Source organism: Nocardia rhamnosiphila NBRC 108938 (genome assembly GCF_000720425.1).
Classification (GTDB): domain Bacteria; phylum Actinomycetota; class Actinomycetes; order Mycobacteriales; family Mycobacteriaceae; genus Nocardia; species Nocardia rhamnosiphila.
Genome location: NZ_JOAJ01000004.1, coordinates 337,352 through 380,570, shown reverse-complemented (window position 1 = coordinate 380,570; position 43,219 = coordinate 337,352). Strand labels below are relative to the sequence as shown.

Below are 43,219 nucleotides of genomic sequence, written 5' to 3'. Positions count from 1 at the left end.
GGCGGAGCTCGACGATGTGGTCGGGATGTTCGTCAATACGTTGGTGTTGCGGTCGCAGGTGCGGGGTGGGGCGAGTTTCGCGGAGTTCTTGGCGGCGACTCGGGAGGCGGATCTGCAGGCGTTCGCGCATGCCGATATCCCGTTCGAGCGGCTCGTCGAACTGGTCGGGGCCGAGCGTTCGACCGCTCGGCATCCGTTGTTCCAGGTGGCGTTGTCGTTCGAGAATCTGCCGCCGGCCGATTTCGAACTGCCCGGACTACGGGTCGGCGCTGTCGATTTCGATGTCGACACCGAAAAATTCGACCTGTCGCTCCGGGTCACCGAAACCGAGTCCGGTATGGCGGCGGCCTTCTCCTATGCTCGTGACCTGTTCGACGAGGACACGGTCGGGGTCTTCGCGCGCCGGTTCCTGTATCTGCTCGGGGCCATCGTCCGCAACCCGGAGGCGCCGATCGGCGACCTGCCGATCACCAACGATGCCGAGTACCGGCTACTCACCCATGTCCGCGGTGACGATGTCATGGCGAAGGGGCTGTTGCCGGAGCTCCTCACGGCCGGCGTGCGGGTGAATCCGGATGGTGTGGCGGTGCGTTACCGCGGCCGGTCGGTGACCTACCGGGAGTTGGACGCGCAGTCGTCGCGGTTGGCGCGGGTGCTCATCGAGCGCGGGGTCGGTCCGGAGCGGATCGTGGCGCTGGCGCTGCCGCGGTCCTACGAGGTCGTGCTGGCGTTCTGGGCCGTCGCCAAGGCCGGTGGCGCACATGTTCCGGTGGATCCGAACTATCCGCCGGATCGGGTGCGGCATATGCTCACCGACTCCGGTGCCGTCCTGGGGCTCACCAGCAGTGAGCACGTGGACCGGCTGCCCGGTGATGTGCAGTGGCTGCGACTCGACGACCCGGAGTTCCTGGCGGAGGCCCGCGGTGACCGATGCGGAGCGGATCGCGCCGTTGGCGATGGCCCATCCGGCGTATGTCATCTATACCTCGGGGTCGACAGGTCTGCCCAAGGGCGTGATGGTGACGCACGGGGGTATGGGCGGCCTCGCCGATGTGGCGGCCGATCTGTACGGTCTGGAATCCCGGCATCGGTTCCTGCACATCTGTTCGCCGAGTTTCGATCCTTCGGTGCTGGAATGGGTGTGCACCGCGTTCGTGGGTGCGACGCTCGTCGTGGTTCCCGGGGAGATCATCGGCGGTCCGGAACTGGCCGAACTCCTGCGGACCGAAGCGGTGACCCACACGATCATCACTCCGGCGGTGCTGGGGACCATGGACCCCGCGGGTCTGGACGCGCTCGAGGTGCTCTCGGTCGGTGGCGATGTGACCACCCCGGAGCTACTGGCGAAGTGGGAGCCGGGCCGCAAGTACTTCAACGGCTACGGTCCCACCGAGACGACCATCATCTCCTCCTACGCGCAGTTGTGCACCGGCGGGCATGTGACCATCGGAAAGCCCGTGCACGGTATGGCGGCGCTGGTGCTGGATGCGCGGTTGCGGCCGGTGCCGCCCGGTGTGGCGGGTGAGCTGTATCTGGCCGGTGGCGCGTTGGCTCGCGGTTACCACAACCGGTCGGGTCTGACGGCGGATCGGTTCGTGGCCAACCCCTACAGTTTCGAGGGTTCGCGGATGTATCGCACCGGTGATGTGGTGCGTTGGTACGCGACGCCCGGTACCCGGGCCGGTAACGAGGCGTTGCCGACGGTGAACTGGGAACTGGACTATGTGGGCCGTTCGGACTTCCAGGTCAAGATCCGCGGTCTCCGGGTGGAGCTGGGCGAGATCGATACGGCGCTGGCCGCGCATCCGGACGTCGAGTACGCGGTGACCCTGGGCCGGGATACCGACGCGGGTGCGACGATTCTGGTGTCGTATGTGCTGGCGATGCCGGGGCACAGTGTGGACACCGCCGCGGTGACCGAGTTCGTGTCCGAGCGGTTGCCGGCGCACATGGTGCCGACGGTTGTCATCGTCCTGGACGAGATCCCGCTGACCCCGGTGGGCAAACTGGACCGCAAGGCGCTTCCGGAACCGGTGCTGGAAGCACAGTCGTTCCGCGCTCCGGTAGGAGCGGTCGAGTCGATCATCTGCGAGGTGTTCGCCGACGTCCTCGGCCTCGCGCAGGTCGGTGTGGACGATTCGTTCTTCGCGCTCGGCGGCGACAGCATCCTGTCGATCCAGCTGGTGTCGCGCGCCAAGGCCCGCGGCGTGGTCTTCACGCCCCGGGACGTATTCGAGCGCCGCACCGCGGCCGCACTCGCCGAGGTCGCCGGCCGCGGCGACGCGGACGCACAGCGGCTGGCGGAACTGCCCGGCGGCGGGGTGGGCGAGATGCCGATATCGCCGGTCATGTCGCAGATCCTCGACGGCAACGATGCGTACCAGCGTTTCGCGCAGCCCATGCTGTTGCGGCTGCCGGTCGATATCGACCGCGAAACCCTCGTCGCCACTTTGACCGCGGTATTCGATCACCACGACGCCCTGCGCGCCCGCCTGCGGGACGCGGAGGGGGTGCGGACGTTCGAAGCGCTCGCGCCCGGTGCGGTCGATATCGACGCGCTGGTGGGCCGGGTCGACCTCGACAATGCCATCGGCGAAGACGAACTGGCCCGCCTCGCCTCCGCCGAATTCGATGCCGCACTGGGCCGGTTGGACCCCATCGCCGGGGTGATGGTGCAGTTCGTGTGGTTCTCGTTCGACGGTGACCGGCGCGATGTGCTGCTCTTCGCCGCGCACCACTTCGTGGTCGACGGTGTGTCCTGGCGCATCATCATCCCGGATCTGGCGCTGGCCTGGTCGCAGCTGGCGGCCGGCGCCGCAGTGACGCTCCCGCCGGTCGGGACCTCGCTGCGGCGGTGGGCGCACGGCCTCGCGGAGGCCGCCGTCGAGCCCGGCCGGGTCGCGGAACTGCCGTATTGGCAGAAGATCGCGTCCACTCCGGACCCGCTGCTGGGTACCCGCGCCTTCGACCCGGCCGTCGACACCAACGCGACGGTCGAACGATTCGATGTGTTGCTACCCGCCCATATCACCGAGACGGTGCTGACCACTGTCGGCGCCCGCTACCACGGCGGACCCAATGACGCTCTGCTGGCGGCACTGGCACTGGCCGTGGCCCGCTGGCGCGGCGACGGTCCGAACGCGGCGGTGCTGGTCAAACTGGAGGGTCACGGTCGCGAAGAGTCCGTGGTGCCCGGTGCCGACCTGTCCCGCACCGTCGGCTGGTTCACCGCCGTGCATCCGCTTCGGCTGGACCTGCCCGGGATCGATATCGACGATGCCTTCGCCGGTGGTCCCGACTTCGGCGTACTGGTGAAATCGGTGAAGGAACAGCTGCTCGCGGTGCCGGACAAGGGTCTGGGTTACGGCCTGCTGCGCTATCTGAACTCCGGCACCGGCGATCGGCTGCCGGACCGGGTACCGGGCCAGATCAGCTTCAACTATCTGGGTCGTGTCTCCACCGGGGAGATCTCCCCGGAACTCGTCGAGTTGGGCTGGATACCGACCGCCGAACTGGGCCCGATCGATGTGGACGCGGACCGGGATATGCCGGCCAACGCCGTGCTCGATATCAATGCCATCGTCAACTCCGGTGCCGAGGGTCCGGTGCTGAGCGCGAACTTCGCCTATCCGGCCGGGCTGCTCGCCGAGTCGCAGGTTCGCGAGTTCGCGGACCTGTGGATCGCCGCGCTCACCGCGCTCGCCGAGCATGTCCGGCAGCCGGAAGCGGGCGGGTTCACGCCATCCGATATGTCGCTGGTGCGGGTCTCGCAGGGTGATATCGAACGGTGGGAGCGCACCTATCCGGCGCTGTCGGAGGTCTGGCCGCTGTCGCCGCTGCAGTCGGGTCTGCTGTTCCACGCCCAGTTCATCGCGGACGGTGTGGACGTCTACACCATGCAGTCCTCGGTCGACCTGGCCGGCACCGTGGACCCCGCGCGGCTGCGGGCCGCCGCCGAGGTGATGATCGGCCGGTACCCGAACCTGCGGACCGCGTTCGTCGCCGACAGCGCCGGCCAATGGGTGCAGGTCGTACTCGACAATGTGCCGGTGCCGTGGCGCGATATCGACCTGCGCGATCTGCCCGAGGACGAACGCGCCGGCGAGCTGCGCCGGTTGCTGGCCGCGGATCAGGCCGAGCACTTCGATATGGCGGTGCCGCCGCTGATCCGGTTCAACCTCGTCCGGTTGGCCGAGGACGCGTGGCAACTGGCGATCACCTCGCACCACATCCTGCTCGACGGCTGGTCCATGCCGCTGCTCATGCGGGAACTGCTGGTGCTCTACGCACTGCGCGGCGATACGTCCGCGCTGCCGCGGGTGGCCTCGTACCGGAACTTCCTGTCCTGGCTCGCCGATCGCGACCGGGCCGTCTCCGCGGAGGCCTGGCGGGCGGAGCTGGCCGGCTTCTCCGAACCCTCGCTGCTGGTCCCGCACCCGGCGCCGGCGGAGAACTACGATGTCGGCACCGTTATGGCCGAACTCGACGCGGACCGCACGCGGCAGCTGACGGCGCGGGCCGCCGAACTCGGTATCACGGTGAACACGCTGCTGCAGGCGGCCTGGGGTGTACTGCTCGGCTGGATGACCGGACGCGACGATGTGGTGTTCGGTGCCACGGTCTCCGGCCGGCCCGCGGAACTGCCCGGAATCGAATCCATGGTCGGGCTGTTCATCAACACCCTGCCGGTCCGGGTGCGTCTCGATCACCGGGCCACCACCGGCGAGCTGCTCACCGAGCTGCAGCGCGCGCAGGCGGCCCTGCTGGAACACCACTATCTCGGGCTGAACGATATCCAGCGGGCCGCCGGGACCGCGGCGCAGTTCGACAGCCTGTTCGTGTTCGAGTCCTATCCGACCGATGCCGCCGAGGTCGCCGCGACCGGTGATATCGACGGTATGACGATCGCCGGGGTGGGTTCGCGGGACAACAGCCATTACCCGCTGACCCTGGTGGTGACCGCCGAGAACACGGTCGGAATCGCGCTGAAATATCTGACCAGCGCGTTCGCGGCCGACACCATCGAAACCCTGGCCACGCGGCTGCTGCGGGTGATCGGCCAGCTGGTCGATTCGCCGGAGCTGCCGGTGGGCGAGGTGGAATTCCTGAGTGCGGCCGAGCGGGCGGAGCTGGGCTCGCGGTCCGGTGGTCCGGCGGTGCCGGCCCGGACCCTGCCCGATCTGCTGGCCGCCGCGGTGGCCGAGGACCGGTCGGCGCCGGCGGTGGTGTTCCGTGATCAGCGGCTGTCCTACGGCGAGATGGACGAGCGCTCGAACCGGTTGGCGCGGGTGTTGATCGAGCGCGGACTCGGTGCCGAGGATCTGGTGGCCGTGGCGGTGCCGCGGTCGGCGGATTCGGTGCTGGCCGAGTGGGCTGTCACCAAGTCGGGTGCGGCGTTCGTACCGGTCGATCCGACCTATCCGGCGGACCGGATCGCGCATATGCTCACCGATTCGCGGGCGCGGGTGGGTGTGACGGTGTCGTCGGTGCGGGCCGAGCTGCCGGATTCGGTGGATTGGCTGGTGCTCGACGAACAGGATTCGCGGCGTTACTCCGGTGCCGCGGTCACCGACGCCGACCGGGTCCGTCCGCTGACTCCGGCGAACACCGCCTACGTCATCTACACCTCGGGCTCCACGGGTCTGCCCAAGGGCGTGGTCGTCACGCATGCCGGTCTGGCGAACTTCAGTGCCGAACAGGTCGAAAGGTACGGACTGAACCGGCATTCCCGGGCGCTGGCGTTCGCGTCCCCGAGTTTCGACGCCTCGATCCTGGAACTGCTGCTGGCGGTGGGTTCCGCGGGCGCCCTGGTGGTGGTTCCGCCGGGGACCTACGGCGGCGCCGAGCTCGGCGAGCTGATCGCCCGGGAACGGGTAACGGTCGGATTGATCACGCCGTCGGTGCTGGCCTCGCTGGATCCGGCCGATCTGGCGGGTATGCGGGTCATCATCGCCGGTGGCGAAGCCATTTCGGCGGATCTGGTGGCGAAGTGGTCCACGGTCCGCGACGGTGGGGTCGAGCGCCGGCTGCACAACGCCTACGGTCCGACCGAGGCGACTGTCGCGACGAATATCAGTGGGGCGCTGCTACCGGGCGATCCGGTGACGATCGGCGGCCCGGTGCGGGGTATGCGCGCGCTGGTACTGGACGATCGGTTGAACCCGGTCCCCGAGGGCGTGGCCGGTGAGCTGTATGTCGGTGGTATCCAGCTGGCGCGCGGCTATCACGCGCGCGCGGGTCTGACGGCGCAGCGATTCGTCGCCGACCCGTTCGGTGCGCCGGGGTCGCGGTTGTACCGCACGGGTGACATCGTGCGTTGGCGGCGCGACGGCGCCGGTGATCCGGCGGTGGAGTATGTGGGCCGCAACGACTTCCAGGTCAAGATTCGCGGTTTCCGTATCGAACTCGGCGAGATCGACTCCGCGCTGACCTCGTCCGACGCTGTCGATTTCGCGGTCACGGTCGGGCACCGCAATCCGGCCGGCGTCATGTCGCTGGTGTCGTATGTGGTGGCCGCACCGGGAACTCCGGTCGATACGGCGGGCGTACGCACGCATATCGAGGCGCTACTGCCGGGCCATATGGTGCCGTCGTCGATCATGGTGATCGATGAGATCCCGCTGACCCCCGCCGGGAAGCTGGACCGCAACGCGCTGCCCGAACCGGTTTTCGCGGCCGACGCCGGCTACCGCGCCCCGCGCACCCCGCTGGAACAGACCGTCGCCGAAGTCTTCGCCGAAGTTCTGGGCGTGGACCGGGTGGGTGTGGACGATTCGTTCTTCGCCCTCGGCGGTAACTCGCTGCTCGCGACCAAGGTGGCGGCCCGGCTGGGTGCGGTCACCGGGGCCGAGATCAGTGTGCAGTGGATGTTCACCGAGGCGACGGTCGCCGGGCTCGCCGGGCGGATCGTCGAGCCGGGTGCCGCGGCGGAACTGTCCGAGGCGGCATTGCGGGTGGTGCTGCCCATCCGGGAGACCGGTACGGCGACCCCGATTTTCGCTGTCCACGCCCGGGACGGGCTGGCGTGGAGTTTCGCCGCGCTGACCGGACTGCTGCCGGACGATCAGCCGATCTACGGTCTCCAGTCGCCCGCCTACACCGAACCCGACTACGCGCCGGATTCGCTGGCGGAGATCGCGGCCCGGTATCTGTCGGAGATCCGGCGGATCCAGCCCGACGGTCCGTATCGCCTGCTCGGCTGGTCCTTGGGCGGTGTGCTGGCGCACGCCATCGCCACCGAATTGCAGGCGGCGGGGGAGCAGGTCGAGATGCTGGCCCTGCTCGACAGCCATCCCGCCGTCGATCCGGGAATCTTCGAAACCCTGCTCCGTGCGGCGCTGGTGGAACAGGGCATCGTGACCGAGGAAGCGGGGGCCGACCGGGGCGTCGGCGAACTCGACGACGCCGAACTGGAACGGCTGCACGAGCTGATCCCGCCGGAGTTGCTGACCCTGCCGGTGGAACGGTTGCGCGGGGTGTACCGGACCGCCGCGCGATCCGCGGAACTGATCTCCGAACACCGGCCCCGGACCTACAGCGGTGTCATCGATTTCTTCCGCGCCGAGGTACCCACACCGGGTGCGCGGCAGGCCGGCCCGCGGGCGGAGGACTGGTTGCCGTATGTAGCCGGGGAAATCGTCGAATACGCGGTACCGGCGACACACGACGATATGACGACGGTGGAATCGTTCTCGGTGATCGCGCCGCGGTTGCTGGCCCGGCTCGCGGGCACGGCCGGCGAAGAGGGCTGAACCGGTACGCCGCGTCGGGGTCGGCGGCCCTCTACAGGGGCGCCGACCGCGTCGCGGTCCGGTGGTGTCTCCGGCCGGTTTCTCTCAACCGAGGACCATCGGCAGTCTTGCGGACAGCTCGCCCAGGGCCGCCTCTTCCTCGGCGGTGGCGGCGCGGCGTCCGGTGCCGATCAACAGGGCGTCCCGGTCGGAGAACGTCGCCGGGAATACGGCTCCGGCGATGCGCTCCAGCAGCTCCCGCGAGCGGGCGAGGCACTCTTCGGGCGGTTGTGCGGCCCGCGGGAGATGGGCGACCAGGTCAAGGTGGTGCAGCGTCCATTCCAGGACGTAGGCGGACAGATAGTCACCGGTGGTGAGGACCTCGTCGCGGGTACTCACCCGCTGGTCCGGGTCGGCGAGTACGGCGGCGCGGCCGGCGGCCGAGCCGACATCGTCGAGGTGGAGTTCGAGCAGGCGCGGCTCGCCGTAGGCGGCGGCCAGCCGGACGGTGAGGGCGTCGAGTGGATCGTCCCCGGTCGGTGGGGTCTCGGCGATATCCCAGTAGGTCACCGCGTCGCGCGTGGGTTCCTTGTCGGTGGGGGTCACCAGGGTGATCAGCACATCCTGGGCATCGATGATCAGGTGGCAGACCAGATCCCGGACGAGCCAGCCGGTACATCCCGACGGTCGCCCGAAATCCGCGTCCGCGAGTCCGGCGACCGCCGCGCGCAACGCTGTCCACGAGCGTGAGAAGTGATCCACCGCCGCAAGCTAGCAGCGCCGACCCACCGCCGCGAGCGGTTTCCCGGCCGGCACGGCTCCGGACGCGGTCCCGGGCGTGTCCGGCCCGGTCGTCCACGGCGCCGAGCGAGCGGAATCGGTGCGCGGCCCGGCGTGCCCGGCCGTCGAGCCGGCCGCGGGGGCAGATCATGACCGCATGGGTACTCGACGTATCGCCGGCCGCGCGCATCTGTGGCGGAACGCGGGCACGGTGCTGTCCGCGCTGCTGTTCTACTATTTCGTGCCGGTCGGACTGGAACTTCCCGGCTTCTGGCCCACGCGAGTGGTCACGCTGGTGGCATTCGTCGCCGGGGTGGCAGGGCTGTGCTGGCTGGCCTATCGCCGGATCGGCCAGTTCCTGGCCGCGAGCGACGATACGGGCCGCCGCGTCGACGGGTTGCTTTTCCTGATCACTCTCGTCGTGGTGTTCTTCGCACTGTTCTACTACGTCCTCGAGCTCCGCCAGCCCGGACAGTTCGCCGAGTTGCGTACCCGCAACGACGCCCTCTATTACACCGTCGCGACGCTGGGCACCGTCGGTTTCGGTGATGTGCACCCGGTCGGTCAGGCCGCCCGGGTAGCGACCACAGTGCAGATGGCCTTCGACCTGGTAGTGATCGGTACGCTGCTGGCCGTGACCACGACCGGAATCACCCGGCGTTTGGACCGCACGGATGTCGGAGGCCCCCGGTAGCCTGAGGCCGTGCCCGAACTACCGGAAGTGGAGGCGCTGGCGCAGTTCCTGCGGGAGCACGCGGTCGGCGCGGTGGTGGGGCGGATCGATATCGCGGCGCTGAGCGCGATCAAAACCTTCGATCCGCCGGTAACGGCGCTGTCGGGCCGGGATGTGACCGGCGCCGGGCGGTGGGGGAAGTTCCTCGGGATGGACTGCGGGGGTCTGTGGCTGATCACCCATCTGTCCCGGGCGGGCTGGCTGCGCTGGACCGACAACCCGAGTGTGAGCCCGCCCAAGCCGGGTCGCGGTCCGCTCGCGTTGCGGGTGCACTTCTTCACACCCGAGGGCGCCACCCCGGCCTTCGACCTCACCGAGGCGGGCACCAAGAAGCGTCTCGCCGTCTATATCGTGAACGACCCGGCGCAGGTTCCGGGGATCGCCCGGCTCGGGCCCGACGCGCTCGCGGTCACCGAGCCGCAGTTCGCCGAGCTGCTGGCCGCCGCGCCGGGGCGGATCAAGAATGTGCTGGTCGATCAGACCGTGCTCGCGGGAATCGGCAACGCCTATTCCGACGAGATCCTGCACACCGCCAAGATCTCGCCGTTCGCCACGGCGAAGACGCTGTCCGCGGCGAAGGTCGCCGACCTGTACGCGGCGATGCGCACGGTGCTGGCGGATGCCGTGGCGCGGTCGGTCGGGCAGGATGCCGCCCGGCTCAAGGGTGAGAAGCGTTCGGGTATGCGGGTGCACGCCCGCACCGGTCTGCCCTGTCCGGTGTGCGGTGACACGGTCCGCGAGGTCGCGTTCACCGACCGGTCGTTCCAGTACTGCCCGACCTGCCAGACCGGGGGCAAGATCCTGGCCGACCGCCGGATGTCACGCCTGCTCAAATAGGACCGGATCAGCATGTCGCCGCGGCACGAGTCGTTTCTTGTCAGTGCGTGGGCGCGACACGGTGGGTCCAGGACACGCCGTAGGGGCGCGGGATGTCGTCACACCGGGAATCGAACACACTTTCGAGTATTCTCGGACGGTGATCGGAATCGGCGACAAGGTGCGCATCGGGGAGTCCGGGGCCTCGACCTTCGTGGTCCGCGATATCGACCACGAAGAGGCTCGCGCGACGATCGAACCCGACGACCCGCAAGCCGCCGGCGGGTACCCGTTCTCGATGCCGCTGGCTGCACTGGTCGCGGTCGAAGCACCCGAATAGCCCCGGCGATCGAACGCGGAGACAACAACCAGCCGTGACAGCGGCGGCAATGCACGACCAGCCTCACCGTGGGCTGCTCACCGTTCTCGGCCATCGTCTTCGCCTCCGGGCCGGGACAGTTACTCCGAGAGGATCGCACGCCGGTCCGACAACACGGCCTATGGCGCGGACGCTCGACCGGCATCGCGATCAACTGCTCATCCGAGACCTCCGCCGCACCAGAGGCGCTGCCCTGCCCGATCACGGTTTTGTCCTCGGCTGCCGCCTCACTCACTCGGCTTCTGTCCCTCGATCATTGAGATCCGCCGCTGATCAGACAATCCCCGATGGGTGCGCACCTACTACGAGGGCATGGAAGGCCGGCTCTCCGCGCTCGGGCCGGTGCTCGACCGTCTCGCGCTGTGGAACACCGTCTACAACGACCGAGCCCTGGAAGAGCTTCGCGCACAAGGCTATCCGGTCCGTAAGGAGGGTGCTGCCCGGTTGTCGGCGTTCATCCGCAGCCACGACGACGAGTGACACCTGACCGGCGTAGACCGGCCGGGGAGTCCGGCCGACTCTCGGTTCCGATGTTTCCCGCATCGGGGACTGGATCGTCGGTGGGCCCTGAGAGGATGCCCCGCGAACGTTGTCGAACATGGGAGAAGTGCGTGGCGGACAAGACTTTACGGGTGATCGGCGAGCTCATGGGTTCGGCGTCGTCGGCGGGTTCATTTGCTGCGCGTCGGACGGGGTCGGCGGAGAACCTGAGGATCGAGGTGGATGGGGTGGGGCCGATCCGGTTGCCAGTGACGCCGGCTCAGGCGCGGGAACTGTGCGGGGTCGGGCGGCCGGCGCGGTATGGTCTGCGCGAGCAGACCCTATTGGACGCGAATGTGCGCGACACATGGGAGGTTCCGCGGGACCGGGTAACGATAGACGAACGGCAGTGGCGCGAGACGTTGCTGCCCATGCTGGACATACTGCAGGCCGAGCTGGGTCTGGCGCCGGATTGCGAGTTGTCGGCGGAGCTGCATTCGATGCTGGTGTATGAGCCGGGACAGTTCTTTCAGCGCCATCAGGATTCGGAGAAGGCCGACGGCATGATCGGCACGTTGGTGGTGACGCTGCCTTCGACGTTCACCGGCGGGGAACTGGTGATCGAGCAGCAGGGGACGGAGGTCACCGACCAGGGTTCACCGGAGGAGCTGTCCTTCGTCGCGTTCTACGGCGACTGCGAGCACGAGGTGCTGCCGGTCACCGACGGTTTCCGGATCACGCTGACCTACAACCTGGTGGCGAAGGGGCGTACCGGCCCGGACGCCGCTGCATTCGCCACGCATCCGTCGGTAGCGTTACTGGCCGAGCAGTTGCGCGCCTATTTCACCACACCGATGGAGCCTTTCCCCGGCCAGCCGGAGAAACGCCCACGTCATCGACTCGTCTACCTGCTGGATCATCAGTATTCCCAGCAGGGATTCGGGTGGAATCAGCTCAAGGGCGGCGATGCTGCCCGTACCGGGATGATGCTCGCCGCGGCCGAACTCGCGGGATGCGACACGTCGCTGGCTCTTGCGGAGGTCGAGGACTCCTACGACGAGGACTACACCTCCTACATGTTGATCTATCGTCAGCGTTGGGAGCGCGTCGAAGACGGGTGGAAATGCGTCGACAGCTCTGAGGTGTACCTCGATGAAGACGGGGAAATGGTGGAGCCCGTGCCCGATGACCTCGACAGATTTCCGGTGCGCTCCAGCCTTCCTTTGGTCCCGGGATCGGAAGATCTCGGCGAGCTGCGCGAGTCGACCATCAGATTGACCTGGCTGATCGACCGATCAGGGACGGCCGGTGAGCCTGCTGAGCCGTATGTCCTGGACGGGGAGTTGTGCTCGGGTGAATCCAAGTCGACGCTGGAGCCGTTCGCGTCGGAAATCAAGGGTTACACGGGCAATGAGGGAAACACCGCCAATTTCTGGTATAGGCGCGCGGCGATCATCATCCGGCCCCGTCAATAGAACTGCCCGGCAAGCAATCCCCGGCTTCAACCGTCGACGCGGGACGACCTGTCGGCCACAGGCCGACGAGTCGGCGGGTTGCCTCTGCCGCTGGTTGATCGGAGCAAGTAAGCGGACAGTCGCGTCAGTCGGTCCGCTTCGGATCGCGTTCCGCACCGTCCGGGGCGGGACCGTCCGCACTGTCGAACATTTCGTCCACCATGTTCACGGTCGCATCGACGGCGGTCGCGGCAACCGGATGTTCGGCGGCGACGGTGTCGAGCAGCGTTCCCTCGCCTTCGAGCTCGGCCTCGGAGCCGGCTCCCGCGTCGTCGGCCGGAAAAGCCGGCCCACCGACCCCGGCCGGGACCAGCTGCGGTGCGCGGACACCCGCCCACAGCTTGCGCCGGGCGCTGTCCGGGTCGTTGTCCACCCGGCCCGGCGCGTCGATGATGAGCGTGCTGCGTTCCTGTTCGGTGTAGCGCGGCCAGGACGGCAGCGGTTCGCCGGTGCGGGCGAAATGCAGCCAGTTGTTCTGGACCTGGCGGGTCACCGCGAGCAGACCGCGACGGCTACCACCGGCGGTGAGGGCTCGGCTCCACGGTTCGTAGACCGTGCCGAAGGTCGGCAGCAGATCGGTCGCGTGCGTGGCGCCCAGTTTGTTGAGCTGGAGGAGCCGGGGCGCGAAATCGTAGCGATAGGCGTAGGTGGGGGAGTGACGGCTGTGTCCCTCTGCCACCGCCACCGAGGGCCGCCAGAAGAAGTAGTCGCCGCCCGCGCGGATCGCGGCCTGTTCGGCCGGGAAGCCCGGATAGGTGGAGAACACCCGGGGGTAGAGGTCGGGTCCGGCGACCGAGAGTGCCTTCTTGAGCCGCTCCGGGCGGGTGGGCAGCGTATCGGTGAAGCGGTTGAACAAGGCGCCCTCGTTACGGCAGGTGCCGATGATCAGCGGAACCCGGTGGGTGTGGCCCTCGGTGAAGGCGTCGATCGGAGTACGCGGCAGCAACTCGCCGTCGGCTACCGGCGCGGCCGGGAAGAATCCCGGGAACTCCGCCATCGCCGCATTCGACGCCCGGTTGAACGCGCGGCGGATATCGTGCGGATCGGCGGCGCGCAGCGCGTGGTTCGCGTCCTCGGGGGCGACGCCGAGCCGGTCGAGGATGCGGCGGGCGAACTCCCGCGATTCGGCGACCGTCAACCCCCAGTCCGCGGGTGGGCTCTGCGCGATACCGCGGTGGAACAGGCCTTCCGCCGAGGGCGTCGCCAGCAGGCTCAACACCGCGTGCGCGCCGGCGGACTCGCCGAAGATCGTCACATTGTCCGGGTCACCGCCGAATTCGGCGATATTGGCCCGAACCCAGCGCAGGGCCGCGATCTGATCACGTAGACCGAGATTGGAGTCGTAGGGGCTGTCCGGTGTGGAGAACTCGCTGAAATCGGCGTATCCGAACGCGCCGAGCCGATAGTTGATCGACACCACGAGCACATCCCCGTCGGCCGCCAGCTGGACACCGGAATAGAGGCGCAGCGCCGAAGTGCCGAAGAGGTAGCCGCCACCGTGGATGAACACCATCACCGGACGCGGTCGCACCGAGGCGGTGGCGGGAGCCACGACATTCAGTGTCAGCGAATCCTCGCTCATCTCCTGCAGCTTGCGCGGGCCCAGCCGCACCCCGAAGGTCGGTTGGATACCGGCGGCGCGGAAATAGGTCGCGTCGCGTACATCGGTCCACGGCTGCACCGGCCGGGGCGAACGGAACCGCAGGTCACCGACGGGTGGCGCGGCGTACGGCAGCGACCGCCAGTACATCACGCGTCGGCCGCGGCGACCGCGGACCACACCGTCCGCGGTCGTGATCTGTTCGGTTGCGCTCATCTACCCGATGGTAACGACGACCTATCGGTCTCCAACAGTCGTAACCAGAATTCGCTGATCGCGGGAAAAGCGGGCACCGCGTGCCACAGGGCGTCGAGTGGGACGCGCCCGGCGACCGCGATGGTCGCGGCGTGCAACTGTTCGCCGACATCGGGGCCCACGAAGGTGGCACCGAGCACGGTGCCGGTGGTGTTGTCGATCACCAGCGCGGCGCGGCCGGTGTAGTCGTCGCGGGCCAGCGCCGAACCCGCGACCGCGATATCCAATTCCACCGTGCGGATCTCGTGGCCGGCCTTCCGGGCGGCGTCGGCGGTGAGCCCGACGGCGGCGACCTCGGGGTCGGTGAACACCACCTGCGGTACCGCGTGGTGGTCTGCGGCGGCCCGATAACGCGGGCCGGTCAGCGACCGGCCCGCGGCGCGTGCGGCGATGACGTCCCCGCACACCCGGCCCTGATACTTGCCCATATGGGTGAGTGCGGCGCGGTGGTTGATATCGCCGACCGCGTACAGCCAGGCCTCGGGTACACCGGACACCGTCAGCTGATCGTCGACCTCGACGTACCCGCCGGGCAGGCCCACTGTGTCCAGGCCGATCCCGTCGGTGTTGGGCACCCGCCCCGCCGCCACCACGATCTCGTCGGCGACGAGCGTGGTCTCGCCGTCCGGGCCGTGGGCGTGCACCGTGACGGCGCCGCCGTGGATCCGGCCCTCGCCGTGATCGACGGCCGCCGGGCGCGTCACCCGTAGCGGCCGGGTCCCGAACCTGATCTGCACTCCCTGCGCGGTGAGCGCGGAGGCGACGTACTCTCCGGCGAACGGTTCCACACCGGTGAGCAGCCGATCCCCGCGGACCAGGACGGTGACCTCCGCGCCGAGCGCCGAGAGCCAGGTGGTGGCCTCACACGCCACCACGCCGCCGCCGATCACGATCACTCGTTTCGGGATCTCGTGCAGGTTGGTGGCATCGCGGGAGGTCCAGGGCAGGGCCTCGCGCAGGCCGGGGACGTCCGGGACGGCCGCGTGGGTTCCGGTGGCCAGTACCACTGCCGAGCGGGCGCGCAGTACCCGCTCGCCGACCCGTACCCGGCGTTCCCCGTCGAGCCGACCGGCGCCGCGGATCACCTCGATACCTTGCTGGGCCGCCCACTCGACCTGACTCGTATCGTCGTGGTCGCCGTTGTGGGCGTGCACGAATTCGTCGCGCCGGCGCAGCACTTCGGCGGTATCGGGACCTGCTGCCTCGATCCCGGGCAGTCCCAGCGCGGCGCCCAGCACGTGGCCCGGTCGCAGCAATGCCTTACTCGGGATACAGGCCCAGTACGAGCATTCGCCACCGACCTTCTCCGGTTCGACGATCGCCGCGGTGCGGTCGCTGCCCGCGATGGCATAGGCGGCGGCGTTCTCACCGGCCGGACCACCGCCGAGGACGATGACATCGTATTCGGCGACCCCACCGTCCGCGGTGGCGTCGCTGTCGCTGCCGGGCATTACTGTAGGTAGCCCTCGACCTGTCCCGCCGAGCGCGGCTGCGCCTCGTCCGGTGGTTCGTCGCGATCGATCCGGGCCCGCCGCTGCCGCAGCAGATCCCAGCATTGATCGAGCATGACCTCCAGTTCGGCCAGTCGCCGTCGCTCCACGTCGGGATCGAGTTCCCCGCGCGAGGCCCGGGACCGCAGGTCGTGCTCGTGGTCGACGAGATCCTTGATCCGCCCGAGTATGTCCTGTTCGGTCATGCCGACCATGCTACGACCCCGGTGTCCATCACCTGGTCATTCGGCGGGGCGCAGCAGATAGATGTCCATGATCCAGCCCTTGCGTTCGCGCAACTGCGTCCGCTGCCGCACGATTTCGCCGGCGACCGCGCCGACCCGGCCGGCGATCAGGGCTTCGTCGGACATCCCCAGATAGGCACCCCACCAGATGAACGTGTCGTCGGGGACGGTGGTGAACGCGCAGTCGGCATCGAGCATGACCACTGTCGATCCGGTACCCAGCCCTTCCTCACGCAGGCGGCGCCCGGTGGTGATGTGTACCGGTTCGCCGATCCGGTGCAGCACGGTCCGGTGCCGGGCCGCGAGGGCGTGCACACTGGTGACTCCCGGTATCACGGTGTAGTCGAAGTCCAGCGCGCCCCGGGCCAGCACCCGCTCCACCATGCGCAGGGTGGAGTCGTAGAGCGCGGGATCACCCCAGACCAGGATCGCGCCGACTCCCTCCTGCGCCGCGAACGCCTCCTCCAGCAGCAGCGAACGCCGTTCGTGCCAGTCCAGCACCGTGTCGCGGTAGTCCGCGGGATCCCGGTCGCGGGGCGGATCGGGGATCTCCACGATCCGGTAGGGGCGGTCGGCGTATTCGGTGAGGATCGCGGTGCGCACCGCCACCAGTTCCTGTTTCTCGACGCCCTTGCCGATCACGAAGTAGACGTCGATCTCCCGGAGGGCCTTGACGGCCTGCATCGTCACCTGGTCGGGGTCGCCGGCACCGATACCGATCACATACAGCGTGCGCATGGGGTCAGCTTGGCAGGTCGGGGACCGGGCGGACCGCCGGGTGGCCAGAGGAGGCGTATCGCCGGGAAGCTTCGCCGCTCGCCCGCGACGCCGGGCGTACCCCGGGGCGGCGGCACGGCCTACCGGCCGCGAAGTAAGCTCGGCCCGTGGTCAGCGCAGCGAACAGTCAGGTCCCGGACCCGCGACACGCTCCGGACACCCAGTACGAAGATCTGCTCCGGCTCGTCCTGGAGACGGGGACCGCGAAGGCGGATCGCACCGGCACCGGCACCCGCAGTGTGTTCGGACACCAGCTGCGGTACGACCTGTCCGCCGGGTTCCCCTTGATCACCACCAAGAAGGTGCATCTCAAATCGATCGTGTACGAACTGTTGTGGTTCCTGCGCGGCGACTCCAATGTGCGATGGCTACAGGAGCACGGGGTCGGTATCTGGGACGAATGGGCCGATGCCGAGGGCGAGCTCGGCCCGGTATACGGGGTGCAGTGGCGTTCCTGGCCGGCTCCCGACGGCCGCCACATCGACCAGATCGCCCAGGTGTTGCACACGCTGCGTACCGACCCCGATTCCCGGCGGATGCTCGTCTCGGCCTGGAATGTGGCCGAGCTGGACCGGATGGCGCTGGCACCGTGCCATGCGCTGTTCCAGTTCTATGTCGCCGACGGCCGGTTGTCCTGCCAGCTGTACCAGCGCAGCGCCGACCTCTTCCTCGGCGTGCCGTTCAATATCGCGAGCTACGCGCTGCTCACCGTGATGGTCGCCCAGCAGACCGGGCTCGTGCCCGGTGATTTCATCTGGACCGGCGGTGACTGCCATATCTACGACAACCACCACGAACAGGTGACCGAGCAGCTGACCCGTGCGCCGTACCCGTTCCCGGTGCTCGAACTCGAACCCGCTGCCTCGCTGTTCGACTACCGGTACGAGGACGTGCGGGTACACGACTACCGGCACCACCCGGGGATCAAAGCGCCGGTGGCGGTGTGACCGTGACCGGATCCACCCGCGTGATCGGCCTGATCTGGGCGCAGACCCCCGCCGGGGTGATCGGGGTGGACAACACCATTCCGTGGCGGGTGCCCGAGGATATGGCTCGGTTCAAGGAGACGACCGCCGGTCATCCGGTGATCATGGGCCGCCGCACCTGGGATTCGCTGCCCGCCCGGTTCCGGCCGTTGCCGGGCCGGCGCAATATCGTCGTGACACGGCAGCCCGGGTGGTCCGCGGACGGAGCGGAAGCGGCCGCGTCGGTCGAGGCCGCGCTGGCACTCGCGGCGCCCGCGGCGACATGGGTGATCGGCGGCGGCGAGATCTACCGGCTGGCGCTACCGTATGCCGGCGAACTGCTGATCACCGAGGTCGACACCGAGGTGGACGGTGACGCGCACGCCCCGGCCCTGGGGCCGGAGTGGTCGTCGGCCGATCCGGCGACCTGGCTCGAATCCTCGAGTGGGCTGCGCTACCGGATCAGGCGTTTCACCCGCGACTGAACGCCCTCGCCCGCTCCGCGGGGGCGATACCGGCCCGAGCCTCGGAAAACGCCGGAACGGTGGAGCCGGGTCGGGCATACTCGGCTGTACGTCCCGCGATCACAGCCCGGTCGCGGGTATGCGGAGGCGAAAGGCTGTCCATGGACAAGAAATCGCTGACAGCGGTGGCCCGGCAGCAACTCAAGCTGGCCGCGACCGTGACCAGTGGCCGCAGCTCGCAGACAATCTACGGCGGTCACGCGAATTCGCTACGCCAGACCGTGGTGGGGTTGTGCGCCGGCCAGGGCCTGGCCGAACACGACAACAACGGTGAGGCCACCCTGCTCGTCCTCTCCGGCACGCTCACGCTGCACAGTGGGGACAACGAATGGAAGGGTTCGGCCGGGGACCTGCTGGTGGTGCCGAAGGCCCGGCACAGTGTGCAGGCCATCGATGATGTGGCCTTTCTGCTGACAGTGGCCAAGTAGGCGGCCCGGGTCGCGCGTTTGCCGGTCCCGCGCCGGTAATGTGATCGGCTATGGGGCAGCCGCAGCCGATTCTCGAACCACTCACCCCGGCCGCGTATTTCCTGGTCGCCACCATCGACCCCGGTGGTGAGGCGGCGGCCCGGGATCTGCTCGCCGAGCTGCCCGGTCTGCGCCGGGCCATCGGATTCCGGTTGCCCGGCGCCGGGCTGGGTTGTATCACCGGGATCGGCTCCACCGCCTGGGATCGCTTGTTCGGCGGATCCCGCCCGGCCGAACTGCACGAGTTCCCCGGGTACGAGGGGCCGCTGCACCGGGCTCCCGCCACGCCGGGCGATCTGCTCTTCCACATCCGCGGCCAGGTGCACGATGCCTGCTTCGAACTGGCCATGGCGATCGGCGACCGGCTGGCCGATATCGGCACGATCGTCGACGAAACGGTCGGTTTCCGCTATTTCGAACAACGTGACCTGCTCGGTTTCGTCGACGGCACCGAGAACCCGGAGGGCGGCCTGCCGGATACGCCCGCCGGCCGGGCCGCGCTGATCGGCGCCGGCGATCCGGACTTCACCGGCGGCAGCTATGTGATCGTGCAGAAGTACCTGCACGATCTGACCGCCTGGCGGGCGCTGCCGGTGCAGGAGCAGGAACGGGTGATCGGCCGCACCAAACTCGAGGATTTCGAACTCGACGACGAGGTGAAACCCCCGGATTCGCATATCGCGGTGAACCAGGTGATCGAGCCGGACGGCACCGAACGGGAGATCCTGCGCGCGAATATGCCGTTCGGCAGTGTCCGAGACGGCGAGTTCGGCACCTATTTCGTCGGCTATTCGGCGACCCCCCGGACCACCGAGATCATGCTGGAGCGGATGTTCCTCGGGACCGACGAGGCCACCCACGATCGGATCCTGGATTTCTCCACCGCGGTCACCGGCACCCTCTTCTTCGTTCCGCCCCAAGATTTCTTCGAGGATCTGCCCGACCCGCCGGAGGAAGCCGCCGCGGCAGATCCGGGCCCGCCGCCGGTCGCCGACGGTTCTCTCGGTATCGGCACGTTGAAAAGGAGCAGCACTGTATGAACAACCTGCATCGCGAACTCGCGCCGATCACCGACGCGGCCTGGGCCGTCATCGAAGAGGAGGCCACCCGGACCTTCAAACGGCACAATGCCGGCCGCCGCGTGGTCGACCTGTCCGGTCCGCACGGCACGGACTATTCGGCGCGCGGGCTCGGCCATACGACACCTGTCGCCGCCCCGCACGACGGTGTCCAGGCGCGCCAGCGGGTGGTGGCGCCGCTGGTCGAGCTGCGGGTGCCGTTCACACTGTCGCGCGAGGAACTCGACAATGTCGAGCGCGGTGCCCAGGACACCGACCTGGATCCGGTGAAGGACGCCGCCCGCAATATCGCCTTCGCCGAGGACCGGGCCGTCTTCGAGGGTTACGCGGCGGCCGGTATCACCGGTATCCGCGCCGCCTCGTCGAACCGCTCGATCGCGCTGCCCGAGGATGTGTTCGGGGTGCCCGAGGTGATCGCTCTGGCGGTGAGCCAGTTGCGGCTGGCCGGTGTCGACGGACCGTATTCGGTGCTGCTGAGCGCCGACCTGTACACGAAGGTCAGCGAGACCTCCAACCACGGTCATCCGCTGCGCACCCATCTGGAACGCCTGGTCCCCGACGGGGAGATCATCTGGGCGCCGGCCATCGACGGGGCTTTTGTGCTCACCACCCGCGGCGGCGACTTCGATCTCACCGTGGGCCAGGATCTGTCCATCGGCTATCTGGCCCACGACGCCGAAACGGTCCAGCTCTATTTCCAGCAGAGCATGACCTTCCATGTGTACTCGGCCGAGGCCGCCGTCGCGCTGTTCTGAGCGGGTGACCAGCGTCGCCGGAGCCACCGGCGATCGTCCGGTACGGTGTGGCCAGCGCCAGTTCGCGGGGTGAACGGAGTCGGTATGCAGAGGGTGCACGCTGGTGTCGTGCCCACCGGTCGGGTGCTGGGTTACAGCCTTGCCGGAGTTGCGGTGGTCGTGGCGGTGACCGTTCCCACGGTGCTGCTGTTCGGGCCCGCCCGGGTGTTCACCGGGATCGTCCTCGGCGCGATACTCGCCGTCGCCGCGCTGTTCGCGCTGTTCACCCGGGATACGGTGATCCTCACCGAGCAGGCGATCCATCGGCGGACACCGTGGTCGGCGACCAGTATCGATTGGGAGCGCGTGGTGGCCGGGCGTTTCGGCCTCGACGAAGACGCGCGCTGGTCGCTCGCGCTGGACCTGACCGGAGGTGAGGAATTGCACAGCGAACTCGTGCTGCTGTCCATTCCGCCGGTCCGCGGGCCGGTCTCGGGGGCCTACGATCTGCGTAAGCGCGAACAGGTCAACGAGATACGCAATATGTTGCGCCACAAGAAAGTTCCGATCACCGTGTTGCCCGATATCGCGGGCGCCCTGGAGCGGCACTGGCAGATAGCCCCACCGACTCGCTGAGTGCCGCCGGTGCTCGACGCACGCCGTACCGACGGGCGCAGCTCCCGGACCGCTGCCACCATGGACGATGATCCGCCGCACGACAGAGGAGCACAGAGCAATGGTCCGCTATGCCCGAGCTTTCGCGGCAGTCCTGACACTGGTGGCGGCGCTGGGTGCCGGACTGCCGGGAGTCGCGCGGGCCGAGGCGGCCTGGTACCCGGGTCGGTTGCTCGCGGCCGAACCGCTCGCCCGGCCGTGGGCCGGGCTCGCCGGTGTGCAGCGGATCGAATACGTCACCACCGGCCCCGGCGGTGAACTGGTCCCCGCGGCCGCGGTGGTGCGCATCCCCGAGGGGCCGGCCCCGGACGGGGGCCGGCGGGTGGTCGCCTGGGACCACGGCACCGCCGGGCTCGCGCAGAATTGCGGTCTCACGGGTTACGACAAGCTCGAGAAGGAAACCGGGCCGTCCGTGGCGCGTCTCAATGACGCCGGATATGCCGTCGTCGCCCCCGACTACATCGGCCTGAGTCCCAATTCGCCGGGCCCGCATCCGTATCTGCACACCACGAGCGAGGCCACCGCCACCATCGACGCGGTGCGCGCCGCCCGCTCCGCATACCCCGGACTGGCTCCGAGCTGGGCGGTGGCCGGGTGGTCGCAGGGCGGGCATGCCGCGCTCGGCACCGGCCGGCTCGCCCCCGAGTATGCCCCGGAGCTCGACTTCCGCGGTACCGCCGCCCTGGCCCCGGTCAGCAATCTGGAGAGCATCTTCCTTCGTTCGCGCCCGGACCAGCCCGAGATGCCCGGGTACGTGGGCCGGTACGCGCCCATGGTGCTCGCCGGGATGGTCGGTGCCCGGCTGGGCCCGGAGGTCGGCGATTTCCTGACTCTGCAGGGCCGACGGTTCATCGCCGGGCTCAGCACCAACTGCAATGCCCAGGCCTCGGCAATGCTGGACACCACGGAGATCGGGTCCCTGGTATCGCGACCCCTGAACGATCCGGATTTCGCGCTCGTGGTGCGCGACTATATGAGCGTGCCGGTCAGCGGCTACCGGGATCCGATCCTGCTCGTACAGGGCGTCTACGACACCGTCGTCCCGTTACCGCTCACCCTCGCGCTGGCGGGGCAGTTCGTCGTGAACGGCACGGAGCACGCGGTCCAGTTTCTCCAGGCCGGCCACGAGGATCTGGCGGAGAGAGGCGGCCTCGACCGCGCTCTCACCTTCCTCGACAAGGTGCTGCCGGCCGGCTGACCCGTTCAGACGAACGCCCGCTCGATGATCGCCGTCGTATCCACGCCCGTGGGCAGCGTCCCGAACGCCGCGCCCCAGTCGGCACCCAGCCGGGACGCGCAGAAGGCGTCCGCGACCGCGCGGTGGCCGTGCCGGACCAGCTGGGCGCCCTGCAGGACCAGGGCCATCAGCTCGACGATCCGGCGCGCCCGGTACTCGATATCGCTGCGATCGGCCAGTTCCTTGCCCACCCGGTCGATCGCGTGATCCAGATGCGGATTCTCGCCGCGCGCCCGGGACACCTCGGCGAAGTAGGCCTCCACGGTCTCGGGCTGGGTGCCCATCGCGCGCAGGGCGTCGAGCGCGGCCACATTGCCCGAACCCTCCCAGATCGACATGAGCGGCGCTTCCCGGTACAACCGCGGCATCCCGGATTCCTCGACGTAACCGTTTCCGCCGAAACATTCCAGGGCCTCGGCGGCGTGCGTGGCCGCGCGTTTGCACACCCAGTACTTGGTCACCGCGAGCGCGATCCGGCGCAACGCGGCTTCACCGGGATCCGCCGCGGCGCGATCGGTGGCCCCGGCCAGCCGCAGCATGACCGTGGTGGCGGCCTCGGATTCGAGTACCAGATCGGCCAGCACATTGCGCATCGCGGGCTGGTCGACCAGCGCGGCACCGAACGCCTTGCGATGGCGGGCATGATGCACCGCGCGTACGGCTGCCGTGCGCATCCCGACCGCGGAACCGATCACACAGTCGAGACGGGTCATATTGACCATTTCGATGATGGTCTTCACTCCGGCGCCCTCCGCGCCGACCGGCCAGCCGATCGCGTTCTCGTACTCGATCTCCGAGGACGCGTTCGATTTGTTGCCCAGCTTGTCCTTGAGCCGCTGCAGCCGGATCGGATTGCGCGAACCGTCGGGCAGCACCCGCGGCAGCAGGAAACACGACAGCCCGCCCGGCGCCTGGGCCAGGGTGAGGAACATATCCGACATCGGCGCCGAGGTGAACCATTTGTGGCCGACGAGCCGATATGTGCCGTCGGGTTGCGGGGTCGCGGTGGTGGTGTTGGCCCGGACATCGGACCCGCCCTGCTTCTCCGTCATGGACATACCGGCGATGAGCCCCGCCTTGGTCGACGGTTCGCGTAACCCGAAGTCGTAGGCGCGGGCGGTGAGCAGCGGTTCGTACTGCGCCGCCAACTCCGGATTGTGCCGCAGTGCCGGAATCGCGGCGTAGGTCATCGAGACGGGACACATATGCCCGGCGTCGGCGGCGCCCCAGACGTAGAACTTGGCGGCCCGCGCCACATGGGCGCCGGTCCGGTCGTCGGCCCACGGTGCGGCGTGCAGTCCGTGTTCGACCGCCACCGTCATCAGATCGTGCCAGTGCGGATGGAATTCCACCTCGTCGACGCGGTTGCCGTAGCGGTCGTGGGTGTGCAGGACGGGCGGATACTCGTTGGCGAGCCGGCCCCACTCCTGAACCCGCTCGGTACCGGCGAGCGTGCCGAGTTCGCGCACTTCCGCCTCCGCCCACCCGGCGCCCTCCCGGTGCAGACCGGCCAGCAACGCCGGGTCCCGCGAGACCTCGAACGGTGTGATCGGCGGGACCTGGTTGAGAACCTCGTGCGTGAGCATCCATCGATTATGCGTCCCATGTCACACCGCGGGCTTCCGGGGGATCGGGACCGGTCGGTATCGGTGGGCAGGTGAGCGGCCCCGCCGTGGTCCGCTCGTGTGCGGCCTCGTCCCGGTAGCGCAGGGTCTTTCTCGGGCGACCCGTGGCGCGCCCGTCGTCCGGGCAGCCCGCGGTGGGTCGGCCAGCCGGGCACGGTGCGCCCGGCGATGTTTCGGAAACAGAGGTTAACCTGTGCGAATGCGCCGATTGAGCGTTGTCGACGAAATCTTCCTACGCACCCACCAGGGGCTCGGCACCCCGATCGCGCTCCAGGGCCTGTGGCGCACCGCCGGGGCGGTGGAACCCGAGATACTCGCGCGTTTGCACGGGGCACTGCGCACCGGGCCGCTGGCCCGCCGGGTGGTCCGCCCCCGGGTCCCGGGCGCTCGGGCACGGTGGCAGCGCAATGATCGCGCTCATCCGCTCGACCGGCACCGTGCGACGCTCGCACCCGCCGAGATCCCGGACTGGGCCGACGCGTGTGGTGCCGACCTGGATCCCGAACACGGTCCGGGCTGGCGACTGTCGGTGGCGCCACTCACCGACGGGGGCACGATCGTGGTTCTCACCTGCTCCCACGTTCTCGCCGATGCCCGGGGACTGATTCTCGCCGTGGAACGAGCGCTGGAGGCGATGGACTCGGACCGCGCGGTGGACCTTCTGTGCCCCCGGCCGGTGGCGGCGCCGGGCAACGACACCGGAGGCGCCCCGGATTCGGACTGGTTCGACGCGGCGCGTATCTGGGCGACGGTCGGGCTCGGTGGTGTGCGTGCCGCCGCGACCCGGATACCGCGCGGTGTGCACGGGCCGGGGCACCAGAAGCGGGTTGCCGGACACGACGGGGCGACGGGCGCCGACCGCGCGGCTCGTACCGTGGCTACACCGCGCCGCCCGATCGCACCATCGGATTCTTCCTGGTCGCAGTCACAATCCGCATCCGGCGGCCCCGCGGCCCGAGCCGCCCCGCCCGACCCTGCCGGACTTCTCGTGCCGCCGGCGATCGAGGAACGGATCGACCCATCCGGATCTACCGAGACCTCCGCCTTCACCGCGCTGCCCGAACCGGCGCTCATCCTGCGCTGCCCGGCCGAGGACTGGGAGGCGGTCGCCGCGCGATACGGGGGCACAGCCAACAGTTTGTTCATCTGGTTGGTCGCGAACATCCTGTGGGCCGCGGGCTTTCCCGGGGCCGAGATCGCGGCGAGCCTGCCTGTGGACACCCGGGACGAACCCCGGATCGACAACGATCTGGCGGTGACCGAGATCGCGGTGACCCCGGGGGACGGACCGGCCGATATCCGCGCGAAGAGCCGGTCGGCCTACGAGCGGCGGATGACCAGCCCCGGCGGACTACCGGAAGAGTTTCTCTACCTGGTGCCCGACAAGGTGGCCCATCTGCTGTCCCGGGGAGCGGGGGAACGCGACATCCTGTGCTCGAATATCGGCGCGATCCCGCCGGCGCTGTCGACCCTCGGGCCACACGAGTGCACCGGTATCGCGACCCGGGCCGTTCATCCCGGCCTCGACTATGCGCGGCGGCCGCGCACCCGGCTGTCCGGCTACCTGTGCCGTTTCCGGGACGACTACATCCTGACCGTCGCGAGTCTCCACCCGGAACGGATAGCCGATGCGGCCGCACTGCACCGGCTGGTCACCGCGACCGCCGCGCGGGTGGACCTGCCGATTCGGCCGTGGTGAAGGTCAGCGGTTGGCGCGGTACCAGCGGATCAGCGCATCGGTGGACGAATCATCCTGTGGTGCGGGTTCTTCCGAGTCCGTGAGCAGGGGCGCCAGCGCCAAGGCCTGCTGCTTGCCCAGTTCCACACCCCACTGGTCGAAGCTGTCGATCCCCCAGATCGCACCCGCCACGAACACCTGGTGTTCATACAGCGCGATCAGCTGGCCCAGCACTGCGGGAGTGAGCCGGGGCGCGAGGATCGTGGTGCTGGGCCGGTTGCCGGGCATCACCTTGTGCGGTACCAGTTCCGGCGGTGTGCCCTCGGCGGCGATCTCCTCGGCGGTCTTCCCGAACGCCAGCACCTTGGTCTGCGCGAACAGATTGCTCATCAGGATGTCGTGCATACTGCCGGTGCCGTCGCGGGTGGGCAGATCGTCGGTGGGCTGGGCGAAACCGATGAAATCGGCGGGGATCAGCCGGGTGCCCTGGTGCAGGAGCTGATAGAAGGCATGCTGACCGTTGGTGCCGGGTTCGCCCCAGAAGATCTCACCGGTGGTGGTGGTGACCGGGGAACCGTCCGCGCGCACCGATTTTCCGTTCGACTCCATCGCGAGCTGCTGGAGATAGGCCGGAAAGCGGGCGAGATCGTTGGAGTACGGCAGCACCGCGCGCGACTGTGCGCCGAAGAAGTTCGCGTACCACACACCGAGCAGCGCCAGCAGGGCCGGCGCGTTCTCCGCCAGCGGCGCGGTGGCGAAATGGCGGTCCATATCGTGCATACCGGCGAGGAATTCGGCGAACCGGGCGGGACCGATCGTCACCATGACCGACAGCCCGATGGCCGAATCCACCGAATACCGGCCGCCGACCCAATCCCAGAAGCCGAACATATTGTCGGTGTCGATACCGAACTCGGCGACCCGCCCGGCGTGGGTGGACACCGCGACGAAATGTCTCGCCACGGCATCCGGGCCGAGGGCGTCGACCAGCCAGCGGCGGGCGGCGGTGGCGTTGGTCAGGGTCTCCAGGGTCGAAAAGGTTTTGGAGGCCACGATGAACAGGGTGGTCGCCGGATCCAGATCCGCGAGTGTGGCCACCAGATCGGCGGGATCCACATTGGAGACGAACCGGGCGCCGATACCGGCGTCCGCGTAGTGGCGCAGCGCCTGATGCACCATCACGGGGCCGAGATCCGAACCGCCGATTCCGATGTTCACCACCGTGCGGATCCGCTCCCCGGTCGCACCGCGCCAGTCGCCCGAACGCACCGAGTCGGCGAAGGCGCCCATCCGGTCGAGTACCTCGTGTACCGCGGCGACCGCGTCCGCGCCGTCGATGGTGAGCGAAGTGCCCTTCGGCAACCGCAACGCGGTATGCCCCACCGCCCGGTCCTCGGACGTGTTGATGTGTTCGCCGCGCAGCATCCGGTCGCGCTGCGTCTCCACACCTGCTTCGCGGGCCAGTTCCACCAGCAACTGGAGGGTCTCCCGGGTGACGCGATGCTTGCTGTAGTCGATCCGCAGCTCACCCGCGGTCAGCGTGAGATCGCGGCCGCGCGGTGGATCTTCGGCGAACAGGTCCCTCAGTTGTAGGGCGGCGATCGCAGTGTGATGATCGCGCAATTTCTGCCATGCCGCCGATGCGGTTATGTCGACGCTCACACTGGCCGAGCGTACAACCCACCGGTCCCGGACGCAGGCGCGGCCGGGACCGCGGCGGGTCCCGGGTCGCCGGACGAAGGAGAACGAAGGCGGTTGCCCACCGGTAACTCCGGCGGACCGGGGGCGGGCCCCGACCCGCCCCGCCGCAGGCGGGGCAATAGAAACTGTCCTCTCGGGCCGACGACTTCTGCCGGTTTCGTGCTTAGGCTGGCCTGTATGGCATCGGAAACCGAAGTACTCGCATCCGTCCCGAAGCAACTGTGGATCGGCGGGCCCGTCGACGCCACCGGCGGGGGCACCTTCGCGGTGCACAACCCGGCGAACGGCGAGGTGCTGGCCGAGGTGGCGGACGGATCCCCGGAGGACGCGGTACGGGCTCTGGACGCCGCGGTCGCGGTTCAGGCGGAGTGGGCCGCTACTCCGGCGCGCGAGCGCGGGGAGATCCTGCGGACGGTTTTCGAGCGCATCACCGCACGCGCCGAGGAATTCGCCCTGCTGATGACCCTGGAAATGGGCAAGGCCCTGCCGGAGAGCCGGAACGAGGTCCGCTACGGCGCCGAGTTCTTCCGCTGGTTCAGCGAGGAGGCCGCACGTATCCACGGCCGCTATCTGCACGCGCCCTCGGGTACCGGCCGCATCCTGGTCCACAAGCAGCCGGTCGGTCCCTGTCTGGCGATCACGCCGTGGAACTTCCCGCTCGCGATGGGCACCCGCAAGATCGGCCCCGCGCTGGCGGCGGGCTGCACCATGATCGTCAAACCCGCTTCGGCGACCCCGCTCACCATGCTGCTGCTGGCGAAGCTGTGCGCCGAGGCCGGCCTGCCCGACGGTGTGCTGTCGGTGATCACCTCCCGCCGGTCCGGTGCGGTCACCCAGCCGCTGCTCGACGATCCCCGGTTGCGCAAGCTCACTTTCACCGGATCCACCGAGGTCGGTCGCACCCTCGTCGAGAAATCGGCCGCCGGCCTGCTGCGTACCTCGATGGAGCTCGGCGGGAACGCACCGTTCGTGGTGTTCGACGACGCCGATATCGACGCGGCCGTCGAGGGGGCCCTGCTGGCCAAGCTGCGCAACGGTGGTGAGGCGTGCACCGCGGCCAACCGCTTCCATGTGCACCGCGCGGTGGTCGAGGAGTTCACCGAGAAGTTCGTGGCGGCGATCAACTCCCAGGTGCGGCTGGGCCCGGGTACCGATCCGGACACCACGCTCGGTCCGCTGGTCAGTGAGGACCAGCTGAACACCGTCGCCGACCTGGTCGACGACGCGGTCGGCGCGGGCGCGTCGGTCCGGGTCGGCGGGAAGGCTCCGGGCGGTCCGGGCTGGTTCTATCCGGCGACCGTGCTCACCGATATCCCCGCGCGGGCGCGCATCCTCCGCGAGGAGGTTTTCGGCCCGGTGGCGCCGATCGTCGCCTTCGATACCGAGGAAGAGGGGCTGGTCGCCGCCAACGACACCGAGTTCGGCCTGGTGAGCTATATCTACACCCGGGACCTCGAGCGGGCGCTGCGGGTGGCCGAGGGCCTGGAGAGCGGCATGGTGGGGGTGAACCGCGGGGTGATCTCGGACCCGGCGGCCCCGTTCGGCGGCGTCAAGGCTTCCGGTTTCGGCCGGGAAGGCGGTACCGAGGGGATCGAGGAATATCTGTCGACCAAGTACATCGCCATGACATGACAGACAGTACGAACCGCCCTGGGGCATGGTCACCCGGGGCGGTTCGTGAGGTTGCGGCGGTCTGCGGGCCGCCGCGTCGGTTCTGTTGGGGCCTAGCGGCCGAGACGTCCGCGCCCGAGACGCAGCAGCAGCATCGCCAGGGTGTGCCCCTCCTGGCCGAGTTCGCTGAAGCGCTCCAGCACTTTCATCTCCCGGCTGTGCACCAGGCGGGTACCCCCGGAAGCCATCCGGGTTCGTCCGATTACCCGCGAGATCTCTGTTCGGCGCTTGATGGCCGTGAGGATCTCCGCATCTAGCCGGTCGATCTCCTTCCGAAGCTTTTCGATCTCGGCTTCGGTCCGAGGGAGCTCCGAGTCCGTGTCGGTAGTAGAACCCGACCCGGTCGCCGTAGCGGGTGTGCTCATTTCTCATCTCCTCGTGTCAGAACCTGGATCGGCGCCGAGGCGCGTCGTGTTACCGATCCAGAGCTCTTCCACCGCGTGAAAAAGACCCGGCGGGTCTGGTAGTGCCGTTCCCCCTTTACCTGCCCCGTTCGGGCCTCAGGTGCCCGGTCTGCGGCCCAGCTGTCCACACAACCGGCGCGGATGTTTCGCTGAAGGGCAAACCATATTGCCAGTTTGCCACGGTAACCGATGTATGCAAAACGCTCACTGGTGGGGATATCGGCCCGCCGAGTGGTCTCGCCGGCGACGAATTCGGCCGAGTGTTCGATCGTGTCGGGTCGCGGCGGTAGCGTGAACAGACGATGGACACCACCGCGGCAGCACTTCGTTCGGATTCGCACAATTCCCGTGCCACCACCTCCGCCGCCGGCTCGCCGGAGCCCGGCGCGGCGCCGGAGGCCGCGACCCTGCCCGGCCTGGAGCTATCCGGTGCCGACCGGCGCGCGGCGGCGCCCGGGGGCCGGGAGCCCGGTGCGCCGAGCGGCCTGGCCGCGCTGCGACAGCGGGTGCAGGCCGAGCAGACACAGCAGCGCACCGATACCGCGCAGCGCCGGGCGCAGGAGGCCGAACAGCTGCTGGAGGGCCTCAACCCACAGCAGCGCGCCGCCGTACTGCACACCGGCCCGCCGCTGCTGATCGTGGCCGGCGCGGGTTCGGGCAAGACCGCCGTGCTGACCCGCCGGATCGCCTACCTGCTGGCCGCGCGCGGGGCCACCCCCGGGCAGATCCTGGCCATCACCTTCACCAACAAGGCCGCCGCCGAGATGCGCGAGCGGGTCATCGACCTGGTGGGTCCGCGCGCCGCGAGTATGTGGGTGTCGACCTTCCACTCGAGTTGTGTGCGGATCCTGCGTACCCAGTCGGCCCTGCTGGCCGGTCTGAACTCGAATTTCTCCATCTACGACGCCGACGATTCCCGGCGGCTGCTCACCATGATCGGCCGGGATCTCGAACTGGACGCCAAGAAGTACACCCCGCGGCTGCTCGCGACGGCCATCTCGAACCTGAAGAACGAACTCGTCGGCCCGGAACAGGCGAGCAGCGACGCGGAATTCGAGGACGCCGAACTGCCGCGCGTGGTCGCCCGTGTGTACACCGAATACCAGCGGCGGTTGCGTACGGCCAACGCGCTGGATTTCGACGACCTCATCGGTGAGACGGTCGCGCTGCTGCAACGGCACCCGGAGGTCGCCGAGTACTACCGCCGCCGCTTCCGGCACGTCCTGGTGGACGAATACCAGGACACCAACCACGCGCAGTACGTGCTGGTGCGGGAACTGGTCGGGCATCACACCGCGGGGTCGGGGACGGCCGGTGAAGCCGCCGATACCGACGCCGGCGCGGCCGCCGCACCGGGCGCCGAGGCCCCTGAACCGGACGCTCATACGGTGCCGCCGAGCGAACTCTGCGTGGTCGGGGACGCCGATCAGTCCATCTACGCCTTCCGCGGCGCCACCATCCGCAATATCGAGGAATTCGAACGCGATTTCCCCGACGCCGAGACCATCCTGCTGGAACAGAACTACCGGTCCACGCAGAACATCCTGTCCGCGGCCAACTCGGTGATCTCGCGCAACAGCAACCGCCGCGACAAGCGGTTGTGGACCGATGCGGGTGAGGGCGAACTCATCACCGGCTACGTCGCCGACAACGAACACGACGAGGCGGCCTTCGTCGCGCGCGAGATCGACCGGCTGGTGGACGAGGGCGAGGCCGCCTACTCCGATATCGCGGTGTTCTACCGCACCAACAACAACTCCCGGGCCTTGGAAGAGATCTTCATCCGGATGGGCCTGCCCTACAAGGTGGTCGGCGGGGTTCGGTTCTACGAGCGCAAAGAGGTCCGCGATATCGTCGCCTACCTGCGTGTTCTGGAGAACCCGGAGGATGCGGTGAGCCTGCGCCGGATCCTCAACACCCCGCGGCGCGGTATCGGTGATCGTGCCGAGGCCTGTGTGGCGGTGCACGCCGAACAGCGCGGTATCGGTTTCGCCGAGGCGCTGCGCGATGCCGCCGCCGGCGAGGTCGCGCTGCTGAACACCCGGGCGCGCAATGCCATCGCCGGATTCGTCGCGCTGCTCGAGCAGATCCGGGCCGCCGGTGAAATGGACGAGGTCGACTTCCCCGATGTGGGCGCGGTGGTCGAGGCGGTACTGGATCGCACCGGCTACCGGGCGGAACTGGAGGCCTCCGATGATCCGCAGGACGGCGCGCGGCTGGACAACCTGAACGAACTCGTCAGCGTCGCCCGGGAGTTCAGTTCCGAGGCGCGGAACGCGCTCGAGGCCGCCCGGGCCGAGGGCCTGGTACCGGAGACGGGTGAGGGCGAACCCGAACCCGGTTCGCTGGCCGCCTTCCTGGAACGGGTATCGCTGGTGGCCGATGCCGACCAGATACCCGAGGAGGGGTCGGGCATGGTCACCATGATGACCCTGCACACCGCCAAGGGCCTGGAGTTCCCGGTGGTTTTCGTGACCGGATGGGAGGACGGCCAGTTCCCGCATCTGCGGGCGCTCGGCGACCCTGCCGAACTGGCCGAGGAACGCCGGCTGGCCTATGTGGGGATCACCCGGGCCCGCCGCCGCCTGTATCTCACCCGCGCGGTGGTCCGCTCGGCGTGGGGGCAGCCGGTGTTCAACCCGGAGTCCCGGTTCCTGCAGGAGGTTCCGGATCATCTGATCGATTGGCAGCGCCTGGAACCCAAACGGTCGTCTGCTCCGGCGCAGTACGGCCGCCGTCGTGGTGCGGAGTCGAGCGACGAGGACTGGACCGGCGGCTGGCCGCAGTCGCGGGAGGCGCGGCCCGGTATCCGGGAGACCCGCCCGGCTCGGCGTGGCGTATCCCGCAACAATGTCGGCCTGGCGCTGGCGGTCGGCGACCGGGTCAGCGACGACAAGTACGGTCTCGGCCGGGTGGTCGCCGCGGACGGGGTCGGAGATATGGCGAGTGTGACGATCGATTTCGGGACCAGCGGCACCATCCGGCTCATCCCGAAGTTCAGTCAAACCCTCACCAAGCTGTAGCGCCCCCGCGGCGTTCGGCCGCGCGGTAGGTTCCGATCATGGAGTCTGTCGCGCAGCATCTGATGTGGTTCGTGCCGATGCTCTGGCTCGGCATGGTGCTGGCCATCTCGTTCTTGGAGGCGCCGCTGAAATTCCGCGCGCCCGGGGTCACCACCGAACTCGGGCTGGGTATCGGGCGGCTGGTGTTCCGGGCGCTGAACACTGTGGAGGCCGTGCTGGCGGCGGTGCTGCTGGTGTCGGCCGTCGTGCTGGCGCCCGCCGGGGCGGTGTGGGTATGGCTCGCGATCGCGGTGGTGGTTCTGGTGGTTCAGCTGGCCGTGGTGCGCCCGCCGCTGTCGCGTCGCTCGGATCGGGTGCTCGCGGGGGAGGAGTTACCACGTTCGACGGCGCACTACTGGTACATCGGGCTGGAGGTCGCCAAGGTGATCGCGCTGATCGGGCTGGCGATCGCCGCCGCACCGTGAGACAACCGCGGCCGGGTGCTCCAAGGATCGTGGCACCCGGCAGGCAGCGGTACGGTCAGTCGCCGTTGCCGGTGAGGCTGATCCCCCGGGTGGCCAGCCACGGCACCGGATCGATCTTGTCGCTGCCGTTCAGCCAGACCTCGAAGTGGCAGTGCGGGCCCGTCGAGAACCCACGATTGCCCATGGTGGCGATCTGGTCTCCTGCGTACACGTATTCGCCCACCGAGACGGTGGTGGTGTCGACATGCCCGTAGACGGTGATGGTGCCATCGGCGTGCAGTAGACGCACCCACATGCCGAAGCCCGAAGCCGGCCCGGCGTCTATGACCTCTCCGTCGGCCACCGCGTGGATGGGGGTGCCGATCGGCCCGGCCACATCGATCCCGAGATGCTGAACGCCCCAGCGGGCGCCGAATCCGGAGGTGTAGGAGCCGCTGGCGAATTGCGCGAACAGCGGGCGGAACTTGGCTTCCTCGGCCTGGGCGAGGTCTTCGGCGAATTGGGCGCCGTTGGCCAGCATTTCACCGAATCGGCTGGTGTCGACGGGGAGGCCGCCGCCCAGCATTTGCGGTGAGGTGGTATCGGAGACAGCCGGATCCTCGGTCGCCATCGACTGGGCGGCGATCTCGTGTACCGATCCGGCGGCCTCGTAATCGGTGGCCTGCGGGACCTGTTTCGTAGCGCCGGGATCCGCGGTGGCACACTGCCCGGCTGCGACCACCGCACCCGCCGCCACCGCGACGACCGCGGCGCGGCCCTTGAGCGCGGCCGGCGGGGCCGCTACACGATGCGCGCCCCGGGAACGGGACTGCCGGGGCTCCTCGGTGTCCTCCGTGGCGACCGGCGCACTCTCCAGCGCCTCGGCGATCGTCGTGGGTCTGTCGTAGCGGGCGGGCTCGTGGTGCTTCGACGCCTCGGGTTCGGCGTCGTGCCAGGACTGCGTGGGAGCCGTGGACCAGGTCTGCGGCGTGGGTTCGGACCAGGACTGCGCTTCCTCGGTCCAGCCCTGCTGGGTGTTCCAGTTCGGATCGCTGTGCCAGGCGGGCTTTTCCTCCTGCTGCCATCCGTTCTGCTGCCACTGATCCTGCTGCCAGGTGCTCTGCGGTTGCCGGTCGGCGCCGGACCAGTTGTCGGCCTGGGAATCGGCCCACCCCTGGTTGGTCGCCCAGAAGTCGTCGGCGGCGGTGCGGTGGGCATCGGCGGCGGCCGAGGCGGCGGCGGTGTTGAGCGGGCGCCTGCGGGCCCGGCTGTCACCGGGCGCGCCGAATGCATTGAACGTCTGGACCGATTCGGTCGGCTGCGCGTTCTCGTGCCGGCGCCGGGCGCGACCGTCGGGGTGGGCGTCGAGGGTGCCGCGGTGGTTCATCGGCCGGTTCGCATCCGACTGGCACCGGACTTCCGGCCGATGGTGACGGGATGCGGTGCCGAAAGGGCTGCTGCCGAACGGCTCTGCGACTGCGGAGCGGGGTGCTGCGTCAAGCTGCCGTCCTCTCTAAACCTGCTCAGGGAGCAACATCACGGAGATCTCTACTCGCGGAACAACCGGGTGCGCAAGCATCCACGCTGTGCAACGTTTGTGATCGGCCTGTGACATCGACCGCTTCGACGGTAACGAAACGATTGCGACGCGGCAAGCGGTAGGACCTTTTCAAACGTTACTGTGACATTGATCACGTTTCTATCGCGGGTGCGGCTCACCGTCGGACACTCTGTCCTGTGATGTCGCGGCCGCGATCGTCCTCGTCGCGCGGGCGGTCGCCGCGCACCGCCTGCGGCTCACCGGAAAGCTACTCGCCGGTAGTCTTGGCCTGCGGCTTTAACGTCCCCGCCGGAAGGCTCGTGACCTGCGCCACTTAGGATGAACGTGCCCGATCGGGCGTGCCTGTGAGTGGTTAGAGTCCGAACGACCCGCTACCGACGTCGGGCCGCCAACAAAGACGTTGTCATAGCAACGCAGACGAGACGGTGAGTACATGGATCTCTTCGAATATCAGGCGAAGGAGCTCTTCGTAAAGCACGGGGTGCCTTCGTCGGAAGGCCGCGTGACCGACACTGCCGAGGACGCGCGCGCGATCGCCGCGGAAATCGGCAAACCGGTGATGATCAAGTCCCAGGTGAAGGTCGGCGGCCGCGGCAAGGCCGGTGGCGTCAAGTACGCGGCCACCCCGGAGGACGCGTTCACCCACGGGCAGAACATCCTCGGCCTGGACATCAAGGGTCACATCACCAAGAAGATCCTGGTCGCCGAGGCGAAGGACATCGCCGAGGAGTACTACATCTCCTTCCTGCTCGACCGCACCAACCGCACCTACCTGGCCATGTGCTCGGTCGAAGGCGGTATGGAGATCGAAGAGGTCGCCGCCACCAAGCCCGACCGGCTGGCCAAGGTTCCGGTCGACGCGGTGAAGGGCGTCGACCTGGCGTTCGCCCGCTCGATCGCCGAGCAGGGCCATCTGCCCGCCGATGTGCTGGACGCCGCCGCGGTCACCATTCAGAAGCTGTGGGAGGTCTTCGTCAACGAAGATGCCACCCTGGTCGAGGTCAACCCTCTGGTGCGCACCCCGGACAACGAGATCCTGGCGCTCGACGGCAAGGTCACCCTGGACGAGAACGCCGAGTTCCGGCACGCCGACCACGCGGAGTTCGCGGACAAGGACGCGACCGATCCGCTGGAGCTCAAGGCCAAGGAGAACGACCTCAACTACGTCAAGCTCGACGGTGAGGTCGGCATCATCGGCAACGGTGCCGGTCTGGTCATGTCCACCCTGGACGTCGTCGCCTACGCGGGCGAGAAGCACAGCGGTGTCAAGCCGGCCAACTTCCTCGATATCGGCGGCGGCGCCTCCGCCGAGGTCATGGCCAACGGTCTCGACGTCATCCTGAACGATGTCCAGGTGAAAAGCGTTTTCGTGAACGTCTTCGGCGGTATCACCGCGTGCGACGCGGTCGCCAACGGCATTGTGAAGGCCCTCGAGATCCTGGGCGCCGAAGCGAACAAGCCGCTGGTGGTCCGCCTGGACGGCAACCGGGTGGAGGAGGGTCGCAAGATCCTCGCCGAGGCCGCGCACCCGCTGGTGACGCTGGCACAGACCATGGACGAAGGCGCCGACAAGGCCGCCGAACTCGCGGCCCGCTGAGTCGACCTACCAGGGCACGCCCAGTAAAGGACACACAGAACTATGTCTATTTTCCTCAACAAGGATTCGAAGGTCATCGTCCAGGGCATCACCGGCGGCGAGGGCACCAAGCACACCGCGCTGATGCTCAAGGCCGGTACCCAGGTCGTCGGCGGTGTGAACGCGCGTAAGGCGGGCACCACCGTCTCGCACACCGACAAGGACGGCAATGCCGTCGAACTGCCCGTGTTCGCCACCGTGGCCGAGGCCATGGAGAAGACCGGCGCGGACGTCTCCATTGCGTTCGTTCCGCCGAAGTTCTCCAAGGACGCCATCATCGAGGCCATCGACGCGGAGATCCCGCTGCTCGTGGTGATCACCGAGGGCATCCCGGTGCAGGACACCGCCTACGCGTGGGCCTACAACGTGGAGAAGGGCGCCAAGACCCGGATCATCGGCCCCAACTGCCCCGGCATCATCACCCCCGGCGAATCGCTGGTCGGTATCACCCCGGCCAACATCACCGGCAAGGGCCCGATCGGCCTGGTGTCCAAGTCCGGCACCCTGACCTACCAGATGATGTACGAGCTGCGTGACTTCGGCTTCTCGACCTCCATCGGTATCGGCGGCGACCCGGTCATCGGCACCACCCACATCGACGCCATCGAGGCGTTCGAGAAGGACCCGGAGACCAAGCTGATCGTCATGATCGGTGAGATCGGTGGCGACGCCGAAGAGCGGGCCGCGGCCTACATCCAGGCCAATGTCACCAAGCCGGTCGTCGGCTACGTGGCCGGCTTCACCGCCCCCGAGGGCAAGACCATGGGCCACGCCGGCGCCATCGTCTCCGGCTCCTCGGGTACCGCGCAGGCCAAGAAGGACGCGCTGGAGGCCGCGGGCGTGAAGGTCGGCAAGACGCCGTCCGAGACCGCCGCGCTGGCGCGCGAGATCCTGGAGAAGGCGGCGGTTTCCGCCTGATCCGGTAGCAGCGCCGAACTCCGGGAGGCCGTCCGCATCGCGCGGGCGGCCTCCGTGGTTTGTCGCGCACCAACCGGGAATACGGTGCGTGGACGGTATCGGTGGCGTAATCGAGCCGTCTACGGCCGAATCCTTCGGTGATGACCTCTGCGCGTGCGTGCAGTAGCGTCAAAGAGAATTCAGCCGTCAAGTACGTATTACTCGACCTAGGAGATGACGACATGTCATACCCGACCGGGGGCTCCGGGTACAACGCACCCGTTCCGCCCTCCGTTCCGCCCAATCCAGGCCAGCAGGCGGCCGGTGGTGGGAGTGCCGCTGGGGCCGGCGGGAAAGGACTGCCGTTCTTCCTCACCATCGGTGTGGCCGCGGTGGGTGTGATCGCCTTCCTGCTCGGCTTCCTGTCCTATGTGGGCGCGGATACCGATATGGATCTGCCGTCCTCGGCCGATACCAGCCTGAATCTGTTCGAGTACCAGGAAGCCACGATCGGCGGACTACTGCTGATCGCCGCGATCCTCGCGGGCCTGTCGCTGCTGCCCAAGCAGGACTGGGTCGGCGCGGCGGCCGCGGTGGCGGCCGGAACCTTCGTCACCATCCTGTTCCAGCTGTTCAGCCTGCCCGAGGGCGCGAAGGCCGAGATCGGGCTCTACCTGATCCTGGTGCTGGCACTGGTGCAGACGGGTCTCGCGGTGGCGGTCGTGCTGTTCGACGCCGGAATCCTCACCCCGCCGGCCGCTCGTCCGGCGGCGCAGACCGGATTCCCCGGCGGTCAGCAGGGTTACGGCCAGCAGCAGTACCAGGGGCAGCAGCAGGGTTACGGCCAGCAGCAGCCGGGTTACGGCCAGCAGTACAGCAGTGGCCAGCAGCCGCAGCCGGGCTACGGCCAGCAGCAGGCGGCCTACGGTCAGCAGCCGGGTTACGCCCAGCAGCAACAGCAGCAGGGTTACGGCCAGCAGCCGCAGCAGTCGCCGTATGCCGGTGGCCAGCAGCCCTCCCCCTACGGTCAGCAGCCGCAGCAGCAGGCCTACGGTCAGCAGCCGCAGCAGCCGGGTCAGCAGGCCCAGCCGTTCGGTGGTGAACAGCCCTCCGATCCGGCCGCCGACGCCACCCGCGCGTTCCGGCAGTCCGACGACCAGAAGTGAGCACCGGCAGCACCCGGCGCGGCGCGCCTGAAGCGCCCGCGCCGGGGCGGCTGCCACTCTGAAATCCATGAGTTCCCCGCGTACCTCGTCGAACCACCCGCTCCGGGGGGCACGCAGGAGTTCGGCGCGTTCCGGCGACGAGCCGGGCTTTCTCTCGCTACCCCCCGATCGCGCGCGGGTGCTTCTCTTCGTGGCCTTCCGGCCCGCCGCTTTCGCCCTGGCGGTCGTCGTGGTCACCATGCTGGTGACCCTTTTCACCGCGGGCAGCGATCTCACCGGTCTCAGCGGCGCGGTGGCCGCGGGATGGCTTGCCGTGCACCAGGTGCCGCTGCTCATCGGCAGTACGACGGTGGGCCTGCTACCGGTGCTGCCGACCGCGCTGCTGCTGTGGGCCGCGGCCCGGGAAGCCGTCGCCGCCACCGATACCGAACCCACCCGGGCCGAACTGGGTTGGTTGTGCGGTGCCGCCGTGGGGGGCCCGCTGCTGATCACCGCCGTATGCCTGGCGGTCACCGAGGACGCGTCGGGATCCATTGCCCTGCAACGTCCCAACCCACTGACCGCCTTCGGCTGGGTGCTGCTCCTGCACCTGACCGCCGTCCTGTGCGGGATCGCGTTCCGTTGCCGGGAACGCCTCTTCGAGGGTCTGCCCTACGACGTGATCGCCGCCGCGTACGTGGCGGGCCGGGCCGTATTGCGCCTGCTGGCGGCCGCGGCGGTGCTGGTGGTGCTGGCCCTGCTGGTGAACTGGTCGCGGGTCGGCGAAACCTACGGGTCCGCGAAGGGAATCGTGGACGTACTCGGGCTCACCCTGCTCTCGCTGCTGTACCTGCCGAACGCGGTGGTCGCCGGGGTCGGGGTGCTGGTGGGGCCGGGGGTCGAGTTCGGTGATGCGTCGGTCGGGGTGTTCACCGTGGTCGGTGGACCGATTCCCGCGGTCCCGGTGCTCGCCGCGGTACCGACGGGTCCGGCCGTGCTCTGGTGGGCCGTGCTGCTGCTCGTCCCGGCGGCCGTGGGCGTGTACGGGGGCGTGGAATCGGCGCGGGTGAGCTACGACCGTCCCGGCGCGCCCTGGGCGCTGCTCGCCGCGGCCGGGCTCGGGAGCGCGGCGCTCACCGCGCTGGCCGCGCTGTCCGGGGGAGAACTGGGGAACTTCGGGCGCCTCGGCCTCGAGCTTCCGGTGTTCGCCCTGGCGGTGTTCGCCTGGCTGGCGATTCCCGGTTACGCCGGTCTGCTCTTCGCACGCACCTTCGTCGTCTCCTTCCCCACCCCGCTGATGCGCCATCCCGACGCGCTCTTCGACCCGGACGATATCGACTACGACGAGGACTGTTACCCCGACGAGCAGGAGAGCGCCCGGGCTCCGGCGGGCCGCGCGCTGCCGGAGCGGCGGCTCCCGGAGCTACCGGGCGATTCCGCCACCGATCCGGCCGACCGTTATGCGGGTCTGCTCGATCGGCCGCGTGCCGAGTCCCCGGGGCCCGAGAAGCCGTTGGACGCCGAGTTGGTCGAGGACCAGCCGCGTAGATCCGCGGCGGGTGCTGTCGCCGCCGCGGAGACGGCACCCGAGATCGTGGACGCGGAAGTGGTCGAACCGGACGCGCTCGACGGGGACGACGGAGACGGTCGCCGGAACTGACCGCGCCCGCTCCGGCTCCGGCTCACCGCCGCCGCAGGCGGGCCCGACCGCGTCTACTAGGCTCTATCCGTGCCGCGGGTTCGTCCCCGCCGGCGGGTGGACCCCGCCCGCCGTTCCTTCGAACTCCAGGAGTAGAGCCCTGACCGCCCCGGAACCCACCGATTCCACCCCGGCCGGCCTGGTCGTACTCGCCTCGGGGACCGGTTCGCTGCTGCGCGCGTTGCTCGATGCCGCCGCCGACCCCGGTTATCCGGCGCGGATCCACGCGGTGGGCGTCGACCGGGAGTGCGCCGCCGTCGAACACGCGGCGGCGGCGGGCGTCCCCACTTTCCGGGTCGCGGTCGGCGATCACGCCGATCGCGGCGCCTGGGATGTGGCGCTCACCGAGGCAGTGGCCGGATACTCGCCCGACCTGGTGGTCTGCGCGGGTTTCATGAAGCTGCTGGGCCCGGTGTTCCTGGATCGTTTCGGCGGCCGGATCATCAACACCCATCCGGCCCTACTGCCCGCTTTCCCCGGTGCGCACGGGGTGCGGGACGCGCTGGCCTACGGGGTCCGGGTCACCGGGACCACCGTGCACCTGGTGGACGCCGGAGTGGACACCGGTCCGATCCTGGCCCAGGAGCCCGTCCGGGTCGATCCGGCCGACGACGAGGCCGAATTGCACGAGCGCATCAAAGTTGTGGAGCGACGGTTGCTGGTGGAGGTTGTGGCCGCCGTCGCGACCCGCGGAATTGTCTCCGATGGACGAAAGGCAGTTATCCCTGATGAGCGAGTTCTCCGGTGAGTGAACGCACGCCGATCCGCCGGGCGCTGGTGAGCGTCTACGACAAGACCGGGCTCGTGGAGCTGGCGACCGCGCTGCACGCGGCCGGGGTGGAACTGGTGTCCACCGGCTCGACAGCGGCGCGGATCGCGGACGCCGGTGTCCCGGTGACCAAGGTCGAGGACCTGACCGGGTTCCCGGAAACCCTGGACGGCCGGGTCAAAACCCTGCATCCGCGGGTGCACGCGGGCATTCTGGCCGATACCCGCAAAGCCGCGCACCTCGACCAGCTCACCGAACTGGGTATCGAGGCCTTCCAACTGGTCGTGGTGAACCTCTACCCGTTCAGCGAGACCGTCGCGAGCGGGGCGAGCCCGGACGACTGCGTCGAACAGATCGATATCGGCGGACCGTCGATGGTGCGCGCCGCGGCCAAGAACCATCCGTCGGTCGCCGTGGTGGTGAACACCGGCGACTACGACGAGGTCCGCAAGGCCGTCGCCGACGGCGGGTTCACGCTGTCGGAGCGTGTCGCGCTGGCCGCCAAGGCTTTTCAGCACACCGCGAGCTACGACGTCGCGGTGGCGAACTGGATGGCGTCGACGCTGGTCGAGAAGACTGCCGAGGAGGCCGAGTTCCCGTCCTGGATCGGCGCGGTGTGGGACCGTTCGGCGGTCCTGCGCTACGGCGAGAACCCGCATCAGCGGGCCGCGCTGTACACCGACGGTGACGGCGGGCTCGGCCTGGCACGGGCGCGGCAGTTGCACGGCAAGGAGATGTCGTACAACAACTACACCGACGCCGACGCCGCTCGCCGGGCTGCCTATGACCACGAGGCACCCGCGGTGGCGATCATCAAACACGCCAACCCCTGCGGTATCGCGACCGGCGCGGATATCGCCGAGGCGCATCGCAAAGCGCACGCCTGCGATCCGGTGAGTGCCTACGGTGGCGTCATCGCCACGAACCGCGAGGTCTCGGTGGCGATGGCCCAGCAGGTGGCCGAGATCTTCACCGAGGTGATCGTGGCGCCTTCCTACGCCGACGGTGCCGTCGAGGTGTTGCAGCGCAAGAAGAACATCCGCATCCTGATCGCCGAAGCGCCGGCCCCCGCGGGTGCCGAACACCGGCCGGTGAGTGGCGGCCTGCTGGTCCAGGAGCGCGATGTGATCGACGCCGACGGCGACGATCCGGCGAACTGGACCCTCGCGGCCGGCGAAGCCGCGGACGCGGCGACACTCGCCGATCTCGAATTCGCCTGGCGCGCCTGCCGGGCCGTGAAATCGAACGCCATCCTGCTGGCCCATGACGGTGCGTCGGTAGGTGTCGGTATGGGTCAGGTCAACCGGGTCGATTCGGTACGGCTCGCCGTCCAGCGGGCCGGTGACCGGGCCGCGGGGTCGGTGGCCGCCTCGGACGCGTTCTTCCCGTTCCCCGACGGGCCGCAACTGTTGCTGGAAGCCGGTATCCGGGCGATCGTCCAGCCGGGCGGCTCGGTGCGCGACCAGGACACCATCGACGCGGCGCGGGCGGCCGGGGTGACCATGTATTTCACCGGGTCCCGGCACTTCGCCCACTGACATCGGCCAGCGCGACAAACACCGTGCGGCCCCTCGATCGCTGGGAAACGAGGGGCCGCACGGGCGCGGGTCGACTGTCCGTCAGTCGGGTGTAGGTGGAACGCCCAGGGGATCGGCTGTGCCGGGCAGCGTGCAGGACAATGTGGTCGGCGTGTCGGTCGATCCAGGATCATTGTGCCCTCGCGCCCTGGTTCGTGCGGTTGAGCAGAGAGGCCTCAGCACAAGAGAGGGGCGCAAGGATTGGGATCACCGAAAATGGCGCCGAGGAGCACGAACAAACCGGCGGCCGCCTCAGCCGAACCGCTGGAGATCGGGCCGCTCAGCGACGAGCCACTGGGTCCGTGACCAACGCCGGACCCAGTGGAGTCACCCTGCACCGTGCGCGGTGCGGCGGGTGTGGCGACTTCGAGCGGTAGTCCGGCCGCGGCCGCGGTGCCGGTACCGGCCACCGAGCCGGCTGCGATCGCCAGCGCGGCGATACCACCGACGAGAGTTTTCTGCATATCCGTGTTCACCCTCTGTGGTTGCGGGCACAACCGGTGGCCGTGCGAGAAGCACGCTATGGCACAGTCCGACTGCAGGTAAGCCGCGAGTTCCTCTGCCCAAGTTTTCGGGGGCACGAAATGCGTTGCGCTGCAAACCGCCTCGGGTCGACGGATACGCGGCCGCGTCAAGCAGCGCTGAGCACTTGCCGGTCGCCCAGCGGTGCGTCCAGCTGGATCTCCAGCGTGCCGAAAACCGCCATCATCACGCACATCTTGTCGACGGCGTCGGCGCGGGTGCCGCTGCGGAGCTCGACGGTGACCGTGCTGTCGTCCTCGGTGGCGGTGGCGTCCACGCCGTAGCATTCGGGCACGCCGGTTTCGAAGTGGATCGCGATCCGATCCTCTGCCACCTTCGTCCACGAGGTGAAGGGCACGGGATGGGCACCGACGATCGACGGATCCGC

The 43,219-nt window shown here is 68.8% G+C and carries 33 protein-coding genes and 1 pseudogene (1 of these 34 only partly in view); 24 read left to right on the top strand and 10 right to left on the bottom strand.

Annotated elements, in window-relative coordinates:
* Positions 1-25 precede the first annotated feature (25 nt).
* Positions 26-802, top strand: a pseudogene (locus tag IG75_RS40610) (condensation domain-containing protein); the annotation flags it as partial.
* Positions 803-923: 121 nt separating this feature from the next.
* On the top strand, positions 924-7,751 hold the full coding sequence (locus IG75_RS36350) for a non-ribosomal peptide synthetase (protein WP_282184886.1): 6,828 nt from the start codon (positions 924-926) through the stop codon (positions 7,749-7,751).
* A gap of 84 nt (positions 7,752-7,835) precedes the next feature.
* On the opposite strand, the gene IG75_RS0117630 is transcribed toward IG75_RS36350, so the two are convergent.
* Positions 7,836-8,492, bottom strand: coding sequence for a maleylpyruvate isomerase N-terminal domain-containing protein (locus tag IG75_RS0117630; RefSeq protein ID WP_030522387.1), 657 nt, complete (start codon positions 8,490-8,492; stop codon positions 7,836-7,838).
* A gap of 175 nt (positions 8,493-8,667) precedes the next feature.
* Here IG75_RS0117630 and IG75_RS0117625 point away from each other — a divergent pair, with 175 nt between their 5' ends.
* The 5 genes from IG75_RS0117625 (at position 8,668) to IG75_RS0117605 (ending at position 12,393) form a co-directional block, all read left to right on the top strand.
* Positions 8,668-9,204 carry a potassium channel family protein gene (locus IG75_RS0117625; RefSeq protein WP_030522386.1) on the top strand — a complete coding sequence of 179 codons (537 nt, stop codon included), beginning with the start codon at positions 8,668-8,670 and terminating at the stop codon, positions 9,202-9,204.
* Between the two features lie 9 nt (positions 9,205-9,213).
* Entirely contained in the window at positions 9,214-10,080 is an 867-nt protein-coding gene (locus tag IG75_RS0117620) for an Fpg/Nei family DNA glycosylase (RefSeq protein ID WP_030522385.1), read from the top strand.
* 139 nt (positions 10,081-10,219) lie between these two features.
* A complete protein-coding gene (locus IG75_RS39145; RefSeq protein WP_030522384.1) occupies positions 10,220-10,399 on the top strand; it encodes a hypothetical protein in 180 nt (59 codons plus the stop codon).
* 330 nt (positions 10,400-10,729) lie between these two features.
* A complete protein-coding gene (locus tag IG75_RS0117610; RefSeq protein WP_030522383.1) occupies positions 10,730-10,918 on the top strand; it encodes a Tn3 family transposase in 189 nt (62 codons plus the stop codon).
* A gap of 131 nt (positions 10,919-11,049) precedes the next feature.
* Complete coding sequence (locus IG75_RS0117605; protein WP_051714684.1) at positions 11,050-12,393, top strand: 2OG-Fe(II) oxygenase; 1,344 nt, start codon at positions 11,050-11,052, stop codon at positions 12,391-12,393.
* Between the two features lie 124 nt (positions 12,394-12,517).
* On the opposite strand, the gene IG75_RS0117600 is transcribed toward IG75_RS0117605, so the two are convergent.
* Genes IG75_RS0117600 through cobF form a run of 4 tightly spaced genes read right to left on the bottom strand, consistent with a single transcriptional unit; the run spans position 12,518 to position 16,760 of the window.
* Complete coding sequence (locus tag IG75_RS0117600; RefSeq protein WP_063834157.1) at positions 12,518-14,248, bottom strand: carboxylesterase/lipase family protein; 1,731 nt, start codon at positions 14,246-14,248, stop codon at positions 12,518-12,520.
* The gene (locus tag IG75_RS0117595; protein WP_051714683.1) at positions 14,245-15,738 is read right to left on the bottom strand and encodes a dihydrolipoyl dehydrogenase family protein; all 1,494 of its coding nucleotides are present in this window, start codon (positions 15,736-15,738) and stop codon (positions 14,245-14,247) included. The genes IG75_RS0117600 and IG75_RS0117595 overlap by 4 nt, the downstream gene beginning before the upstream one ends.
* Positions 15,738-15,983, bottom strand: a complete 246-nt coding sequence (locus IG75_RS0117590; protein WP_030522379.1) for a DUF2630 family protein — start codon at positions 15,981-15,983, stop codon at positions 15,738-15,740. The genes IG75_RS0117595 and IG75_RS0117590 overlap by 1 nt, the downstream gene beginning before the upstream one ends.
* A gap of 36 nt (positions 15,984-16,019) precedes the next feature.
* A complete protein-coding gene (gene cobF, locus IG75_RS0117585) occupies positions 16,020-16,760 on the bottom strand; it encodes a precorrin-6A synthase (deacetylating) (protein WP_030522378.1) in 741 nt (246 codons plus the stop codon).
* 146 nt (positions 16,761-16,906) lie between these two features.
* Here cobF and IG75_RS0117580 point away from each other — a divergent pair, with 146 nt between their 5' ends.
* From IG75_RS0117580 to IG75_RS0117550, 7 genes are all read left to right on the top strand, one after another.
* On the top strand, positions 16,907-17,746 hold the full coding sequence (locus tag IG75_RS0117580; RefSeq protein WP_051714682.1) for a thymidylate synthase: 840 nt from the start codon (positions 16,907-16,909) through the stop codon (positions 17,744-17,746).
* Entirely contained in the window at positions 17,743-18,249 is a 507-nt protein-coding gene (locus IG75_RS0117575) for a dihydrofolate reductase (protein ID WP_373863777.1), read from the top strand. The genes IG75_RS0117580 and IG75_RS0117575 overlap by 4 nt, the downstream gene beginning before the upstream one ends.
* A 140-nt stretch (positions 18,250-18,389) precedes the next feature.
* Entirely contained in the window at positions 18,390-18,716 is a 327-nt protein-coding gene (locus IG75_RS0117570; protein WP_030522375.1) for a cupin domain-containing protein, read from the top strand.
* A 50-nt stretch (positions 18,717-18,766) separates the two neighbouring features.
* Entirely contained in the window at positions 18,767-19,795 is a 1,029-nt protein-coding gene (locus IG75_RS0117565) for a Dyp-type peroxidase (protein WP_030522374.1), read from the top strand.
* The gene (locus IG75_RS0117560) at positions 19,792-20,589 is read left to right on the top strand and encodes a family 1 encapsulin nanocompartment shell protein (RefSeq protein ID WP_030522373.1); all 798 of its coding nucleotides are present in this window, start codon (positions 19,792-19,794) and stop codon (positions 20,587-20,589) included. The genes IG75_RS0117565 and IG75_RS0117560 overlap by 4 nt, the downstream gene beginning before the upstream one ends.
* A gap of 108 nt (positions 20,590-20,697) precedes the next feature.
* Positions 20,698-21,204, top strand: coding sequence for a hypothetical protein (locus IG75_RS0117555; protein WP_245713356.1), 507 nt, complete (start codon positions 20,698-20,700; stop codon positions 21,202-21,204).
* 100 nt (positions 21,205-21,304) lie between these two features.
* Positions 21,305-22,441, top strand: coding sequence for a lipase family protein (locus IG75_RS0117550; protein WP_081876953.1), 1,137 nt, complete (start codon positions 21,305-21,307; stop codon positions 22,439-22,441).
* Between the two features lie 5 nt (positions 22,442-22,446).
* Here IG75_RS0117550 and IG75_RS0117545 read toward each other — a convergent pair whose 3' ends face one another.
* Positions 22,447-24,066, bottom strand: a complete 1,620-nt coding sequence (locus IG75_RS0117545; RefSeq protein WP_030522370.1) for an acyl-CoA dehydrogenase family protein — start codon at positions 24,064-24,066, stop codon at positions 22,447-22,449.
* 238 nt (positions 24,067-24,304) lie between these two features.
* Here IG75_RS0117545 and IG75_RS0117540 point away from each other — a divergent pair, with 238 nt between their 5' ends.
* Complete coding sequence (locus IG75_RS0117540) at positions 24,305-25,804, top strand: hypothetical protein (protein ID WP_030522369.1); 1,500 nt, start codon at positions 24,305-24,307, stop codon at positions 25,802-25,804.
* A gap of 3 nt (positions 25,805-25,807) precedes the next feature.
* Here IG75_RS0117540 and pgi read toward each other — a convergent pair whose 3' ends face one another.
* Positions 25,808-27,445 (bottom strand): glucose-6-phosphate isomerase, encoded by a 1,638-nt coding sequence (gene pgi, locus IG75_RS0117535; protein ID WP_030522368.1) that lies wholly within the window; start codon positions 27,443-27,445, stop codon positions 25,808-25,810.
* 216 nt (positions 27,446-27,661) lie between these two features.
* Here pgi and IG75_RS0117530 point away from each other — a divergent pair, with 216 nt between their 5' ends.
* Entirely contained in the window at positions 27,662-29,116 is a 1,455-nt protein-coding gene (locus IG75_RS0117530; RefSeq protein WP_030522367.1) for an NAD-dependent succinate-semialdehyde dehydrogenase, read from the top strand.
* A 92-nt stretch (positions 29,117-29,208) separates the two neighbouring features.
* Here the strand turns inward: IG75_RS0117530 and IG75_RS0117525 are convergent, their stop codons facing one another.
* Positions 29,209-29,520 carry a chorismate mutase gene (locus tag IG75_RS0117525; protein ID WP_030522366.1) on the bottom strand — a complete coding sequence of 104 codons (312 nt, stop codon included), beginning with the start codon at positions 29,518-29,520 and terminating at the stop codon, positions 29,209-29,211.
* A 341-nt stretch (positions 29,521-29,861) separates the two neighbouring features.
* Here IG75_RS0117525 and pcrA point away from each other — a divergent pair, with 341 nt between their 5' ends.
* Positions 29,862-32,582 carry a DNA helicase PcrA gene (pcrA, locus tag IG75_RS0117520; RefSeq protein WP_245713355.1) on the top strand — a complete coding sequence of 907 codons (2,721 nt, stop codon included), beginning with the start codon at positions 29,862-29,864 and terminating at the stop codon, positions 32,580-32,582.
* Positions 32,583-32,620: 38 nt separating this feature from the next.
* The gene (locus IG75_RS0117515; RefSeq protein WP_030522364.1) at positions 32,621-33,046 is read left to right on the top strand and encodes a hypothetical protein; all 426 of its coding nucleotides are present in this window, start codon (positions 32,621-32,623) and stop codon (positions 33,044-33,046) included.
* 55 nt (positions 33,047-33,101) lie between these two features.
* Here the strand turns inward: IG75_RS0117515 and IG75_RS0117510 are convergent, their stop codons facing one another.
* A complete protein-coding gene (locus IG75_RS0117510) occupies positions 33,102-34,412 on the bottom strand; it encodes a M23 family metallopeptidase (protein ID WP_063834156.1) in 1,311 nt (436 codons plus the stop codon).
* A gap of 607 nt (positions 34,413-35,019) precedes the next feature.
* Here IG75_RS0117510 and sucC point away from each other — a divergent pair.
* The 6 genes from sucC to purH all read left to right on the top strand — a co-directional run bounded on the left by sucC (position 35,020) and on the right by purH (position 42,270).
* Complete coding sequence (sucC, locus tag IG75_RS0117505) at positions 35,020-36,183, top strand: ADP-forming succinate--CoA ligase subunit beta (protein ID WP_030522362.1); 1,164 nt, start codon at positions 35,020-35,022, stop codon at positions 36,181-36,183.
* A gap of 42 nt (positions 36,184-36,225) precedes the next feature.
* The gene (gene sucD / locus IG75_RS0117500) at positions 36,226-37,140 is read left to right on the top strand and encodes a succinate--CoA ligase subunit alpha (protein WP_030522361.1); all 915 of its coding nucleotides are present in this window, start codon (positions 36,226-36,228) and stop codon (positions 37,138-37,140) included.
* A 221-nt stretch (positions 37,141-37,361) separates the two neighbouring features.
* Complete coding sequence (locus tag IG75_RS0117495; protein WP_030522360.1) at positions 37,362-38,285, top strand: DUF5336 domain-containing protein; 924 nt, start codon at positions 37,362-37,364, stop codon at positions 38,283-38,285.
* 67 nt (positions 38,286-38,352) lie between these two features.
* Complete coding sequence (locus tag IG75_RS0117490; protein ID WP_051714681.1) at positions 38,353-39,924, top strand: cell division protein PerM; 1,572 nt, start codon at positions 38,353-38,355, stop codon at positions 39,922-39,924.
* Positions 39,925-40,063: 139 nt separating this feature from the next.
* On the top strand, positions 40,064-40,711 hold the full coding sequence (gene purN, locus IG75_RS0117485) for a phosphoribosylglycinamide formyltransferase (RefSeq protein ID WP_030522358.1): 648 nt from the start codon (positions 40,064-40,066) through the stop codon (positions 40,709-40,711).
* Positions 40,708-42,270 carry a bifunctional phosphoribosylaminoimidazolecarboxamide formyltransferase/IMP cyclohydrolase gene (gene purH / locus IG75_RS0117480; RefSeq protein WP_030522357.1) on the top strand — a complete coding sequence of 521 codons (1,563 nt, stop codon included), beginning with the start codon at positions 40,708-40,710 and terminating at the stop codon, positions 42,268-42,270. The genes purN and purH overlap by 4 nt, the downstream gene beginning before the upstream one ends.
* Before the next feature lie 670 nt (positions 42,271-42,940).
* On the opposite strand, the gene IG75_RS0117470 is transcribed toward purH, so the two are convergent.
* Positions 42,941-43,219 carry the 3' portion of a hypothetical protein gene (locus tag IG75_RS0117470; RefSeq protein WP_030522355.1) on the bottom strand. 186 nt of this gene lie beyond the right edge of the window, so 279 of the gene's 465 nt are visible here — the last part of the coding sequence; the start codon falls outside the window, past its right edge — the gene reads right to left on this strand; the stop codon is at positions 42,941-42,943.

Coding starts and splice junctions, on each gene's coding strand:
- sucC (WP_030522362.1), top strand. CDS start 35,020: ATGGATCTCTTCGAATATCAGGCGAAGGAGCTCTTCGTAAAGCACGGG.
- IG75_RS0117625 (WP_030522386.1), top strand. CDS start 8,668: ATGGGTACTCGACGTATCGCCGGCCGCGCGCATCTGTGGCGGAACGCG.
- IG75_RS0117560 (WP_030522373.1), top strand. CDS start 19,792: ATGAACAACCTGCATCGCGAACTCGCGCCGATCACCGACGCGGCCTGG.
- IG75_RS0117540 (WP_030522369.1), top strand. CDS start 24,305: ATGCGCCGATTGAGCGTTGTCGACGAAATCTTCCTACGCACCCACCAG.
- IG75_RS0117570 (WP_030522375.1), top strand. CDS start 18,390: ATGGACAAGAAATCGCTGACAGCGGTGGCCCGGCAGCAACTCAAGCTG.
- IG75_RS0117510 (WP_063834156.1), bottom strand. CDS start 34,412: ATGAACCACCGCGGCACCCTCGACGCCCACCCCGACGGTCGCGCCCGG.
- cobF (WP_030522378.1), bottom strand. CDS start 16,760: ATGCGCACGCTGTATGTGATCGGTATCGGTGCCGGCGACCCCGACCAG.
- IG75_RS0117565 (WP_030522374.1), top strand. CDS start 18,767: ATGGGGCAGCCGCAGCCGATTCTCGAACCACTCACCCCGGCCGCGTAT.
- IG75_RS0117495 (WP_030522360.1), top strand. CDS start 37,362: ATGTCATACCCGACCGGGGGCTCCGGGTACAACGCACCCGTTCCGCCC.
- sucD (WP_030522361.1), top strand. CDS start 36,226: ATGTCTATTTTCCTCAACAAGGATTCGAAGGTCATCGTCCAGGGCATC.
- IG75_RS0117545 (WP_030522370.1), bottom strand. CDS start 24,066: ATGCTCACGCACGAGGTTCTCAACCAGGTCCCGCCGATCACACCGTTC.
- pcrA (WP_245713355.1), top strand. CDS start 29,862: ATGGACACCACCGCGGCAGCACTTCGTTCGGATTCGCACAATTCCCGT.
- IG75_RS0117530 (WP_030522367.1), top strand. CDS start 27,662: ATGGCATCGGAAACCGAAGTACTCGCATCCGTCCCGAAGCAACTGTGG.
- IG75_RS0117490 (WP_051714681.1), top strand. CDS start 38,353: ATGAGTTCCCCGCGTACCTCGTCGAACCACCCGCTCCGGGGGGCACGC.
- IG75_RS0117550 (WP_081876953.1), top strand. CDS start 21,305: ATGGTCCGCTATGCCCGAGCTTTCGCGGCAGTCCTGACACTGGTGGCG.
- IG75_RS0117515 (WP_030522364.1), top strand. CDS start 32,621: ATGGAGTCTGTCGCGCAGCATCTGATGTGGTTCGTGCCGATGCTCTGG.
- IG75_RS0117525 (WP_030522366.1), bottom strand. CDS start 29,520: ATGAGCACACCCGCTACGGCGACCGGGTCGGGTTCTACTACCGACACG.
- IG75_RS0117600 (WP_063834157.1), bottom strand. CDS start 14,248: ATGAGCGCAACCGAACAGATCACGACCGCGGACGGTGTGGTCCGCGGT.
- IG75_RS0117595 (WP_051714683.1), bottom strand. CDS start 15,738: ATGCCCGGCAGCGACAGCGACGCCACCGCGGACGGTGGGGTCGCCGAA.
- IG75_RS0117590 (WP_030522379.1), bottom strand. CDS start 15,983: ATGACCGAACAGGACATACTCGGGCGGATCAAGGATCTCGTCGACCAC.